The sequence below is a fragment of the Pedobacter sp. MC2016-05 genome (assembly GCF_026239735.1).
In the GTDB taxonomy this organism is placed as follows: domain Bacteria; phylum Bacteroidota; class Bacteroidia; order Sphingobacteriales; family Sphingobacteriaceae; genus Pedobacter.
Genome location: NZ_JAPIVT010000006.1, coordinates 57,672 through 115,342 on the forward strand (window position 1 = coordinate 57,672; position 57,671 = coordinate 115,342).

Below are 57,671 nucleotides of genomic sequence, written 5' to 3' on the forward strand. Positions count from 1 at the left end.
GTCTTTCCCCACCAAAATTTCGAGCTTGTAAATTTTAAATTATCATACTCCATCGGAAGAACAATTTTGCCGGTATTAATGTCAGCTACTCCGTTTAGCCCATTTGTTCTGGGTTCTATCTTCACATACCTACCATCAAAAATCTCCGTATCATCTATTTTATAAGCGACCTTTTCAACCGTTTGTGTTTTATAATTTATCCAGTAAGTGTTGTCAACATCCCCATATTGATCCCAGTAATAATAGCGGTTTAACTTACGGAAATGCTCGTTAAACTGTGGCTGAATTACCCACTTGCCTTCTTTATTTAAAAAACCAGCTTTTTGTTTAGCAAAATCCATTGCGAGAAAATATTCCCCTGGCGCTTCATCATATTTAAAGGTATAGTCAACATCGAAATTTTTCATTTGAGGCACACTATCGCTCACGGAGAAGCCAACGCTACTTACCGGACCTGCAAAGGTGTAGATTGCCGTTTTTCTACTTTCTTTTTCAGCATCTGATAAAGCTGCCGGTGCGTGTGCTTTGAGCCATTTATCGAGATCCTTTTCAGTTTTAATCTCATCGGCTTTAACCCCATCTTTTGCTTTCTCTAGTATCTTAATATAATTTTCGTAAAGCTTTCTTTTTGCCGGCGTAATTTCGGTATTGCTGCTGCTTCCTTTTTCCGCTAAAACCCTTCCATCTTTATAATAGGCTTGTATTTTGATATCCCGATCGTTCTCGACATCAGGTAAACTACAATGTGCCTGATTACCAACAATGGTATCTAACCGGATGATTCCATAAGGCGTTTTCACTTCAGGACTGTTCAGTGAAACTTTGTAGAGTGTTTTGCTGGCCACTGGAAGGCTTATTTTGTATTGAATACTGCGGATTGGCTTTGATGACATCAACGCGATATTTTCGTTGAAGCTACTGGCCTTATAAATGTATTTCTCCAGGGCATTCATTCCTTCTTCATCAATAAACTCATATTCTTCGCCCTTATCTTTCTCTATTTTAGTATGTTTTTTACCGATACTGTCGAGCGTCAAATAACCCTTATTGGTTTCAGTTCCATCCATAAAAACAAACTTTTGAGGGGTAAAAACGGGTTCCATATCTGCATTGTGTAGAAAATAGCTACTCTCCTCACCCATTAAAGTCAGCAAATCATATTCATCTTTATCTAATGAAATCATATTGTAGGGATACTGCAAGCTAGTGCTCACTTCCAAATTTTTAAAAAAACGATAGAGTGCGCTGTCGCTAACGGCTTCTGTCCGTGTTGACTGGAAATTACTGGCTTTCTCTACTGAGAATTTCTCAGTAGTACCAGCGGTAATCATAATCCTGGTATCGCTCAGCTTGATAATGCCTTTCAAATTATTAATATCATCATCTATTTTAGCCAGCAAATCTTTTTTCGATTGCGCCATACAAGAACTAAAGAATACAACACTTAAAACGAGCAGGTATTTGTTGATTTTCATGATACAGGATTAAATATGACGATGCAAGATAGATTTTGGAGCATGCATCTCTACGAATTTATCAATCTTTAGGAAGTGAAAAAAAAGCGATTAGAATTCGTAGGGGTTGGGGTGATATCTGGTGGGTTTTGACTATTATTTGTCTATTGACTAGTAGGTGAACGACATAAATTTACCCGTATATCAGTCTATCAATCCTTTCAAAACAATTCTGCCGATTCTCTGCTTTTATAAATATGAAACATTATGATTTTTCGCTCCACATAGCGGGATAAATAAATCTGATACCGGCTTGTAATAGCAGCGTTTCATTACTCATTAGAAAATTATATAAAGATGAAGATTTTAAAAGCAATTTTGGCTGGTTTCGCTGGCGCAGCCGCCTTAAATATATTACATGAAACGGCTCGCAGGCTTGATGCCGATGCACCAAGAGTAGATTTGGTTGGAGAAGAAGCTTTAACCCGCTCCATGAACAGCCTCAACCTCGAAGCGCCAACAGGCAAAGAACTGTATGCCGCTACTTTAGCCGGCGACATTGTTAGCAATACCATCTATTACAGTGCAATTGGCATGGCTGGAAGTAAAAATGTTTATCTGAAAGGAGCCCTTGCTGGTTTAACTGCTGGCCTAGGTGCCATTAAACTCCCGAAAGAAATGGGTTTAGATGATGAACCTGTAACCAAAACCGATAAAACCAAGTTGCTCACTGTAGCATGGTATTTAATCGGTGGCTTGGTAACCGCAGCGGTATTTGATCAGTTTAAAAAGAAATAACTGAAGAACGGCTACCCTTTGTTCGAGACAACATTACACGTTGTTAACCCTTTGCTAACCCTTTCTATACCTATCGTTAACCCCTTTTTAACCCTTTGCTTACCCAAATAGTTAACTTTGACGCTAGAAATGGTAAACTTTAGGTTTTTATGTGTTAACCTAATCAGCCTCCATCGCTTGCCCATTGCATGCCTATCCCAGTCCTAGGGCATGATGATTGCATTTTTAAGGCATCTATAAATTCCTATTGATGCAGTTTTCGTTCCTTTAGATATTTGATTAAATCTGCAGGGCGATCGCTTTGAATAAACACAGGGTTAAACTCTAGTAACCAACCCCAGCTTTCGGGTTTTTGATTTTGCTCCACTGCCAGATCATCATCATGACCGCCATTGAGTGATGGCCACAAGCTGTTAAGCCAAACGATTTGATTTTTAGCAATCTGCGGAAGTTGTTTGAGATTAGATAAGGTATCTGTATTAAAAATCGGTTGGATAACACTTTTCTTTGAATTTCCATAACCTTCTATAATTTTTAAAGCGTCAGGATTGGTCATATTAACCACCACCATAATGTAAGCTTCAGCAGGGATTTTCTCTGTTGAAATCAATTTTTCATAAGGAATATTGTCGCCAACATTTACAACTGCTTGCTGTAGGGTTCCGGTTTCCTGCAAAACTTTAAATACCTCTGGCAAGTGATCGTTGCCCTTATCCACATTAATCAGAATTTTATCTTTCGCTACCATCATCAACTCTTTAAAGGTAGGAATCGGGTTTGCGGTTACTCTGCCTAATCCATTTCTCAGCTTAAATTTTCTAATTTCTTCTAATGTAAAATCACTCACTTTACCTTTTCCATTGGTGGTACGATCGATTGTATTATCATGCATTACCACCATCTGGCTATCTTTGGTCATTTTTACATCAAGCTCCATCATATCGAAACCTTTATCAATGCTATTTAACAAAGCATGCAACGAGTTTTCAGGCGCATTTCTCCAGTCGCCACGATGTGCTACCACTAGAATTTCTTTATGGGTACGATTAAAAACCTGCTCGAGTTTTTGGGCAGGATTTTGCGCAAGAGCAGAAGTTAGGTTTATCGCACCCGCGAAAAACACAAGAAAATAAAATCTGATTTTCATCATTTAATTTTGATAAAAAGTGCCTGTATCACCATTTTAATCCTTCGAAAAGCTCAGAATGAAAATCTTAAATAATGATACAGGCGCTAATGTTTGCTAATAAAAATAATTAATATCCTGAGTTTTGGTACATTTTTGCAGGATCTAACTTGAACTCATCAAAAGGAATAGGGAAATATCTATCTTTTGTGGTGAAATTACTCAACTTTGCATTGCCAAAGTTAGCTTGAGATTTTGCTCTGAAATAAGTAACCAGTTCAGCAGTGGTAAAGTTACGCAGCAAATCAAACCACCTGTGGTTTTCAAAAGCCAACTCTACCCTACGCTCATGTAAAATTGCCAGTTTTAGTGTTGGATATTTGGAGCTATAAGCCGCGTTGTTACGGGCCACAGCGTATAAAGGCACACCAGCTCTTGCCCTAACCATATCCAAATATTGTATCGCAACCGCGTCATTGCCTTGCAACATATTCACTTCTGCCAACATTAAAATAATATCTGCAAAACGCATTAAAGGGAAATTATTTCCGCCGTAGCCGTTAACCGTTGCCGCTTCACTAGCATCTCGGTATTTTGTAATAAACCAATCCAGCACTCTGGTATCAGCAGCATATTTAATGGAGAAATCTTTACGTGGATCGCCGGTTTCATAATCTAAAACTAAATCTGGCGTTACGTTGCCTCCAACTCCAGTTGGTGCTCTTCTCGAATTAATGGTTTCGCCGAAAGCCTGGTTATTTGCGGCGATGCTCGAAGCGTAAGTGATGTTTCCCTGAAGGTTTACTATTTCGAATATCACCTCTGGATTGTTTGCTTTATTCGTTACATCAAACACATCTGCATAAGGAATAGCTGCAAGTGTGTTGAAAGTCTTCAGGTTGTACGCTGCTAATAAGTATGTATTTGCATTGGTTAAATTCTCTGCTTTGCCATTTTCTAACGTAGTGGCCATCGTTAAATAAACCTGACCTAGCAAACCATTTATAGCAGCTTTAGAAGCTCTGCCTGCCATAGCACCCGTAGCCAAGTTTGGAAGATTACTATTTAATGCATCTTTCAAATCAGTTACAATTTGTGCATAAACCGTTGCTTGTGGTTGCCTGAAAGTATTTTCAACCACTTCATTATTACTCGTTAGTTGTTTGGTTACCAATGGCACATCGCCCCATTTTCTTACCAAATGAAAGTAGATTAATGCCCTAACAAATTTTGTTTCCGCCAGGTATTGGGCTTTCAAATTGGCATCAGTAAATGGCACTTTATCAATATTCGAAGTAATTACGTTACATCTGGTAATGGTGGAATAAAGACTTACCCAATGGTTTTTTAAATAAGTGTTACTGGGTAGAATACTAAAATCTCCAAACTGGAAAGGCTCTCCTGCATTCGATTGATTATCGTTTATACCGGTATTATCTGAACGTTGCTCGGTATACAAGTTGCTGCTTTCTCCAATGTTGTTGCTGCTTCTTAGTGATTGATAAACGCCATTTACGGCAAGCAAAACATCATTTGGCGAAGTGAAGAACTGTTCTACCGTTACCGCATTGGGGTCGGTTTGTTCAAGGAAATCTTTTTTACAGGCTGATAAAGAAATCAAGCCTACAAAAATTAAGAATATACTTTTTTTCATTTTGATCTGTTTTAATGATTTCAGGGCTAGATTAAAAAGTTAATTTAATACCTAGGTTATAGGCTCTGGCCAATGGATAATTACCATAATCTACTCCAGGAGTTAAGTTTGCACCAGCATTATAATCTACTTCAGGATTGTAACCTTTGTAATCGGTAATGGTAAATGCATTATCAACACTTCCAAAAACTCTTATATTTTCTACATGAAGGGTTTTGGCAACCATTTTAGGAAAATTATAACCCAATGTGATGTTTGTACACCTTAAATACGATCCATCCTGTACATAAAATGAGGACAAACGCGTACTGTTACTTTGCGTACCTGCACGGGAAGCACGGTAATTTAAACCGCTCCCGGGATTTGCTGCATTGCGGTAACGATCTGCAACTTCTGCGTATTGGTTGCCTGATCCTTCAAAGTTATACAGGTAATAATCCTGACCATCCAACACATCGTTACCTTGCGACCCATTGAAAGAAGCCCTGATATCAAATGATTTATAATTTGCATTCACTGCGAAACCGTAGGTAAAATCCGGGTAAGGGTTACCAATTACTTTCTTATCAGCATCGTTAACCACGCCGTCGCCATTGGTGTCTTCAAAATACAAATCGCCTACCTTGTAAGGATTAGATTGTGCAGAAGATGGTGCAACTTTACCTAATAATTCTGGTGTTACCCTACCAGCAACCTGGTAACCATAAAACATACCAATTGATTGACCTTCTTGTGTAATATGCGTAATGTACTGTCGCTCTGCACCCACACTAAAAATGGTGCTGTTTCCACCCAAATTAAGCACTTTGTTACTGTTAAAAGAGATATTTCCGCTTAAGCCTAAGTTGAAATTATCGGTGCTGACCACACGGCCGTCCAATTGGAAATCGAAACCTTTATTTCTGACTTTACTATCTCTTAAATTAGTTAAGATGCTTGATGATCCAGAAATTGCAGAAATAGGCTGGTTGAATAATAAATTGTAAGATAAACTGTAATAGTAGTTGGCAATGAATGAAAGGCGACCGTTGAAGAAACTTAAATCCGTACCGAAATTGTATTGTGATGTGGACTCCCAACCCAGGTTCTGATCTTTAATACCGCCAGCCCAAACTGCAGTTGCAATGGCATTTCCAAATACAACACCACCCGGGCTGCTCATGGTTTGCGTATGGTTGTTATCGCCAATATTGTTGTTACCGCTTAAACCCCAACTTGCTCTTAATTTAACGGTAGAACCGTTACCAAGGAAGTCGTTATACCAGCTTTCTTGAGATAGATTCCAGCCTGCCGCTGCTGATGCAAAAGCACCCCACTTATTGTTTGGACCAAACCTTGATGAACCGTCCATACGGAAAGTACCACTCAAATAGTATTTGCTATCGAAATTGTAGCTGGCACGACCAAAATACGACAATAAGGTGGTGACGTATTTATTTGCCGAATTCAGCACAAAATCTGTATTCGCGGCGCCTTTATCAGATATTTCACCTATTTTATCGCTTGTAAAACCCGTTGCGGTTACCCTTACTAAATCACTTGTGGTATGTTGAGCAGAATATCCACCCAAAATATCCAGATTGTGTTTGCCAAAAGTTTTGTTGTAATCCAATGTAAATTCGGCCAGCTTATCTACCTGCGTTAAGTTTTGGGCTACTGCATTTGCAGCCGCAATTGATGATGGAGAACCGGGTGCATTTCCGCCGCCATTACTTAAACTGGTGGGGCGATAATAATCATACTTTTCACTGTAATTGTTCGTACCTAAATTGGCCTTGAAATTTAAACCAGTTAAAATTTCGAAGTTGGCATAAGCATTATAAGTGTTTCTGTTTCCAAGACGATTTACTTTCGTTTCATTAACCGTTGCTACCGGATTTTCTAAACCTTGATAACCAAATTGATTGGCCAAAGCAGACATGCCGTATTTTATCGGGTTACCGTTTGCATCTCTTGCAGGCAGGTATGGCAAGTAAAGCAATGCCGACATCATCGGACTAAAGCGACCTTCTCCAACCTCTTTATTATTGGTTTGCGTAAGCGAGATATTGGCGCCTACTTTTAATTTTTTACTTACCTGCCCTTCAATATTCGAGCGGAAATTTAAAGCCCGCATAGCGGTATTAGTTACAATACCATCTTGATCCTGGTATCCACCACTTACAAAGTATTTAATGTCTTTGTTTCCGCCAGAAAAAGCCAGGTTATGGCGCTGGAAAAACGCGTTTCGATACAATTCATCCTGCCAGTCGGTATTAAATGCAGGTGCCTTTGCCGTTTGACTAGCAAAATCATAAATATCTTCCGGTATACTTACTGATGATCCATTACCGACATTGGAAGTTCTGGCGGTGTTATTGTCAGAAAACATCGAATCATTCCAGGTTTTGCCGGCATTTACTACTAAATCTTTATAAGCGTTGTTTCGGCCATCAATCATCAGTTGAATAAACTGTGATGCATCCAATAGCTTCACCTTTTTGTGCAATTGAGTTACCCCAGCTTGTACATCATATTGGAAACGGCCCTTACCATCCTTACCTCTTTTGGTGGTAATCATCACCACGCCACCAGAAGCCCGCGAACCGTAAATAGCAGCAGAAGCCGCATCTTTTAAAATATCAATGGTTTCAATATCTTCAGGGTTGATGAATACATTATTTCCAGAAGGATAACCGTCTATTACATATAACGGATTTGAACTTGCATTGATTGAACCTACACCCCTAACCCGAATTTTAGTTCCGGCGTATGGTGCACCACTGGTTTGCGATACCTGCACACCAGCAACTTTACCTACTAAAGCCTGACCAACCGTTGGCGCACTTAGATTCATTTCGCTTGCCTTTACACTGCTAATGGCTCCTGTTACATCCGATTTTCTAATCTTTTGATAACCGATTGCCACTACCTCATTTAAAGTATTGTTACTTTCTTTTAGTTTAACATTAATCGTTTTACCTCCTGACACTAAAATTTCCTGCGTTTCGTACCCAATAAATGAGAAAACCAAGGTCGCACCATTGGCAACATCTATCGTAAATCTTCCATCGCCATCGGTTGAGGTTGTTCTTTTGGTTTGTTTGTCATAAATGCTAACGCCTGGAAGTGGCTGGCCTTTTTCGTCTGTAACTGTTCCGCTAATAGCAGCCAGGCGATTGTTTAATTTAACGATTGAAGAATTTTCGCCAGAAATAACGGCAAAGGCTGTGGAATTGCAAAGAGCCAATAAACCAATGGGCACAAGCATTTTCCTACAGGTATGTTTAATACCTGCTGCTGAAAAAAATGATATCATCTTTTTTGTATTAGTTTGTTTTTTAGAATTTAATATTTGTTGATGTTTTGAAGGCTTGTAAGCTTTAATTTACATAGGCTAATTATTTTGGCAAAAGCTATTCGGAGCGCCTTTTACGGATGCAAAACTAGGTGTGTACTTTTAACACTATGTATGGAACATGTTAACTCTACAATAACAACAGCCGGGCATTGTTAAGCCTGTGTTAAATAATTTTCAATCGATAAAATTAAGCTGCTGAACGGGAGTAAGATGATGAAAACTTGTAGTGCGAAATTTTGTTTCCTTAAGTAAATCATCCGGTATGCAGCTACGTTTTATATTTATTTTCTTCGTCTATATCTCGCTCGTCTCTTGTAAATCAGGCACTGTAAATTTATTTAAGGCGGCTAGTCCGCATGAACAATATAAACGCAAATTAGAAACCGCAGGACTGGATAAAACCGCCATGGGATCAGCTTGGATTAATGCCTCATCAGCCAGTATGCAGAAAGCACTGACCATCAAAATTCCTTACAAGGAAACGGGTTATTTTGATGCCGGAAAAATTCCAGCAGCTGCTTATCAGTTTTCAGCCACAAAAGGACAAAAACTCACCATCGGTTTGGAAAAAAAACCTTCAGCATCGGCGCTTTATGTGGATCTGTGGTACCTCGCCGATATCAACAACCCAAAAAGAATCGCTTCGGCTGACACCCTTAACAATCCCATTCAGCATGAAATTGAGGATACCGGAAATTATTTGATCAGATTGCAGCCTGAATTATTACAAAGTGTGGAATACACGATAACCATTACTGCTGGCCCATCGCTGGCTTTTCCGACCATATCAAAAAGCAAAAGTATTGGCAGTTTTTGGGGCGATGGAAGAGATAATAATGCCCGTAAACATGAAGGTGTTGATATTTTCGGGCCGGCGAGAAGTCCGGTTTTAGCGAGCGCTGATGGAACCGTCACCCGGGTAAATGAAAATAATTTAGGTGGAAGAGTGGTATGGTTGCGCCCAAAAGGAAAAGATTACACCCTCTATTATGCGCATTTGGACAAGCAAATTGCAGTGGAAGGTCAGGAAATAGAACTAGGAGATACCTTGGGTTTAATGGGGAATACGGGGAATGCAAAAACTACCGCTCCTCACCTTCATTTTGGCATTTACACCTTCGGTGGTGCAATAAATCCCTTACCGTTTATCGATCCGGTTACTAAAACCCCAGCTAACATTTCTGCCGCCATTTCGAACCTGAACAAAACTTTGAGAACATCATCAAAAAGTACCTTCTATAGCTCCATCCAAAAAAGTGGAACCATCGCAACGCTAAATTCGGGTACAATTATTAACGTCAACTCCGCAACAGAAAATTTGTATAAAGCGGAACTACCTGATGGAACTACTGGTTTTATCGACAGTAAATCGCTTGTTCAAACTACCAAACCATTAAAAAAGATAAGAATAAATATGAACCAGCAAAAAGTGTTCGATCAACCAGACAGCCTTGCAGCAGTGAAGCTGAATTTAAAGACTGGAGCCACGGTAAATGTTTTAGGTAATTTCAACAGCTATCAATTAATCAGCGATGAAAATTCGCAAATTGGCTGGATAGTTAAATAATTTTGAACATGAAAATATTTCAGCAAGCCTTTGCGCTTCGAGAGAGAAGACGTGGTTTCCATATCATTACCGACGAAATAGAGGATGCACTTCCAGAAATTTCAGCTATAAAGGTGGGCATTTGTCAAGTATTTATTCAGCATACTTCAGCTTCGCTAACGATAAATGAAAATGCAGATCCAACGGTTCGTATTGATTTTGAAATGTTTTTTAATAAAACAGTTAAAGAGAACGATACGGATTATGAGCATGATTACGAAGGATCGGACGATATGCCAGCGCATTTAAAATCGGCACTGTTGGGGAGTTCAGTTACTATTCCTATTCGTAACGGAAGATTGGCATTGGGTACCTGGCAAGGTGTTTATCTCTGCGAACACCGCAACAGAGGCGGCCAGAGAAGACTAGTGGTTACGGCCTGGGGCGAATAGAACAGGCTCATCAGTGGGAAGCCAATTTTTTATTGGCTGTGGCGGCAATCGCATATACATCTTAAATCATATTACTCGATCGTGAAATAAGGAATTGATCAAATCTATTTGTCTTTTTCTTTCTTTACCTGTTCTACTATTTCGGGATGATTATCCTGGATCGATTTTCTGGTTGACTCCACCTCCACCTCTTTTGTGGTAACGGCATAGTGTGCCGGGTAAATTTCCGATCCGTAGGCAATGGCATAAGCTTTAGTAAATTCTGCTCCAAAATATAAAATGATAGAGGAATAATAAGTCCATAATAATACAATAATTAATGAGCCTGCTGCACCATATGTACCTCCAACATCGCTTTGACCAATATAAACGGATATGGCAAACTTACCAATCATAAAAAGCACAGCCGTTACAACAGCTCCAGCCAAAACATCTTTCCATTTGATGATGGCATCTGGCAAAACTTTAAAGATAACTGCAAAAATTAAAGTAATTACGCTCAAGGTAACCACCAGATTAATCACATAAAATACGTAAAAAGAAACATCGGCAAAACGAGCTTGAAGCCGGTCGCTAAATGCATCTAAAACTGAAGTTACCGCCAATGAAACCAATAACACGAAGCCTAAACTGATAATAACTGAAAATGATAAAAACCTATTTTGAAGCATTTTCACCCAACCGTGTTTTGGTTTGGGTTTTAAACCCCAAATGGTATTAATTGAATCCTGTATATCGCCGAAAATAGTGGTAGAACCGATAAGCAAGGTCACGATACCAATTATTAAAGCAATAGTACCTTTATCATCCAAATATGCATTTTTGATTAGCTCTTGTAGTGAGGTAGCTGATTCGCGACCGAGAAAACCAACCAATTGTTCGTACACCTTACCTTCTGCAATTTCTCTTCCTAAAAAGATGCCGCATAGCGAAATGATCACAACCAATAGCGGAGCCATAGAGAATACGGTATAATAAGCTAGAGAGCCACTTAGTTTGGTTACTTTATGATCGCCAAAGCCAGTAAATGATGCTTTTAATACGCCCCAAATTCCTTTTAATGTTACCTTTTGCTTTGCCATAAATACGTAGAGTAAGATGAATGATCTAAACTTTAAACCGCATACATTTTGAATTGTTTGTATTTTATCGATTTATCAAAAGAGGAATAAGATATCCGGCCACTTATTTTTCTGCCTTGGAGATGCTCCAACTAATATTCAAAACATTCTTTCGAACCGATTTATAGATGATGATGATTCAAGCGGTCTGAATATACCTTGATATAATTTGTGCTGAAATTCGGGGAATAAAAAAAGCCCTGGTTTTTTGCCAGGGCTCGATAACGAGTGTTTGTATTTATTTTGCCTTTATCCAAACGGCCAGGTCATTTACCAAACCTTCAGATACATTTACCGGTGTTTGATATTGGCCCATACTTCCTTTTTCTGTTTGCGGACTTAACAAGTGATTCAAATCCGGATAATATTTTAGCGTGACATTCTTTTTCTTCGATAATGCCGAATTCCATAAATCGAAATCAGTTTTGCTTACCTGGAAATCATTTCCACCTTGCAATACGTAAATCTTTTTAGTTAAACCTTTAGCGGTATTCACCTGATTGTAAGTATTTAAATCGACCCAATATTTAGCAGGCAAACCCAATATAGATGAATCTGGTTTAATGGTTGTACCCAATTGTGTGATTCTGCTTTTATTGATTTGTACTATGGCATCATCAAGATATTTTTTGTTTTCTGTAGTCGTATCCTTCGACAAATCGAACATGTATTTGTTTTGTTCTGCAATAATATCACTCAGCTTTCTGGCAGGGGCAGCGGCCAATATAATTCCAGCCACATCTGGCGAGGTTGCTGCAAGTTTTGGTGCCAACATGCCACCTAAACTGTGGCCAAAAACATAAATGCTTTTAGGGTTTGCACCCACAACGGCTTTAGCTGCTGCAATTGCTGCTGCTGCATCATCCAAAACCTCTTCTTTTACAGTATAAGGTTTCGAAAATTCATTAGGATATACTAAGGTTCTTTTTACATAACGAACAGAACCAATACCTTTGGAGGCCAAACCGCCTGCCAAATCTTTAAAAGGCTTATTGGCACCTATAGTTTCGTCCATATCGCTGGGGCCCGAACCATGCACAAAAACCACCATCGGAAAGTTTTTTACATTTTTAGGCGTGGTTACTATTGCAGCTAGCTGCTTGCCGCCAACACCTACATACACCTGTTTCTCGCTATATAAGTTGGTATCGGCATAAACTGGCTTAGCATAAGCCACATTACTTTTAGCTGGCGCAAGGAAAATACCAACAATTTTTTGTGCTTTATTAAACCCAAGAATAAAATTTTGTGCTCCGTTTGCGAATTTTCCTTCAACTGTTACTGCAAAAAACTGACCTTGTGCTTTACTTTGAATGGCATCGAAACTTTCTGCCTTACCATATTTGGTACCTATATCAAACCAAAGTTTCTTTAAATTCTCTTCACTGAGTTTTGTTTTTAAGGTATCATCAAAAAATGCATGTGCATCATTAAATTTCTCTTCCTGCAGCACCTTAAAAAAATCGTTTGCGCTGTTAAACAATTGTATCACATTCTGAGAAAATGCTGTAGTGGTAAACAGTAGTGCAATAACAAATAAAATACTTCTCTTCATCATAAATCTTGTGTCGGTTTGGAATTCACAAGTATCAAAGTTAAGAATATTTGCCTTTTAAAAAGGGATTAATGAAGGGAGAATAGGTTTTAACGTTTTTTAACATTTCACCTCTCTACGATAAAGTTAGCGGTCAAATACAATCACAAGACACGCTTTGTTTTTTTCGAAATTTATAGGTTACTCATTGATAAAAAATAGAGTCTGTAGGATTTATGTAACGCCAAATGCACTTCGTTTGAGTATTGCCGTTTAACGCCCCCCACGTTAAAAACCAGTACAATTTTGGCCACTTATCCATGGGCGAAGGGGTACCCTGAAGCAAGGTGGGAACCACCGAAGCGAAGCGTACAAGCGAAGCACAGGAAGAAAGAAAATGGCGAGAACAAGCTTTGCGCTTCACAAAAATGGGAATCAAACGGTTTTAAATATACTTTTTATCGAAATTAATTAACCAGGTATTGCCAAATCGGTCTATCAAATCGCCAAATAATGCGCCCCAAAAGGTTTTCTGTAGTGGATTTACTGGTGTCCCTCCTTTTGAAAGTTTTTCATAACACGCTATTGTTTCCTCTTCCGAATCGCAATTTAGCATTAGTGAAACCGCATTGCCCTTGACCAAACCAGCATCAACCACCAAATCGGTTCCCATAATTACTATCTCGTTGGAGGTAAGCACCGCATGCAAAATTTTATCTGCCATAATTTGAGGCATATTGCCTGCCATTGGCGATTCGCCGATGCTTTGGAGTGTTAATTCGCCACCAAGGCAATCGTGGTAAAAGCGCATGGCCTCTCTACAATTTCCGTTAAAAGATAAATATGAGTTGATGTGAGCCAATTTAATTCCTCCTTTTAATCTCCAACGATCCGGCGCAAATCGCGACTTTGTTGATATTGTTCGATTCCATACTCAACCACCATATTGTTAGCTTGTACAAAAATAGCTGCTTGGTGTAAGATCAGAAGAAGAAGAAACGACAATTATTGGGGTTGTTTACGACAAAGACCGTTGTTATATTTGTTTAGTCGAAACCGATGAAAACCAGGTAGATAACCAAATACAAAAAAATTACATGAAACATGTATCGATTTTAGTTCCGGAAACTGCTGTAATTGAAGCGATCGCGGATCCTAGATATTTATTTACCGCAGTGAATGAATTTTTACAGGCATCTGGAAAACAACCGCTTTTTAAAGTGGAGCTTGTCGCCGCATCAAAAGAAGTAAGATTAAATAATAATCTGTTCTCGGTCCACCCAGATAAGCTTTTAGGAGATGTAGATCAAACTGACTTGATTTTTATACCTGCCATCAGCGGAAACGTGAATAATGCAATTGAATCAAATGAAATCCTTCTTCCATGGATTGTAAAACACCACGCCCGGGGTTCGGAGGTGGCATCGCTTTGCATGGGAGCATTTTTATTGGCATCTACAGGTTTATTAGACGGTAAAAAATGTTCTACTCATTGGTTATTTTCCAGCCAGTTTAGAGCCATGTTTCCGAATGTAGATTTGGTTGATGGAAGTATTATTACCGAATCGCATGGAATCTACTCCAGCGGAGGCGCCAATTCTTATTGGAATTTACTTTTGTACCTTGTAGAGAAATATACAGACAGGGATACCGCGATTTTAGCAGCTAAATATTTTGCGATAGATATTGATCGAGAAAGTCAGTTGGCATTTATGATGTTTCAGGGCCAAAAAGGCCATGAAGATGAAAAGATAAAAAAGGCTCAGGAGTTTATTGATGGTAATTACCAGGAAAAAATTACGGTAGACCAATTGGCCGATCTCCTGGCTTTGGGAAGAAGAAGTTTTGAGCGCCGTTTTAAAAGTGCTACGAAAAATACGGTAATCGAATATATTCAACGGGTTAAAATAGAAGCCGCCAAACGGAGCTTTGAATCGAGCCGAAAAAACATCACCGAGGTGATGTTTGATGTGGGCTATACCGATAATAAATCTTTCAGAGATGTTTTCAAGAAAATTACGGGTTTAACCCCGATTGAGTATAGGAATAAGTATCATAAAGAAGTTCCGGTATTGCAAGCTTAACTTTTTTTAAAAAAAAAGATACCACCATACAATAATTTTAATTCTCAGCGTTTATGTATGTGAGAGCGTTAATTTAGATGACGGGGATACTGCCTTAATGGTGGGATCCCCGTTTCTTTTTGCAGAGGTTTTTTCGAAATTATATGGCATGAAAAAAGGGACAATTTTGTAAAATGTCCCTTTTTGATATATGATGGAGGTACGAATTTTAATTGTTCACATCCGAAAAATCAACTGTTTTCTTTTGAGTATAATCATTAACACTTTTCAATCTTTTTGGTTTTAATATCAAGTATAAACCTACTCCTATAAAGGCTAAAGCCGCTGTAATTCTGGAGATTTCAAAATCGAAAACAACAATATGCTTTAAAGTAAATATTGCGCCGATAACGGTTAATGCCACCCAGCTACTGCCTTGATAATTTTTGCGGTAACCGAGCCATAAACCAGCCCCAAGCATAATGGTATGCCAACTTAAAATCCAATGAGGAATATCTAATCCTGAATTTCTTAATAAGAATACAGATCCGATAGCGACAATTAAAATGCCCAACCCTAATTGTTTATCTGCTTGATTTTTTTTGAAGAAAGTTTCCATAACCGTTTTGTTTTATGATTCAAATGTATCACAGAAACAGGAGTTGGGAAATGGCTTTCCTTTGAATAAGTTTAAAACGTCGGTAAGTGAAATAAAACCGTCGGTTAAAATATTTTTACTTTTTTGGGGGATGTTATTTTCTCGGTAGGATTATTCGAAAATGATGATTTCATCACCTTTACTCATGATCACCGTAGAAGTAAGGTCAATGAACAACCCGTGAGCAAGTAAACCATCAATTTGGTTAAGTTCATGGCTTAGTTGAGCAGGATTGTTGATGAGTCCGAAATCTGCGTCAATAATAAAATTACCATTATCGGTGATGAACGCTTGATCATTTTTTATTCTTTTATTTCCTTTACCGCCGAGTTCTTTTATTTGATTAAAAACATATTGGTAGGCCAGCGGGATCACCTCAATTGGAACGGTAAAAGCGCCTAGTAGAGTAACTTTTTTTGAAGCATCGGTAACAATAATTGATTTCTTGCTTAAGGATGCCATAATTTTTTCGCGGAACAATGCTCCTCCTCCACCTTTAATTAAAGCGAGCGATTCGGTAAATTCATCAGCACCGTCGATACTAATATTGATAGATGATAAATCGCCAAGTGGGAGAATTTCGATACCAAAAGACTTAGCCAATTCTTCGGTATGAACAGAACTTGCAGCAGCTTGAATTTTAAAGCCATTTTGTACCATTTTACCGAGTTCTTTTGTAGCAAATGTTGCCGTAGAGCCCGTACCTAAACCAACTAAATCTCCTTCTTTTACAAATTTTATTGCGGCTTTAGCTGCCGCTAATTTTTCAGCATCTTGTTGAGTGGTTTCCATAGCAGTAAAAATAGAGAATTATGCGTTTTAGTAGCCACAGATTCGCAGATAATTTTGTGCTTACGCTTGTTTCTGATGGAAGCGATTAAATCGCTTTGTTATCGATGCACTAGTTAGAAACGAGCGCAGGTAAAACAAAAAAAATTATTGCCGTTAAGCAATAATTCCTTTTTCTAACGTTTATATAACTGAGAGCGTTAATTTAGATGATGGGGATTCTGCGATAATGTGGAATCCCCATTTCTTTTAGATCTTATTTTTGGGTAAAAAATCGGACTGTAGGTAGCAAGCTTCAGTCCGATTTTTTTTATTTCTCCGTGGACATAGAGTAAGGGAAATCTACTGGTTTTGAACCTCTAACTTTATTTGGCGTTGCTCCCATGCTAAAATTTAATACTGCTCCCTTTTGCAATCCACTGTGGCTGATCCAATTTTTAGAATATGGCTTACCATTCATTTGCAGCGACTGCACATAACGGTTGCTATCGCTATTTGCCGCAGCATTTATAACCACTTGTTTGCCGTTCTCTAATGTTAGCGTTACCTTTTTAAATAATGGCGCACCCAATACATATTGATCAACCGCTGGCGTTACCGGATAAAATCCCATAGCTGAGAAAACATACCAGGCAGATGTTTGTCCATTATCTTCATCTCCGCAATAACCATCTGGCGTAGCTTTGTACATTCTATTCATCGTTTCGCGAACCCAATATTGTGTTTTATAAGGTGCACCACCATAGTTGTACAAATAAATCATGTGTTGAATCGGTTGGTTTCCATGTGCATACTGACCCATGTTTGCAATCTGCATTTCACGAATTTCGTGAATCACACCACCATAAGCACTTTCGTCAAACACTGGAGGCATAGAGAAAACGGAATCCAGTTTGGTTACAAATTTATCGTGACCACCCATCAGCTTCGCTAAGCCATCAACATCCTGGAAAACTGACCAGGTGTAATGCCAGCTGTTGCCTTCTGTAAATGCCCCACCCCATTTAAAAGGGCTGAACGGACTTTGGAAAGTACCATCCTGATTTTTGCCTCTCATCAATCCCGAAGCCGGATCAAAAAGATTTTTGTAGTTCATTGCTCTTTTTTTGTAGATATCAATCTCTGAAGCTGGTTTACCTAAAGCTCTACCCAACTGATAAATTGTAAAATCATCATAAGCATACTCTAAAGTTTTAGCAGCATTTTCGTTTTTCTTTACATCAAATGGCACGTAACCTAATTCGTTGTAGTACTTCACGCCATCACGACCAACAGCCTCCACCGGACCTTCATTATTGGCTCCATGTTTTAATGCATCCCACAAGGTTTGGATATCGTAACCACGTAAGCCTTTAATGTAAGCATCAGAAACTACTGAAGCCGAGTTGTTACCTACCATAATGTTAGCATAACCTGGACTACTCCATTCTGGCAACCAACCACCTTCTTTATAATCGTTGATTAATCCTTCCTGCATCTCTTTGTTAATGGATGGATAAACCAAGTTTAAGAAAGGATATAATGCTCTGAATGTATCCCAGAAGCCAGTTCCTGCGAACATATAACCAGGAAGTGTTTTGCCATTATAAGGGCTCCAGTGTACAACTTTGTTACTTGCATCTACCTCATATAATTTATTAGGGAAAAATAATGTACGGTATAAGCAAGAATAAAAAGTACGCATTTGATCAATTGAACCACCTTCAACCGCAATTTTGTTTAACGTTTTGTTCCAGATTGCTCTTCCTTTTGCTTTTGTAGCATCGAAACCATCGTTCGCCAATTCTCTTTTTAGATTCAAATCAGCTTGCTCAAAACTGATAAATGATGAAGCCACTTTAGCAGTAACCTGCTCGCCCTTTTTAGTACTGAAACCAATAATGGCACCGCTATGGTCGCTTTCCAGTTCCAGCTCATTATCTTTAAGATTCTTGCCGCTCCAGGTTTTAGCCAATTTGAAATCTTTGTTAAAATAAACTACAAAGTAATTTTTAAAGTTTTTTGGTAGCGGACCACGGGCATATTTAGTAGTGTAGCCAATAATCTTGCGTTCAGCAGGAATAATTTTAATGTACGATCCTTTGTTTAAGGCATCTACAACTACATAAGAACTATCCGTTTTAGGAAATGTAAATCTGAATTGAGCAGCTCTTTCCGTAGGAGTAATTTCGGTCGTTACATCTGCATCAGCCAGATAAACACTATAATAATACGGCTTGGAAACTTCTGCTTTATGGCTAAACCAGCTCGCACGGTCATCTTCATTGAACCTTAATTTACCTGTAACAGGCATAATGGTGAAAGCTGCATAGTCGTTCATCCAGGGCGAAGGCTGGTGCGTTTGTTTAAATCCACGGATTTTGTCAGCATCATAAGTATAAGCCCAGCCATCGCCCATCTTGCCGGTTTGTGGCGTCCACATATTCATTCCCCACGGCAAACCGATGGAAGGATAAGTGTTTCCATTTGATAAACTAGGTTTAGATTGTGTTCCCATTAAAGGATTGATCCAATCAACCGGATCGGTAATTTTGCCAACTGTTTGTGCAAAACCAGCAGTAGCTGCAAAGCTTAACAGAGCGATAAATAACTTTTTCATTTATTTAGTGTGTTTGAGATAATATTGAGATTATTGTTAACAGTCGCTAACCGTACATTTGTTGATGCAATAATCATCATTGATTTGTATGTTGATATGAGTTTAAATTTCTGGACTTTTAATGTAATCTGACCAAAGCGTATCTAAATCTTTACCTGTTAATTTGGTCCAAATTTCAGCTTTATAGCTATGATCTCTTAATGATGCATCGACAGCCTTGATGGTTCCTGCCTTTACATTTTTCTCTATCCAAGCAAAAAAACGAGCTGTAATTCTATAGCTGTTTTTATAAGTGTGTTCTGGTTTTAAAGCAGGTAGCGTCCATTTAGCACCAGCATTGTCTACACCAAATTTATATCTGGCATAATCTGCAATGCCTTCGGTTAACCAGCCTGGCCCTACACTTCTACCATAATCCTGAACAATATGCATCACTTCGTGAGTAACTACATCAATATCTTCCGGGTGTTTTACCATCCAAATAGAACTGTAAGTTACCACGCCATTAGCCGTAGCGGCAACCCCTTTGTATGCAGTATCAACGAAGAACTTGACAGTTTTCAACGTTTTAGGATTATATTCCTTTGCTAATTTAGGATAGACCTCAAAAAAAGTTTCTATCATGCGTTTTTTTAGCTGTGGATCGAGTACTGCAAAGTTGCTTTCGAACGTTAAAGTATAGCCTTTACGCTTAATTATTTCCTGTGCTTTTAAATGAAATAATGAGGCGCTTATTATGGTAAATAATAAAACCAGGGCTGATATTCTTTTCATTGGATCTCTAAGTTTTTGTTGTAGTTAGCATTATTATTCTGCAAAATAAAAATAATATGTAAAACGTTTTAGTAAACGGCTATTTATTTTTATAACATTTTTGATTGGAGGGATTTAAAGGCTTAAAAAAAACACAGACGATAAAAGAGCCATCGAATATTTGAATCCGTTGACTCTTTTATATTCATTTCGAGATAAAACTAATCGATGTCTTTATTTGTAAGATATAAGGCCCATAATTCGTCAACATTCTTCCCAGTAATTTGCTTCCACGATTCGGATGTGTAGGTATTATTTTTAAGTTGTGTATTAAGCTGAGCAATGGTATTTGGCTTTTGGTATTTATCCACCCATAGTAAGAATCGGGCAGTTACCCTATAGCCCATTCTGTAATGTTGGCGAGGATCAACTGAAGGTAAACTCCAATCTGCTGCAACATTATTAAGTCCATACTGAAAACGGCCACAATCTGCCAGGCCTTCTAAAAGCCACTCCGGACCCATCGCTTTAAAATCTTGCACAATATGCATCAGCTCATGGGTAACCAGATCGGTATCTTCCTGATGCTGTGATAGCCAGTTGGCACCAATCAATATTTTGCCCTTGCCTGAGATAGCCACTTTTTTATAATTCGTATCAATAGAAAGGATAACCGTTTTGGTGGCATCTGGATTAAAAGCCTTAACCATCTTAGGGTAAACCTCGAAGAACGTATTGGCAAGTTTCTGCGCCAATTCTTCTGTGATAAATGTGGAATTATCTAGAAAGTCAAGGGTATATTCCCCACGTGTGATCCGTTGATCACCTTGTGCAAATGTTTTTGATTTTAGTAAAAAAACAATGAAAGAGAGTATTAAGATAGATTTTTTCATATGATTATTTTGATTTTTTGTCGCTGTATTTTAATTCCACCTGATTCGGATTTTTACTGTATTCTTCCCAAAGTTGATCGATAGTTTTGCCCGTCAAGTTTGTCCAGGATTCTCCTGTATATTGGTGGGCTCTTAACTGCTGATCCAATGCTGCAATTAAACCCGGTTTCACATTTTGCTCCAACCAAGCGAAGAATCTGGCTGTAATCCTGTAGCTATTGGTATAGCTCTGTTTATCATTAAATGCGGGCAAACTCCATTTTGAACCCACATTGTCTACGCCATATTTATAGCGAACATAATCGGCAATTCCTTCTGTTAACCATACCGGACCAGCCGAATAGCCGTAACCCTGAACAATATGCATCGTTTCATGCGTAACCACATCAATATCTGTTGGATGTGCCTTCATATACCCTGCGCTAAACAAAATTCTATTGCCGCTGGCTTCTGCGACGGCTTTATAAGCCGTATCAACCACAAAAAGGACATCTTTAGTCGATTTATTATTGAAAGTTTTAACCAGTGTCGGATAAATTTCAAAATAAGTATCGATTAAATTTTGTCTTACCGTTGGGTCCAGATTTGGATCTTTGCTAATGAACGTAAGCTTATAACCTTTCTTGTTTTTGGTACTGTAAAAAGACCAGTTTCTGGTTAGAGCGACCTGCAACTCCTTATTAATCTTTTTTAATGATTTTCCCTTAACCCAATCGCTGTTTACTTTAATCTCTCCTGCTTTCGCTTTAATCGTCTCAGTTTCGCCATTGGCGATTTCTAGCACTACATCACGTTTCGTTCGGTAGCCATCAGCTGATGCGAAATAAGGATATTGCATATTAAATGCTAATGTTAAATGGCTTTTCGCTTCAGCACTTAATAAATTTGAAGGATCGGTGATCGTAATGCTAAATTCTCGTTGTTTCTGAGCCAATGCGCATAATGAGCAGGAAATCAGAACGAAAAGCAATATTCTTTTTGTCATTATTTTTGTTTTTATTTTAACTACCACCATTCGAGGTATCCTTTATTGATGATCTGCATTTAAAACATCAATAGAATTTAAATCGAATGAAGTTATCAAACTAATATTATCTCAATTATTCTTCATTAATAAAAAACACCGGGCCTAAACCCGGTGTAAATTATTTACCAACCTGTATTTTGAACAATTACAGGAACTTTTTGAATTTCTCCATTTGGTATTGGCCACAGATAGTGTTTCTTTTGAAATACCCTATTTTCAACCACCACCGGAGTAAAAAATCCTGGTGCATTTTGCGAAATGTTTAAGCCTCTAATTTGAGTATCAGTTGTTTCAGCAATCTTCCATTCTCTGGTATAGAAATAACGGTCCCACTCAAAAGCTAACTCCACACGTCTTTCTCGGCGGATAGCTTCTCGCATATTTGCAGGAACTGCAATTGCTCCTACGCCGCTTCCATAAGGCGCTATGCCCGCTCTTGTACGGATTCTGTTTAGGTACACCAGAATATCTGGATCAGATGGATTGGATTCTTGCAATGCTTCGATATAATCCAGATAAATTTCTGCCAATCTGATCACAGTAAAAATCGGTCTACCAGTTGTCCATCCTGCAACAGTAAGGTGCTTTCTTGAAGTGTAGCCCGTTTTTGTATAGTCATTATTCGCAATAGCACCTTTACCAGCATTACCGCTATTGGTAAAATCTGTAATGATGTTCGATTGAGGATTGATCCATTTGCGGCCACTGTAGGTAATGCTCGAGTAGAAACGAGGCTCGCGATTCACGAACATATTGCTGATTGACCTGGTCGTGTTTTGATCATTGGGATCTGGCGCCTGATAATTAGAAAATCCGTTAGCAGTATAGGTTGGATCATTTTCTATTGGTAAGCCATTTGCTGTAAAAAATGCATCAACCAGTTGTTGCGATGGAGATAAAAATGAACCGCCTTTATCACCTCCGGATGCACCGTTATGATTCGGCGCCAATGAATATTGGTAAAGCGTTACATCACCACCTCTACCAAAGATGATTTCTGAATTCCATCCATTTAAAAACACATCTCTTGTAGCGATAAAAGCCCTGTTGAAAGCTGTGTTTGGTAAACCAGATGGTGTTGCCGAAATATTATAGAGTGCATAGCTAGAGTAATTTGGGTTATCTAAAAATGCTTTGGCAGCAGTAGCCAATCTCGTCCATTTCGCTACACTGTATGTTTGATTGATCAATTGTTTTCCATCTTGATTTCTCAAACCAGCGTAATCTGTGTTTCCATTAAATAACGGACGAGCGGCTGTTAGCAGTGTTTTGATTTTATAAGCATCGGCAACTGATGCTGTGATGTGACCAAAATCTTCATTTGCCTGTGGTGTAGCTGGAAGACCTGCCGCTGCAGCTGTTAACTCGTTTACCACATAATCTACACATTCATCCATCGAGTTACGTGGCTTACTAATGGCCTCAAGCGGTGCATCCGATTGAATTGGTTCATTACCCAATAAAACCACCGGGCCGTATTGTCTAATTAAATGGTAGTAATAGATCGCTCTAAGTGCTCTAGCTTCATTTAAATAACGAGTTACCAAATCGATACCGCCAATATTACAATCGGTACATTTGGCAACATTGGCCATAAATGTACTAGCCGCCTGAATACCGCGGTAATAGTTTTGCCAATGATAATTCACTTGTCCGCTGGTTGCATCCCAGGCACCGGTATTAACGTTCTCAGTAAAATTTGGTAAGGTGTAATCTGCTTCATCAGATGCGGCTGTCCAAGGGCCACTATTGCCCAAAGCACTGGCTGAACGATCTTGATTTTGATCAGGTAAAGTTGAATAAACGTTTGCTAAAGCCTGATCTACAGTGCTTTTTCTTTGATACTGTTGTTCGAATGTCAACCGATCATCAGGCACTTGATTCAAAAATTTCTTACAGCTGTAATTACCAATGATCAGTAAAGTTCCAACTGTATATATAAATATCTTTTTCATGCTGTTATTATTAAAAATTAGCGGTTAAACCCAAAGAGTAGTTAGACGTTAGTGGATAACGGGTACCATTATTTGTGTTAAGCTCTGGATCCCAAAGTTTAAATTTACTGATGGTAAACACATTGTATCCCATGCCGTAAATTCTTAGGCGTTTGATACCTAATTTCTTGATGCCTTCTTTTAGGGTGTAACCGAAATCTGCGTTTTTCAATCTAATGAAACTGATATCGCGAAGCCACCAAGTACTCGACTGATAGTTGTTACTATTTGTTCCGCCGTACGATAAACGAGGATAAACAGCATCTTGACGAGGGTTGGTTGGCGTCCAACGATCTGCTGCAACCGCTAACATATTGCCTAAACCACCAGAGTTTGCGAATGAAGGAATATTTAAAAGAATATCGGCATTATCCTGACCTTGGAAGAATAATCCGAAATCGAAGTTTTTGTACGTTAACGAGAAACCAAAACCATAAGTAGTACTTGGAAGATCTCCTCTACCAATAATTGTTCTATCAAATGAATCGATTTTACCATCGCCATTTAAATCCTTATATTTTATATCACCTGGCATCAGTGTACCAAACTGCGTTGGACTTGCATTGATTTCTGCCTGACTATCGAACAATTTTTCGGCGATATAACCTACACGTGTAGCTGCCAACACATTAAATCCACGTTGTTCCATCCATGGGTAAGCTTGTGGCGCCTGATCGTTTTCAATTACTTTATCTTTATTAAAAGTAACGTTAGCTCTTAAATTTAAGCCCCAATCTTGCCCCAACTGTGCATCATATTGAATCGTTCCATCGATACCTTTATTTTCTACCACACCGAGGTTTCCAATTGGCGTGTTCGCCAGGCCAATGTAATTTGGCACTGTTCCTCTGGTAATGAACTGATTTTTTCTCCTCTCCTGAAAGAAATCGACAATTAATGATAGGTTATTGTTAAATGTTTTTAATTCGAATCCTAAATCCTGTTTACGTGTTTCAGCCCAGGTTACATCTACACCATAAGCCGTTACCCCTAAACCACCCGGAGAAATGGCTCCATTTTGACCGAAAGTATAACCGCTTGCACTGCCAACCTTGGTTAAATAATAAAAACGTTGACTTTCATCATTTACGTAGTTTCCGCCACTTCCACCACTACCTACAATACCATCAGAATAGCGGAATTTAACCATTTGGATTGCATCTTTTAATGGCTCAAAGAATTTCTCGTTTGATAATAGCCATCCCAAACCAAATGCAGGGAAAAATCCGTAGCGTTTATCTGGCGCAAAGTTTTCAGAACCATTATAACCCACGTTTGCTTCAAAGAAATACTTATCATCATAAGCATAAGTAGCACGACTGGCAATGCCTTGTAAACGATATGGGAGCGAAAGCGTTAAGTTACCCGCGAACGGCGTAGTGTTATCGTTTTGGTTATACAATAATAAACCCGTTACGGCATGTTTACCAAAAGTACGGTTGTAATTAATAGCAGCCTCCACGTATATTTTCTTATCTCCACCATTGCCAATACCATAATTTAAAAATTCCTGACCTTGAAGGATCAACCCATATTTGTAACCCGAAGCTGGATTTCCAGGTACGATATATGGATCGTTAGGATTAATTCTATACAAACTTTCTCTTCTGGTTCTGTTCACCGAACTATTGGTATTCACATCAAAAGAGAACATGGTTGTAGCTGATAAACCCGGAGTAATTTCTTTTAAATCCTGAGTTAAACGGATGTTCGAATAAAGCTGAGTACTGTATCCTACTCTATATCCATTTCTGGTTACATCACCATAAGGGTTACGTTGATCGGCCTGTGGACTGATTCCTGGCAAACTTCCGTTTGGATATAATATCGGGAATGACGTTGGATTAATTAGAAACGCCTGGTTAAAAATATCTTGTGCCAGCAAGTTACTTGGATAACTGGTTTGCGCCAAAATCCCTTTAATCCCTAGATCCAACTTAGTAGTACCGGTAATATCCCAGTTTAAATTAGCACTTACATTATAGCGTTCAAAATTTTGTTTAGCAGCATCGTTTACGGCCTCATCGGTTTTAAATAAACCATTTTCGCCATAATAACCTAATGAAACATAATATTTTGCATTACTTACACCACCAGATAAGTTGGCGGTAACCGATCTGTTTCTACCAAAATCCCTGTAAATGGCATCAAACCAGTCAACGTTTGGATAGAGAATTGGATCTGCACCCGATTGCGTTTTTTGGATGGCATCAATGGAGTATGCTGGCGTAAAAGCACCTGCAGCACCAGCTCTTAAATAGTCAGAATATTTGGCTTCGTTGGCTAAATTCATATAATCTACCCCATCAATCAAATCTGGTTTTTTAGTGAACCGGCTAATGCCTTCATAATACTCCACATTGATACGAGGGGCGCCAATCTTACCTTGTTTGGTATTGATCAAGATTACCCCATTTGCACCGCGAATACCGTATACGGCAGTTGCAGCAGCATCTTTTAGTACAGTGAAGTTTTCTACATCATACACACTGATATCATTTAGGTTACGGTTTGGAACCCCATCAATAATTACCAGCGGACCTCTATCATTTGCGGTTAAAGAGGATACCCCACGAATAAAAATATCCGATCCGGTAGCACCAGGCTCACCATTTCTGGATACGTTTACCACACCCGGGATACGACCAGCCAACAGCTGACTCATACTGGAAACCGGTTGTCTTAGTTCTGATGCTTTAACTGATGACTGTGCACCAACTAAACTTTCCTTTTTCTGCGTACCGAAACCTACAATTGCAACCTCTTGCAAATCAGCTCCTGTAGTTTCTTTTAAGCGAATATCTAGTACTGTCTGGCTTCCTACTGTAATTTCCTGAGTATCGTAACCCACATAAGTAATAACAAGTACAGTATTTTGATCTGGCACTGTTATAGTAAAAGCACCATTTACATCGGCTGCAGCACTAATAGATGCGCCCTTTACTTTAACTCCTGCGCCTGGTAATGGCAAACCAGCAGCATCTTTAATAATACCGCGGATCACGATATCGGCTTTGGCTTGCGATAGCAAAATCGAACTGTTTATTTTAATAGCAGATGCGTTGGCTGTAGCATATAAACCGCTGCTCAAAGCCAATGCAACTGCAATAGCCTTGGAAGCAAAATTTTTAAACCTGAGCTTACCCTCCGTTAAATTTGTAAGTTTTTTCATCATAATTTTTTGTTAGTATAAATAGTTCAGGTTATTGTTGTTCTTCAGGTACTTCAATTAAACGCCATTCTGATAACTGGAAAAGCGAACCACTCCCAACAGCAGAAATGCTGATGCGATAATGATTATAAAGCACTTTGTTTTTAAAGCTGTAAGTTTTCGTCAGGTTACGACCAGAAAATGTTTCGCCAGTTCTGGTATCTAAATCAACCCAAGTGGTTCCATCTGTAGATCCACTAAACTTCCAATCTTTCGGATCTCTGCCAGGTGCGTCGCCACCAGATGTTAAGGTGTAAGAAGCCACTTGTTGAGGTGATGGAAAAGATAATTGCATGTAGAAATTAGTCTGATAGGGATTGATTAAAAATTTCGAATTGAAATCGTTATCAATCACTTTTGCAGATCCTTCGCCTCCTGAGGATCCGGCGCCATTTTCGATGTTTACCGTTAGTATTGCTTTCGCGGTAACATCTACTTTAGCCTTCCAAGTAAAAAGATCGACGGTAGGATATTCCTCCTTACCACACCCAAGAAGCAGGGTAAATACTGCAATAAGGCAGAAAGCTTTCTTGGCATTTTGAAAAAAAATCATAATTAATAAAATTAAAATTGTTAGTTGGTTGCGTATGAGAATACAGCAGATAAAACCTTTTGCAGAATTTTTAAGAATTTAGCACGCAAACTTCGTCTACATGAATACATTACATGGTTCATTAGCTTTATTGCTATTTCTAATGTAAAAAGTATTCAATCAAAAATTACTTACCCCGATATCAAGTACCTTGATGATGATTTTTCTTGTTAGTCAAATCCATCTGGCTCTACTTGTCAGGCAGTTTATTTTAAGGGTTAAGATATACCATAACATCACTAATCTTTTACTATTAATGAGTGTTGATAATTACTGATTTTCTGTAGTTTGTTTGGTAACGTCTTAAATAAGAATCTGATTTAGGTAATTTTATCGCCATATCATTCGAGATGTTAGTTATGCATCTCTACAATCCTTCTTGCTGGAAAAAGAATTGCGATCGTTCATCCTTATCAGGGAAATGGTGTGAGTTTGGTTTTTTTCATATTGGTTGGCTTAGGTTGTTGGTTAAATTATATTAAGCTTACTATTGGAACAGGGATACATGTTAAAGAATACATACTAAAACATGCTAAAACGTTTTAGTATAAATCTCTAAAAAAAACCCGCACATTAAGGGCGGAGATTTAATAAATCGAATAATGCTAAAACGTTTTATTACCCCAATAATAAGCACTTTAAGAGTTTTTGCAAAGTCAAATATTTGTTACAATGAAGAAATAAAGCTTTAAATGAGATTTTACCTAATAAAACCTCGTTAAGTTGTACTATTTCCTTGTTATTCCAAGATTTATGAGTTTATAGAGTTAAACTTTTCATCGCAACAGCTTGCTGCACCAATTAAAGCTGCATGCTCTTTCAATTCTGAAATTTTGATAGCCGCATGAATGCCATTCCCTTTTAAAGTTGCAATAAGTTCAGGCGAAAATTCATTAAATGCCTGAGCAATGTTTCCTCCAATGATTACCGTATCAATTTTATTTTTATTGATAATTGGAATTAAAAATTGTGCAAGATTATAACCAAACTCCATAAAAACCTGAGTAGCTAGATGATCAGTTTTGACTGCTTCTACCAATTCCTTTACGCCATCTAGATTAATTCCACTTAAATGTTTGTACCTTTTTACAAACCAACGTGTTGCCAGATAATCTTCAGCGATACCATCTAAAAATGATGAGTTCCATAAATCAGCATCGGTTGCTTTCTGGTTGATACAAATGGATGAACCTAAGCCAGTACCTAATGTTAGGCCTAAAACATTCGCATTGCCTTTTGCTGCTCCCGCAAATACCTCTCCCTGCAAAAAGCCTGCAGCATCATTAATAAAATGAATATGATCAGCAGGAATATCAAGACGGCCAGCTAATTCATCTTTCACATTTATTTGATAAAGCGCCTTAAATTTATCTTGATCTTTTATAAGTGAAATGCCATTCTCATAATCAAACGGACCTGGCATAGCAATTCCAACAAACCTTGAATCTTTTGCAACACTATCAAAAGCATCATTAATAATTTCTACCCAAGCCTTTAAAATAACTTCTTTACCCTCTTGTGAGTTGACAGCACTACGTTTAATTGAATTCGTAATTAAGCTTCTCGTTTCTAAATCTATCAGTGCGGCCGTAATATGCGAACCGCCAATATCGACACCTAATGCCACAGGCTTTTCCATTCTTTTCTCTATATTTCTGTAAAAATAATCATTTCTAGCTATTACTAAAACGTTAAACTAATTAGTTAACGAAAATGGCTTATCAGCTTTCAATAAACCTCTATTTAAATCAGGCTTGTTACTCATTTCCAGTTTTATTATACCACCATTAATTAAATCCTGGTGTGTTATAAAATTTCGGGTGTATGTTTTACCATTTAACGTTGCCGATTTGATATACACATTTGTTGCGCTGTTCTCTGGCGCTTCAATAATAAATTGTTTGCCATTCTCTAGGTTAATAGTTGTTCTCTTAAACATCGGACTGCCAAAAACATATTCGCCTGTTCCGGGTGTAACGCTGTAAAAACCCAGTGCACTTAATACATACCAAGATGAGGTCTGTCCCTGATCTTCGTCGCCCGGATAACCATTTTCAGTTGCATTGTAGAGCTTGCTCATCACCTCACGGGCGTGAAACTGTGCTTTCCAAGGTTGGTTGGCATAATTATACAGATATACCATGTGCTGAATGGGCTGGTTTCCATGCGCATATTGACCCATGTTTGCCATCACCATCTCTGTCATTTCGTGAATCATACCGCCGTATGTACCCACTTTTATATCATTAGGCTGCGAAAATACGGAATCTAACTTAGCAACAAAATTTTCATTTCCCCCTATCATGTTGATCAGGCCTTTTGTATCTTGAAAAACCGACCATTGCCAGTGCCAGGCATTACCTTCGGTAAAAGGCCCACCCCACTCAATAGGATCGAAATTCGGTGTCCATTTCCCATTTGAATCTTTGCCTCTCATAAACCGAGTAGCAGGATCGTAAACATTTTTATAATTATACATCTGGCGCTCAAAAATATCCATGTAAAACTTATTTCCCGTCATTTTAGCCAGTTCATATCCACAATAATCATCGTATGCATACTCTAATGTTTTAGCAGTTGCTTCGCGATATTTTGGATAGGGCACATAACCCAATTGATAGTAGTCACGCCAACCGTCACGGCCATTTGCCGGCCCCCAAGGCCCTTTATTGGTCGCTTCGTGAAAGTAGGCTTCCAATGCTTTTTTCGGATCAAAACTGCGTAAACCTTTGGCCCATGCATCCGTAAATAGAGAAATGGCATGGTTCCCGATCATACTTCCAGCCTCACTTGGAAAAGACCAGGATGGCAACCAACCACATTGTTCGTAAGCTTCAATCATGGCCTGCATGTATCGGCCATGCATTTCAGGATGAAGTAAAGTATTTAGCGGGAACTGCGCCCTAAAAGTATCCCAAAAACCCGTGTCGGTGTACATATAACCTGCATGTACCGTTCCATCGTAAGGACTAAAATAATGCGGTTTGCCACTTGCATCTATCTCGTAAAATTTTCGTGAGAAAAGGCTGGCACGGAAAAAACACGAATAAAACGTTTCCATGTGGGCTTGCGTTCCACCTTCTACCACAATTTTATTTAACGATTTATTCCATACGGCAGCACCTTTTGCCTTTGTTTGCTCCAAAGTTTTGTCGGCACCTAATTCGGTTTTTAAGTTTAACTCTGCTTGCGCTAAGCTGATATAAGAGGAAGCCGTTTTAACCTGCACCTTGGCACCTGCTTTAAATTCTATATAGGCGCCTTTCCCCAATCCATTAGCAAACGTCGAATCTGCTTTAACCGTATTCCCTTTATTTTCCCAAGTGCCATACGCCTTTATCGGCTGATCAAATTTTAATACGAAATAACTTTTCCAGCCTTTTTTGAAGCCTTCGCCATTGTTTACATAACCCGTTATTTTGTTTTCCTTCGGATAAATCTGAACGCCGCTTAACCTGGTGTAGCCATCAAGAATTAAAAAGCTTTTTTTGCCTTTGGGATAAGTGAAACGTAAATGTGCCCCACGTTCTGACGGAGAAATTTCGGTTGTAATTTTGTTATCAAACGTAACTTTGTAATAATTTGGCTTTGCGATTTCATCCGCATGAGCAAACTTCTTTTCCCTTTTATTTTCATCAACTACTAACTCATCTATCATCGGCATCAAAGAAAAAACCGCATAATCTCTACTCCATGAACTACATTGGTGTGCTTGCTGAAATCCTCTGATTTTATCTTTAAAATACTGATATTTCCATCCATCGCCATTTCTTCCGGTTTGAGGCGTCCACGTATGCATGCCGAAAGGCAAAGCCGTGGTTGGATAAGTATTGCCTCTTGTCAATTCGTGCTTGGAATTGGTTCCTTGCAGGGTGTTTACATAATTAACCAAATCTTTTTGCTGTGCCAATAACCCTTTGGCTGCAACGCAAATTAAAATGGTAGTTAAAAATTTGAGTTTCATTTGTGTGTGTTTGTTTTTACTAATTATCTCGTACGAAATCAATCTTTAATTATCTATCGTCATTTCGAAAGAAATCAATCCTATACTTTGTCGTCATCTCGAACGAAATCAATTTTTCATTGATTGAGGAGAGATCCCACTTCAAAAATTACCGTTTCAAATGCGATTTCTCCATCGCGAAAAGCTCATTTCGAATTTTATTCTGCTTACCAGCTGATGTTAACCTGTACACCTTCACTGAAATTCGCAAAGCCCAACAGCAGTGTTTTTGATTTTTCATCCCACTCATTTTTGGTAAGAGATAATTCTTTTCCGCTTGAGCTTGCCGTAACTTTTGTTGGTTTACCAGTCAACAGAATTCGCATGATATTGTTGGTTTTCGAAGGGCTTTTTGCTAAAAATTGATAAGATTTTTTTGTCGAAACCTCATCTGTTACCCTTGCCGCCGCAGCCAAAACCTGAGGTTTGCTTTTATTCTCTGCTTTATTTACATCGAATAAATAAGCCTGTGAATTGGGCTTAATGGTTTTTGTATTCAACACAGGAAGTGCAGGATCGAAAAGATCAATAAAAGTTCCCGTTAAAGTTACTGGCGATTTGCTTTGACTTTCATCTAATACCGCGGCAATAACAAATGGTCCACGTTCTAAAACAAAGTTGTTTTTTAAAACCAAATTTCCTGCTTTTGCATCATCTTGATAAGCTCTTTTAACCGTCGACATAAAATCTTCGTCACCATTTTTTAGCATAATCAGCTCTTTTGGATCTTTGCGTACCAGGTAAACTTTGCCTTTACCCACTTCATAAATCCCGCCACTTTCGCTTAAAGGTCCACCCAATAAGCCGAATAAATGCGCTGATGGGGCTTTAAAGGTGTTTCCATTGCTATTCCACCATTCTTTCACATTCTGGAATGGATCGTTATCTCTACCGTAATAAAGCAAAACGCCGCCCGCTTTTACCCATTTGCTTAACTCCTGGTGGAAATCAGCAGAAAGCGGTTTCATATTGGCGTAACTCATGATCAAGACCTTAATATCTTTTAAAGTATTTTTATTGGCGAGGTTTTCAATATGAACAGTTTCCACCGGAATGCCTTGTTTAAGTAATGGAATGGCCATTCCATAAAAGTTAGACAACTGAGGATCATCGTAGCCCTGATGGGTTGGAAAACGTTGAAACATCATCGAGTTGGAAAGTAAAACCCCAATACCATGGCTCCCATTTAATGTGTTTTTTGAAAGTGGCATTTGGTTTAAAGAGTTGACCATAATTTGCATTTGAGTGGCGTAGGCTGGAGAAATTGACTGACGCTCTTTCATTCCTTCCACCGGAAACTTACCTCTATAAATGCGATTTGGCCATGGCATTACTTCGTAATTATCGACCATTGGATATAGTAATTCAGCAGTGAATGTAGCCTCATAATTCACTTTGTAATCATCCCACGATCTTGCTCTATCTTCAATCGGATCTGTCAAAAAATAAATCTTCCTGCCTGTTGGTGCCGTCATCGAAACCATAGAACCATACTCCAAAAATGCATTTTCAAATACCCGCTCTTTCATCAACCCGTCGTAATAAATCGGCTCCCGAGAGGTACCTGTCCACACCTGAGCAATGTAACCGTCCATTCCTTCTAAATTGGCCAAACTCGCCTCCGGACTTACAATTTGCCATGAAGAATAATTAATGAGCGAGTGTGTTGGCACGAAACATTTTACCCTTTTTCCTTTGCTTTCGCTATAGGTTTTCACATAGGTGAACACTTCTTTTAATGCATTGAAATAAAGTTGATATTTAAGTTTGGAAGATAAGTAAGTAGCTTCCGGTGATTCGTGTTGCGCCATCCAGGGGAACCCGTAGTATTTTTGCCATTCATTTTTGAAGGTTTGGCTATAACCAGCCCGGGCCCAAAACTCGGGTTCTTCCAAATAAATTGCAGTTACACCGGCATCAATGGCCCGCTTTACGTGGCTCTTCATATAAGTAAGAAAACTCGCTGTAGGAACGATATAGGGTACATCTTTTCCATGCCAAATGGTTTCGCCATTACGCATCATCTGGCCTTCATCCAAATGGTTTTTTCCATCCCATTCGCCTAAGAAATAATCTTTGTACTGGCCCCAGGCAATACCGGTCATAAATTGTACTTCGTAGCCTTTATCCCGGTAACCTTTAACCCGTTCTTCAAATTTCCCGCCATCATCATTAATGCCGTAAACCATTGCAATATCCGATCGAACATCGTAATCCGGGCTCCATGGTGCGGATATCTGAAAGGAGGTTTTTTGCTTGGATTTGAATTGAGCAGATAGATTACTTTGGGGAAATAAACCAATTGCCAACGCCGAAAGAGACACATAAAATTTAAGGTTCTTCATATCGATTTCTAGTTAGCAGGAGCGAATAATTGCATGAAAGTCACCGCACTACTCGATTCGTAAGATTGAACAATGCCTGTTGGGCAGGGTGCTTTGTAATTGCGGTGCATAATCCCACGACCAAAATCGCGGTTTTCCCAGGCGGTATTGGCGTTAAAAATTGCCCATTTACCATAATCACCTGCCGGATAAACCTTGGCCAACTCGGCTAAGTACTGCGCAAAAATAGCTTTTAGTACCCCTTGCTCATTCCAGTCGCCTTCGGCAGGCAAAATACCACTCGGATCGCTCATGGCATTTTTGGTATAATTGGTGGCGATTTTTGCATCGTCTAAATAACTTTGCGTATTGGTATTTTTATACAATAAAACCGCAGCGCCAATGAGCGTTCCCTGGTTGTAAGTGTAATCTTCGAAGCCAGGGTTGTTATCGCCAACCTTATGATCGGCTACCCTGCCTTTAGCTATATCGAATAAATTTATCCGAGACCATTCGTAAATTTCTTTCGCTTTGGTTAAATAAGCTTCTTCTTTTGTGATATTGTACAAACGCATTGCTGCAATGACTGTTGGAAAATTTATGCAGGCGTTTTTTCCGCTGTGCTTAAAATCCCAAAACATACCACCTTTAACCGGATCATAAGAACCGCTCCACACTTTAGCAAAGCCAGATTTAGCCTTGTCAAGGTAGGCTTGATTTTTGGTGATTTCGTAAGCACGGGTAAGCGACATAATCCACCACATCATGTCATCATAAATAAACCACTCAACAGAGTTATCCCAATTGTAATTATCGTAACGTTTGGCTCCTCCGTCGTACATATCAGTAATCAATTTATAGTAAGCGGGGTCTTTGGTACGCTCATAAATATTCATTACGTTGTCCCAGTAAATGGCTTGGGTCCAGATAGCGGCTAGGCCTTTTTTTTCGGTAGTACTGTAGTAAAGTTTATCTGCAGGGCTATAGTAAATGGTATTGAAAGAATTGAAGGCAATAGTGGCTTCGGCAGCAGTAAAACTTGTTGGGGTGGCTGGTGGTAAGGTTGGTGGTTTTGTTGCAGGCTCTTCAGTGCCTTTTTTGCTACAAGAGCTGATTGAAATTGCGATAGTTAAACTTAAAAACGCAATCAGTATTTTAAGTTTGCGAAAATTTTTAGGTAAAGATCTATTTTCCATAATATGTGGTTCTTATGGCATGAAAAGAATATCAGGGCGGCACTTACAAAGGTAAATCATGTAAGCACCACCTGATTTTAGTTATTTCGATGTTTCATTTCTGAAACTACCAACCTGGATTCTGCACCATTAAATCATCAGAATTAACGTCTTTTGCAGGAATTGGGAATAAGTAATGCCTCTTAGTGAAAGTCCTGGTTTCGAAAGGAATCACCGTTAAAAAGTTTGGTAAATTTTGAGTGATATTTAAGCCATAGATTGGTCCATTATCTGTAGTTTCAGCAATTTTCCATCTTCTGGTATCAAAGTATCTTACGTTTTCGAAAGCCAATTCTGATCTACGTTCATTTCTTATGGCTTGTCTCATCGCCGCCTGATCTGCTGGGGCTGGAATTTGACCAGCGCCACCACCATATTGAGGGATACCAGCTCTTTGTCTGATTTGGTTTAAATAATTCAAAATATCAGGATCACCTGGAGTAGATTCATTTAAAGCTTCAACATAATCCAAATATAAATTACCCACACGATACAGTATACCAGCACGGTTACTCTCATTCCAGTTGCCTAAACCCATTGCTTTTCTAACCGCATAACCAGTAACGGTATAATCGTTACCACCAGTGGATTTACCAGAGTTACCATTGTTATTGAATTGTGTGATCACATTACCAAACCTGTTATTCAACCAAACACTGTTATGGTAGGTAATATTTACATAAAAACGTGGTTCACGGTTAACCCATTGGTTATAAGTTTCTGTTGCGATCGGGCTTCCTGGTGCTTGATAATTGGTAAAACCAGAAGTTACGTAACCTGATAGCGGATCGGTAATGCTACGACCATTTGCAGTAAAAAAAGCGTCTACCTGATTTTGGGTTGCGCCTAAGCCTGCAGATCCCCTTACTTCAGAGTTTGAACCACTGTGGTAAGGTGTCATCTCATATTGTCTGCCACCAATTGAAGCATCCAATCTGGACATAATAATTTCACTATTGAATTTATCTAAAAAGACATCACGGCAAGATAAATAAGCATTTAAGCTTCCATCTGCATTGTTTTTTCTATATAAACTATACGTTCCTGGAATAAATTGAGTGATGTAAGCTTTATAAGCATCAGATGCTCTTTTCCATTTTGTTGCATCGTAGGTTTGACTAATCAGTTGTTTTCCGTCTTTGTTTTTAAGATTTGCTAAATCAGTGTTGCCATTGAAAAGTGGACTTGCTGATAGCAAATAAGCTTGTAAGCGATACGCTAATGCTTGTCCTTTAGTTATTCTTGCATAATCCCTGTCGTTACCTGCTGCAACTGGTAAATTATCTGCAGCACTTTGCAATTCAGAAGTGATATAGTTGATGCATTCATCAAAGCTATTTCTCGGTAAACGGATACTTTCAGTTGGCGCATCAGGTTCGATTACATTTTCGCCTAAAATGATTACCGGACCGTAAATACGAACTAAATAAAAGTAATAAATTGCTCTAAGTGCTCTTGCCTCGTTTTTGTATTGATTGATTAACTGAGGCGTGATATCCTGGCTAACTTTATCAATGTTTGCCATAAAGAAACTCGCAGAACGAATACCTCTGTAAAAATTGTTCCAATACCCATTAACGAAGCCGGAGTTTGCATCCCAACTACCAATATTTACGTTGTTGGCCTGGTTAAAGCCCCAAACAAATTCAGCCTCGTCTGATGCGCCTGTCCAAACACCAGCGCTTCTACCTATATCCGGATTTCTTTGACCAAATTCATCAGGAATTAAACTGTAAACGTTTGCTAAAAATTTTTCTGCCGTAGCACGGTTAGTAAAGGTCTCTTCGAGGGTTAACCTATCATTAGGTACCTGATCTAGAAAACCTTTTTTACAAGATGTAGCTAAAGTTAAGCAAGCTACAAATGCAACAAATATGTATTTTTTCATGATTTCTGATTCTTAAAATTTAACATTAATACCTAAGGACAATGTTTTGGTGATTGGATACTTCGAACCATTTGCTCTTCCGCCAGTATTTAACTCCGGATCCCATAGTTTCCAATCACTGAAGGTTAACAAGTTGTTTCCAATCAAATAAATGGCTGCATTTTTTAGATAAATTTTCTCAGCAAATTTTGTTGGAAGATTGTAGCTCAATTGAGCTGATTTTAAACGCAAGAAGTTAACATCTTTAACCCACCATGAGCTCTCTAAAGTATTGTTGGTGTTGTCAGCTTCACCATAAGCTAAACGTGGATAAAAAGCATCTTGCCTTGGGCTTGATGGTGTCCATCTATCGGTTGCAATTTCATAAGCATTACTTAAACCGCCACCACCATTAAATGGAAATATGCCTGATCCACCTAACATAATGTCAGCACCGTGAGTACCTTGGAAAAACGTGCTTAATGCAAAACCTTTGTATGATGCACTTAAGCCAAAACCATAAACTTTATTTGGAACATCACCTCTACCGATTTGAGTTTTATCATAATCGTTGATTAATCCATCACCATTTAAATCGCTGTATTTGATATCACCAGGACGTAGATTGCTTTTTGATCCTGGCGCTGCACTTGCATCGATCTCGGCTTGTGTATCATATAATTTCTCTGCAACGTAACCAAATCTTGATAATACATTTGTTCCAACACGGTTCATCCATGGATAAGGTTGTATAGGACGATCATCAGCAATAATTTTATCTTTATTATAAGTAAAGGTTCCTCGTACACCAAAATCAACTTGACCCACTTTAAAGTTATACTCCAAAGTCGCATCGATACCACGGTTATCCACTTCACCTAAATTACCATAAGGCTGATTGGTTAACCCAACATAACCTGGGATAGATTGACGCTGAAAGAAAATACCGGTACGTTGCTCTTTAAATAAATCGACAATTAAATAAAGATTGTCTTTCAATGTTCTGATTTCCATACCTAAATCTTGCTTACGCGATTCGGCCCAAACTACATCAACACCATAATCAGTTACGTTAATACCACTTATTCCGTTATCGTAGCCTTTACCGTATTGATATCCGGCAGCACCATCAGATACTAATGTCAAATAAGCAAATCTTCTTCCAACCAAATCAGCATTGGAGATTTTACCAATACCGGTTATACCATCAGAGTACCTAAATTTTAAGAATGAAATGGTGTTTTTCATGCCTTCCCAAAATTTCTCGTTTGATGGAATCCATCCCACTCCGAAAGCTGGGAATGTACCGTATCTGTTATCTGGCGAAAATAATTCTGAGCCGTTGTATCCAAAGTTGGCTTCTACAAAATAGCGGTCATCATAAGAATATGTACCACGAGCGGCAACCCCAATAAATCTTTCCGGAATTGAAGCGGTAAAATCGCCAGCAAATGGATTGGTATAATCCTGTGTATAAGCTAAAATCAAACCTCCAACCCGGTGTTTTCCAAAGGCTCTATCATAGTTTACGGCACCTTCCGTATAAAACTTTCTGTTCCCACCTCTTGATGGCTCGAAACTTAAATAGTTACCCCCACTGGTAAACGATTGAAATAAATCTAAACTCCCATCTGCTTTGTAAGGGTTATTGATATCTCTAATGAAGTAAGTACTCTCTCTTTTTGATCTTCTGATAAAGTTTTCATTATAGTTATCAAAAGCTACCATTGCAGTTGCAGTTAAACCTTCAGTTACCATCTTCAAATCCTGAGTTAACCTCATGTTGGTGTACAATTGATTTCTAAATTCTGTACGATAACCTCTTCTGGTTAAATCAGCATAAGGATTTCTAAAACCTCCGTTAGAAGAACGACCTGGAATTAAACCACCTGGATAAATTTTGGGATATTCTACTGGAGATACATCCAATGCTGATGTAAAGATACTTTCGGTACTTTCTCCAGGATAATTACCCGTTGAAACATAACCTTGGATGCCTAAATCCAATTTGGTGGTATTAGTCAGCTTTAAATTTAAATTACTGGTGAAGTTGTAACGGGTATAATTTAGTGCTGAATTATATTGTGCCAAATCATCCGTTTTTAAGAAACCACCTTCATTGTAATAAGCCAATGAAACATAATACTGTGCATTATCAACCCCACCACTTGCATTTAAATTTGCTCTGCGGGTACTGCTATATTTATCAAACAGCTCATTCATCCAATTTACGTTAGGGTAAACCAGCGGATCTACACCTGAAGCCGTTCTGTTAATATAGTCTTGCGAATATTTTGCTGCCTGACCTCTTCCAGTCAAGGCTTCATTCGCAAGATTCATGTAAGTAACACCATCTAAAGCCTCAGGATGCCTTACAAAAGTGCTTAAGCCTTCGTTATAATCGAAAAAGATGGCAGGTTTACCCACTTTACCAGTTTTAGTTTTAACAATGATTACCCCGTTTGCACCTCTAACTCCGTAAACGGCTGTACCAGATGCATCTTTTAGAACGGTAAACGACTCAATATCTTCTGCATCAATTGCCGAAATCGAACGTTCTACTCCATCTACCAAAACTAAAGGTGCACTAGAACCACTAAAAGTTGCAATACCACGAATCCAGATATCTGCAGTACTTCTTCCTGGCTCACCAGATCTTTGTACTCCAACTACACCCGCAATTCTACCTGCTAATGATTGGGTTACGCTTGCTACGGGTTGCTTTAATTCTTTTGAATTGATGGTAGATTGTGCACCAATCAAGGAAACTTTACGTTGGGTACCGAAACCTACAACTGCGACTTCTTCTAGCGCATTTGAGCTTGGAACAAGTGAAACAGAAATATTTTTCTGATTGCCAACAGTAACGCTTTTTGGTTCATAACCTACATAAGAAATGATCAATACAGAAGATTCTGAAGGCACACTGATGCTAAATGCTCCATTTATATCAGTAGCTGCAACGGCTAAAGATCCTTTGACCTTCACACTGGCACCTGGAATTGGGGTTCCGGTTTCATCTTTAATAATACCTCTGATTACAATATCGGCAAAAGGTGATTTTAGTTCCTTTGTTGCCTTTGGCGATGTATTAATATTTATTGCATTTGCCGATGCATTAAATGTTAATCCGAATGCCAAGGATAGTGCGCCTAACCTGCAGGCGCTCTCCGTCCTCATAAGCGTGAGCTTAATGAGCCTAGTAAATTTTTTGTTCATATTGGTTGGTTTTGTACTTGGTTAGTTATCTTTTCAGATGGATTTGTTAGTTTTTTTTGTTCGTTTATATTATTTAGTAAGTGAATAATTTGTTTATTTATTAGCCCAGCGATCAGCAAGCATTTTGATGAAGTATCCGCCGACCACACTCCTAGCCTGAAAACCGGCTTTTTTTCCGCTGATGGTTTCATGCCAATCGCTTAATGGCACCTTATCCGAAGTTTCACTTGTAAATTTGTGTATGGGTTTGATAAACTTTTGAAATTCCTGCTGATTGTCGCTCAAGGTTGCTGTCCATATAATCCAATCAGATTTTGTATAGGATTTGCGGCTATCAAGCGGTAAACCAAAAGCATTTTGCTTGGTTAAATAGTAGTTGATTTCTTTGCGGTAAACATCATTAGGAAATAAATTCAGTTTTAATAATTTATCCCAAATCAGGTTATATTTTTGGCTCCAGGTGTTTTTATCATTGAAGGTTAATGCGTAATGGTCGCCGGCATCGGCAAGTTTTTGCCAATTTTTGGCCATATCCAATGCAGCATTTCTATACTTCAAGGCTACATCTGTTTTGCCCAACTGCTGCGCAAGCTGGGCATAAACACCCAAGCCGACAATTGCTTTTACCGATAAATTCGCATTTCGAGCCAAATGACCAGCAAAATCATCAGTACATAATTGGTTCGTTGGATCGAAACCTTCTTTAAAAAGATAGTTAGCCCATCTCGACATTTCTTTCCAGTGCTTCTCTGCATAACCGGCATTACCTTCAGCTTTGGCAACAGCACCCACCAAAATGATCATATTTCCCGCTTCTTCCACCGGCATATCTTCGCCATAAATCTGCCCATTGGCTATTGGATATGTTCCTATATCATGCGCAGGATAATCCTTGTTCCATTTTCCGCTTTCCGAATAGTAGAAAATACCATTCAACATTCCTTTTAATAATTCAGGGTTGTAAAGCAAATATTGCGGTGCCGATGGATAAGTAACATCTACCGTATTGATAAAACCGCCACTAAAATTCTCCTTTGACAGAAATAAAATATCGCCATTTGGGGCATAGACAATTTTGTGCGCTGCAATACTTTGGCGATAAGCCAATTTGCACATATCGGCATATTCCTTGCCGCCAGCTTTAGTTGCATCGGCGACTAACTTAGCATCAAAAGCTTTTGTTTTGGCTTTAAGTGTTGAGTAATCGTCGTTAGCTTGTATAAGTTGGCTCTCGAAAGTGCTTGATGGAAAAGTTCTCCAAATTGGCGATAATTGATCTCCGAAATATTCAATTGATTTTAGGTCATCATAACCCAGCATCACATATTTTTCTACCGCCTTTGCGCCAACCGCACCAAAAGGAATGATAGTACTTAAATCTTGTGTTTTAACATTAATAGCGTTTGAAGCTTGCGGGTATTGCCCAGACTTAAAACTATTTAAATTCGAGATTTGAGTACCAATAAATTGCTTTGCTCCAAATTTAGAAGGAACCGCCACATACATATAACCCCAGTCAATTCGTAAATCATCATTTTTCTTTTTTAGAATCGGTTGCTCTACCGTACCTGCTTTTAAAATGGATAAATTATTGTTGGTATTTTTCCAAACGGAAACAGCCTGATTAGGCGTATTAACCGCTAAATTGGATGAAGCACTAAAATAGATATCAACCTTGTGTGCTTTGTCATCAGCAGATTTTACTGCGTAAGTAATATAGCTAATCGGCCTTGCCGTTAATTTGATATCGTTTAATAGCAGTGGCGAAGTGAAGGTCACTTTTAAATTTACACCACCGCATTTAAAATCGTAAATGGTATTGGTAGCTTCAACGGCTACATTGGTTTGTATTGCTTTTAATACTTGAGAACCATTCGGAATTTCTTCTACAATTCCTGCGTCAAGATGCCTTCCCCCTGCTGTATTTTTACAATCAATAGCTAAAAGGTTTTGGCCAGGATTTAAAATGCCCTCTTCAATTGGAATATAAATGTATTCGTGTACCCAACCGTCTTTTTCATAAATCGTTTTACCATTTAGATAAACGATAACATTATCATCATGACTAAGCTTTAAATATTTTTTAGCTGATGAAGACTTACTAACTGAAAACTTTCTGCGATAATAAATTTCATCCGTATTCCATTTTGTCTTGGCCGTATTATCGTCGCCAAAGGGAGCCTCATTCTTTTTCCAATCACTGTCGTCAAAACCTAGGCTGTTCCAATCTGTCGCTGGCTTCTTAAATGTATAGCTAGCCTGGTAACTGGTTTCATCGGCAGCTGGCAAAATTGTTTTATAGTTTTTCGACTCAGCACCTAGAAAACGATAAAACTTGCCATCAACTTTAGCCACACCTAAAAGCGATTGTTCTTTGCCTGTCCAATGTTTGGTTACCGAATTGTTTAATTCATCGCCAAAAGACCAAATGCTTAAATAGGTATCGTGAGCAATTAAAGGATAAGCTGGAGCCTTATCTTGAGCTTGAACATTAAAATGTAAGATGCAGCAAAATGCAAAGAAGTATAGTTTTCTCATAAACAGAATATTTGGTTACGTTAAACGTTTTACTAATCTGACAAATCACTTCTTTTAATTTAAATTAAAAGAAAAAAATTTCAGATATTGATTTGAGATTGACCTAGGCCTTAAAACATAAAACGTTTTACTAATTCAATATTAAAGAATTAAATTCCATATTAAAATAGCTGATTCGCAACATTTTAGTTACAGGAAATAGAAACTATCTTTCAATGAGTTTTGCAGGAATAATCACCTTTTGATTTTCTGCTTTGGCTTTAGAAGAGAGCTGATTTAGAATAAGTTGTATAACAGTTTCGGCAATTTCTTCGAGGGGTTGTTGAACAGCAGAAATGCTAGGCGTATGAAGTTCAAAAACCTCATGATCATCATAGGCAATAACCGAAAAGTCATCTCCTATTTGCTTATTAAGTTGTTTTAGGGCTTTTAAACCACTGATGGCTAAATAATTGGTAGCAAATAGTACCGCATCAATTTCTTTTGAAAGGAACAGGTTTTTCATTTCTTCAATGGATTCGGTTTCATCCTGATTGAAATGAATTTTGAGTACCAGCTCGTCCGAATAGGTAATCTGATGATCGATCAAAGCTTGTTTATAACCATCAAAACGTTCCACGATTTGTTCTACATCGATATCAGTAGTTACAAGTGCAATTTTTCGTTTACCATCTTTGATGAAACTTTCTATAGATTTATAAGAGGCTTTAAAATGATCGGCACCTACATAATGAGTTTCCACATCCGATAAATTTCTATCGAACAAAATCACAGGTTTATTATCCGCCAGTAAAGCATTAATATCTTCTTCGATTCCTTTGGTAGGTGAGATGATATAACCATCAACCTTCCTCGATTTAAACATATTGATTAAGTCTTTCGCCTTTTCAACATCATTTTCTGTACTGGAATAAATGATTTTATAGCCCTTTTTATACGCTTTATCTTCTATTAAGCGAGCAATACGGGAAAAGAATGAGTTGGAAATATCTTCAATAATTAATCCGATGATGTTCGAGTTACCTGTACGTAAACTCCTTGCAATTTGATTGGGTTTATAACCACTTTCTTTAATAATCTCTTCCACTTTCTTAATCACAGCTTCGCTAATCGATTTCTCTTTTGCTTTACCATTAATGATAAATGAAACTGTTGTGATAGATACACCTGCCTTAACGGCGATATCTTTTATGGAAAGGGTTTTCATTCTTTAGCGCTTCAGATGATATATTGTAATAAGTCTCCCGTATTTATATAGGGATTTTTCAATTTTTGCTAATATAAAGCATCTTGATTAATATTTTCTTAATATTAATCGATTTAGGTTCTGCCGTTTTGTAAAATATTCATACCTGATTGTTAACGTTTTGTTAAAACAGAAAAGGCACATTTAAGTGCCTTTTCTGTTGAATTAATAACCTGGATTTTGTTTTAGGTTTGGGTTAAGTGCAATTTGTTGCTGTGGTATTGGATATAATTGTCTGTTTGCATTGGTTGGCTTATGATCCCACCAATCCGTTGTTGCAAATTTTCCAAAACGTATCAAATCGTCGCGACGGAATCCTTCAAAAATGAACTCACGCCCACGCTCTACCAACAATTCATCTAAAGTTAGGGTTGCCGTTGTATATTGATTTGCAGGCCAATCTGCTGCTGCAAAAGCTCTTACTTTGCAATCATTAATTAATTTTACCGCCTCTGCAGTGGCCGTGCCCCCATTTTTACGCATTAAAGCTTCTGCTTTGGCAAAATAAATCCATGTTAAACGATAAATGTTCCAATCCGTATTGTTATAAACATTACTCGGTTGTGTAGTTGCGTTTGCAACTTGGTTACCCAGTTTATATTTATTAAAACGTACACCGCTGTTTTCTTCACCTTCGCTCATGTTAGAAACAGTAGATCCAGTTTTATTTTTCTGTATATTATCCACAAACTCCAACTGCTTACCATCATATTCATTTCCACCAGTTGCAATTAGTGGTTGCCCGTTATCAAAACGTGTCATTTTACCTTCCAGTAACCATGTTCTTTTTCTTAAATCGGCATCAACATATTTGGTAAAATTTCCTGGCACAACTACAATACCATCGTTACCATTTCTACTTCCGCCATAAATAAACTGCTGATTAAAGTGGTAAAAATCGCTTGGGAAACCTGGTTGGAAATTAGCTCTTTGGAATTCGTATGCTACAGAGAAAATAGTTTCTTTACTTAAATCGTTATCAGGTTTAAACTGATCGGTGATATTAGGATCCAAAGCTATGTTGCCGTTCATTCCACCAGCTTGGTTCGAAATTATTTTATCCGCAGCTGCGATGCAATCATCCCAACGGGCAGTGCCTGTCCATGCTTCAGCATTTAAGTAAAGCTCTACCAGCATGGCATAACCTCCAGCCTGGCTCATTCTACCTAACATGGCTTTTGATAGTTTTGGCGCTTTTTCTATATTATCCTTAATTTCTTTTTCAATGAAATTAAACACTTCAGTTCGGCTCATTGTAGATGGCCTAGCTGGCTCTCCAACCACAGTAACTACCGGGATGTTACCAAACAAATCCATCAATTTTAAATAATGATAAGCCCTGAACAACTTAAGTTCAGCTAAAAAAGCATCCTTTTCCTGTTGAGTAATCCCTAACTGCCCAGCATCCCTTTTTTCTAAATTCTCGATTGGCACGTTACATAAACCCACACCCCAATACATAAGCGACCAGGCATTATTTATTCCACCTTCATCAACCGTCCAGGTGTGGTAATGTAGCCTTTTCCATTTACCACCATCCTCACCGTGGCGACCTTTGGTTGGCCAGGCAAGTTGATCGGCAGAAAGCTCGGCTAAACGCCACCAACCATCCTGCCCTGCTGAAGTTCCCCATGCATTTGCATGCGTATATGGCCTCAAAACAGCAGAGATAATTTCATTTTTGTTGGTGTAAAAATTCTCACTACTAATGGTATCATACAAATTCTCATCTAGTTTTGTACAACCGTTTGCCGTAATTAACAGCATTGCTGCTAAACACGATGAATATATTTTATTTAATGTTTTCATGTTATTCAGTTTAAAATCCAAAGCTTACACCTAATAAGAAAGATGAGGTGCTTGGGTAAGGCCCTCTACCATCTACACCTAAAACACCATCGTTTGCTGGTTGGCCTAAGCCTGTATCCTTAACAAAATCCGGGTCGTTACCTGTGTATTTTGTAAAAGTGGCTAAGTTTTGTCCCGTGATATAAGCTCTCAAATTTCGGATGTTTTTCGATTTCAGCTTGAAAGTATATCCGAAGGTTACCTCGTCAATTTTTAAGAAACTACCATCCTCGATATAATAATCGGAGTACATGTAGGTATCATTAATCTGAGCATACTTATCAAATGCAGAACTTAACAAATTGGTACCCGAAACTTTGTTACCGTAAGAAAGTGCAGTAGTATTTAAAATTTGGTAATCAAATTTACCTCTTAAGAAGACACGCAAATCGAACTGTTTATAATTAAAGCTATTGGTTAACGATAAATAATATTTTGGGATAGCATTACCGATCACCGCTAAATCTGTTTGATCTCTATTAAATGAGTTATTGATTTGGTCATTCCTCACCGGCTGACCATTTCTATTAAAGAATAACCATTTTCCATCGGCAGTAAAGCCTGCGAAGCGTTTACCCCAGAAATCGCCAATCTTGCCGCCTTCGTAAATACGGATGGAGTTACCTAAATCTCCAAAACCGCCTATGCCAGATGTAGAAAGATAATCTCTTTTATATTCGCTATTTGAATAAGAATCTAATTTATTGCTTGTGGTACTTGCAGCTAAATCAATGTTGTATTTAAAATCTTTTCCCTTAACGGCTTGATAGCTTAATGCCAGCTCAATACCTTTTGCAGAAATCGATCCTACGTTTGTATAAATCGACGAACGCACAAATGGCGGTTGTGGTGAATCGTAATTATCCAATAAATCTTTGGTTACGCGTTTAAACAAATCTAATGATCCGGAAAGACGGCTTGAAAAAAGCGTAAAATCTAAACCTAAGTTAATCTCTTGTTTCTTTTCCCATCTCAAATTTGGATTTGGGTTGGTGTTCGGACCATAGGTTTCGCGATATTGGCCATCAGGATAAAGATAAACTCCACCTGTACCTAATGTTACCAAAGATGCATAGTTCGAAATACCTGAATTACCAGTTTCGCCGTATCCAACTCTCACTTTCAAATTATTCACCCATTTCACGTTCTCCATAAATTTTTCTTCGGTAACTGTCCAACCGGCAGAAACGGCAGGGAAATTTGCCCATTTATTATTTACACCAAAACGTGATGAGCCTTCTCTACGCAAAATGGCTTGTAAGTAATACCTGTTTTTGAAGGTATAGTTCACTCTTCCGAAAAAAGCAATTAACGTATTGTCATTTTTAAAACTTCCTAGAAATGCTTTACCAGCAGACAATTGATTACCTGCATTTAAATTATTTTCTTGGAACTGATCGTTTAAGAAACCTAAGTTTCCGGCATTAAAACCCTCATTAACTTCATAGCGGTAACTATAGCCACCAATTGCAGTTAAGCTGTGGTCGTCGCCAAATGTAGTTGCATATTGTAAAGTTGGCTCTACGTTAAAATTCTGCTCCAAAACAGTTGATCTGGCGGCATAACCTCCATTTTTATAAATGTCATTCTCTAAGGAATATTCGCCAAATACCGATCGATATGATCCATCAATGTAGCTGTTGCGTTGAACGGCACCAAAAACGGAAGCTTTGAAACCTTTAAAGATCTCGTATTCTGCTTTAGCATCAATAGAGCTGGTTTGTTGTTGTCTTTTATTGGTTTCTTGCTCTAACCTGGCCAATTCGTTGGTCGCATTTGGATCAAAAAACCAGCTCCCGTCAGGGTTGTAATAAGATTGGGTAGGGTTCCGGGTTAACTGATTTTCCCAGCCACCACCGCCAAGCAAATCTCCTTTATTAAAATTGGTCGATAAGTTTACCTGTGTAAATAATTTATCATCAAGACCTTTCGAGTTTAAGTTCAATCTTATCCCATATTCCGTACGACGGTTATTTTTTGCAAAACCCTGTAAATCGCGATAGTTGATACTGGCCCTGTAACTTGTCTTTTCAGAACCGCCAGACATAGAAAGGTTATGGTTCTGACTTAAGTTTTCCTTATTCACTAGATCATTAAATGGATCAAGCGAAGCACCATAATCCTGGCGATCGAACTGTCCACTTCGGATTTTCTCTCTGAATTCATCTACAGTTAAAAAATCTGGTCTTTGATACAAATATTCTTTACGCAAATAGCCTGAATAATCGAAACGAGCTGGCCCTGCTTTACCTTTTTTAGTGGTAACGAGAATTACGCCGGCATTTGCCCTTGTACCGTAAATTGCGGCACCCGAGCCATCTTTAAGCACACTAAATGATGCGATATCATCTTGCTGCAAAAGATCTAAATTTCCTCCCGGAATTCCATCAATAACAATTAGCGGACTTTGGCTACCCGTTACAGATGTTACCCCACGAAGCTGCACACCTACACCTGAATTTGGGTTAGATCCGCCCGTTCGGGTAATTTGTAAACCTGCAACTTTACCTTGTAATAAATCTAGCGGGTTTCGCGACCCACTTTGCCTAAATTGAGAAGTATCTACCGTGGCAATCGCCGATGTTACCTCTTTGGCCTTTAGGGTACCATAACCCACTACTACTACTTCATCCAATTTTTGCGAAGCTGATGGTACAAGATTGACTGTTAAGGGTGCTGTACCATTACCAGCAGGAATAGATTTGGTTTGATAACCAATATAACTGAATACTAAAACATCAGTTGGAGCAGTAACAGCTATAGAAAATCGCCCATTTTCTTGAGTTACAGAACCGCCCGTTTTACCTTGAATTTTGATTCCAACTCCAGGTAAACCGATTTTTTTTTCGTCTAAAACCACTCCGGTAATTGTCTTTTGTCCGGCGGCACCGGCTGGTGCAGTAGCGGGGCCATCTTTTGGCGGTGATGCCTGCACCGGACTTGCACCACCTAATGGATTTACCGGTGCCTTAACAGAATCTGCAGGAACTGGCGTTGGGACCTTTTTAGTAGTGTCTCTTTTTGTGGTGTCTTGCTGAAAATAATAATGATTGAAACTTTTGGTTTCTCCCATCGATTTAGCAAACAACAGGGGGCTCGAAATTAGGAACAGGCATAGGAATCCTGCAATCCTGAGTAGAATGTTTCTCATTGGCACTCATTAGTTTAGTTTATAATTAGTTACGCTATGCGTCTAACTTTCTCTTAATTAACGAGGGCGAGGGATGATTAATTAGGTACGATTAGAATTACGCAAAACGATTTAGTAACGCTTAAAAGAGACATTTGTTTTAAAAAAAATGAAAAAGTTTTTTTTGAGAAACTATTTTATTGACGAATATTGATAAATCAGCTTAGCGGTTTTAGCAGATGCACCCGGTTTTCCCATCAAACGGAGCAACTCCTCGTAGTTGTGAAGCATTCTTTCTCGGCCATCGCCTTCCATAATAAGTTGAAGCTCTTCGCCTACCTTTTTAGTGTTACAATCTTCTTGAATAAGTTCGGTTACAATCTTTTTATTCACGATTAAATTAACCAGGGAAATGAATTTAATTTTCACTAACATCCTGGCGATAGCAATAGAAATTGCACCTCCACGATAAACCACCACCTGCGGAACTTTAAACAAAGCAGTTTCTAAGGTAGCTGTGCCCGAGGCCACAATTGCAGCATGGGCATGATGCAATAAGTTGTAGGTGTTATTAAATAAAAGTTTAACTTTTTTGGAGCCTATAAATTGTTGATAATAATTTTCATCGAAAGTTGGTGCGGCAGCAATGGCGAATTGATAGGCGGGAAATTGATCTGTAATACTAAGCATTACCGGTAATAACCGCTCAATTTCTTGTTTTCTACTACCAGGCAATAATGCAATGATTTTCTGTTCAGCTAAATTGTTTTGGGAGATAAAATCTGGATCAGGAGAAAAGGCAGCTTGCTCATCCAAAAGTGGATTTCCAACATAATCCACTTTCATACCCCATTCTTTATAAAAATCTACCTCGAAAGGTAAGATGCAAAACATATGGTCAACAACCTTTTTGATTTTAAGCACCCGCTTCTGATTCCAGGCCCAAATTTTTGGAGAGATATAATAACAAACCCGGATGTTATTTTCTTTGGCAAATTCAGCTATTTTTAAATTGAAACCTGGGAAATCAATTAGGATCAATACGTCGGGTTGCCAGCTTAAAATATCGGCTTTGCACTTTTTAAGGTTTTTAAAAATCGTCCTTAAATTCAACACTACTTCCGTAAAACCCATAAAGGCCATATCAGCATAGTGCTTTACTAACTCGCCCCCTTCGGCCTGCATTTTATCGCCGCCAAAATAACGGAATACAGCCCTGTCATCTTCGTGCTTTAATGCCTTCATTAAGTTTGCACCATGTAAATCGCCTGATGCTTCGCCGGCTACGAGGTAGTATTTCATTTTGGTATATCACTTATCATCATTGTGAGGCACGAAGCAATCTTAAGGCGGATGTACTTCATGAGATTGCTTCGTGCCTCGCAAGGACGGTTATGTTATTAAAAAACCTTGTAGGCGAAGAAAATAAAAGCACACAAAAATGTTGCAGCTAAAATTCCTCTGCCAATATTAAGCTTATTGTATTTAAAAAAATATTGCATTGCGTAGGCATTAACAGCAATGCCGCCGATGTAAAGCAAATCGGCCTTAGCCAGCGACGACACATGATGAATAACATACCAAGCCAGTCCACATAAAATGGCTGGTATTATTAAACCTATCGCCAAACCAATCCAAACAGAATCAGTGATTTTCCTTAACTTATCGCTCATGTTATCTAAAGATAGAATTAGCCTAAATTGATTCCATCAGGAGCAGAAATAGTGGTTTTCCCTTGATCGGATTTCGAAATATCACCATCAATAAAATTCCATCCATTTAAAGTTTGAATGGCATGATGCGCCGTTAAATCGAACTGTACTGGCACAACTGAAACATAGCCATGTTCCAATGCCCAAACATCTGTATCTTCACCCTTATCAAAATTTTCGAAAACACCTGTTAACCAATAATATGGTCGTTTGTATGGATCAACACGCTCATCAAATTCCTCCATCCACTTAGCATTAGCTTGCCTGCAAACTTTTACACCTTTGAGTTGATCACCCTTTGGGAAATTTACGTTTAACAAAACGCCTTCTGGCAAACCATTTTCAAGCACCTGGAGACAAATATCTTTAATGTATTTTTTGGTATGACTAAAATCTGCATCAGCAGCAAAATCATCCATCGAAAAACCAATAGATGGTATTTTTTCGATGGCACCTTCAACCGCGGCAGACATGGTACCTGAGTATAAAACATTAATGGAGTTATTTAAACCGTGATTAATACCCGAAACACAAAGATCTGGTTTCTTGCCCTTGAAAATTTTATTTACTCCAAGCTTCACACAGTCTACTGGAGTACCACTACATTTGTACATCTCCACACCATCATAAAGATTCACTTTATCAAAACGAATGGGTTTACCGATGGTGATTGCATGCCCCATTCCGCTTTGTGGACTATCGGGCGCAACCACAACCACATGTCCAATTTCCTGCATTACCTCCATCAAATTTTTAATTCCGGTAGCGGTAATACCATCATCATTTACTACTAAAATAGTTGGCTTTGCTTTATGCTTTGTCATGCTGGTAAAAATACAGAATATAAAATCAAGGCACAATAAAGCGCTATTTTATATGCGAAAATCATTTATGATCCATCTAAAAGAATATATTTTTTAAAGCATTTCATTCGATGCCGGAAAGCATATATATTTGATTAAACAACTTATTAATGTGAGGATTGGATTTAAAAATTCAGTACTTCAATCACTATCATAAACCAAACGAATGAAAATCAAACTATTTACATTAGCTTGTTTTCTTGTTGCAAGTTCAGTGGCAAAGGCCCAAACTGCTTATCAATGGAAAACAGGAACCTCTGGCGGTTACAGCTATAAATACGTAACCAACGATCCTACTAAATCTCGCTTCTACACGCTGAAAAACGGCCTTACTGTAATTTTATCGCAGAATAATAAAGAACCCAACATTACCTATAAAATGGCTGTAAGGGCTGGTAGCAATACAGATCCGAGAACAAATACCGGTTTAGCCCACTATCTGGAGCACCTTCTATTTAAAGGGACCGATAAATTTGGAACCCTAAACTATGCGAAAGAAAAACCTCTGCTAGACAAAGTGGAGGCACTTTACGAAACTTATAACAAAACAACTGATCCGGCTAAACGTAAGGAGATTTACAAAGAAATTGATAAGGTTTCTGGCGAAGCCTCTGAATATTCTATTGCAAATGAATATGATAAAATGATGAAAGCCATTGGCAGTAACTCTACGAATGCGCACACCTCAGTCGAGGAAACAGTGTACGAAGAAGATCTTCCATCGAATAATATTGATCGGTTTTTATCTCTTCAGGCAGAGCGTTTCCGTGCCCCAGTTTTCCGTATTTTCCATACTGAATTGGAAGCCGTTTACGAAGAGAAGAACATTGGCATGGACAACGATGGACGTAAAATGTATGAGAAAATGCTTTATACCCTATTTCCAACACATAACTATGGACAACAAACCACAATTGGTACTATTGAGCATTTAAAAAACCCATCGCTGGTAGAAATCAGAAAATATTACAACAAATATTATGTGCCTAATAATATGGCCTTAATCATGTCTGGAGATATTAATTATGATGATTTGATTAAAAAAATTGATAAAAATTTCTCTTATATGGTTTCGAAACCATTAGCACTGTATAATCCTGCACCAGAGAAACCACTTACTCAGATTCAAAAGGTTGATATTTACGGTCCTAGTGCAGAAAACCTTTATATTGCTTACCGGGGTTATGCCCAAAATACCCGTCAAAGTTTGCTATTGGATTTAATCGGTAGCATCCTATCAAACGGAAAAGCTGGTTTAATGGATATCAACATCAATAAACAACAGAAAATGTTGAGGGCGAATGCGGGTTATAATTCAATGAAAGATTATGGCGTTTTCATTTTATCAGGTTCGCCAAAGGCCGGACAGACTTTAGAAGATGCTCAGAAACTTTTATTAGAACAAGTAGATCTACTTAAAAAAGGTGAATTTGATGAAAGCTTAATTAAGGCTACTGTTGCCAACATTAAATTAGCTGAATTGCAAGGTTACGATAACAACGATGTTCGTGCTGATGCCACGATGAATTCATTTATCCAAAATCGCGGTACAGAATGGGACAAAACGCTGGCCTCTACCGATGCAATGGCAAAGGTTACCAAAAAGGAAATTGTTGATTTTGCAAATCAGTTTTTTATCAACAACTATGCTGTTCTTCTCAAACATAAAGGAGAAGACAAAAGCATCATGAAAGTAGAAAAACCGACGATTACTGCCGTAAAAACTAATGCAAACGAGGTTTCTCCTTTCACAAAAACAATTATCAGTTCTCCAATTAAGCCAATTGCACCTAAATTTTTAGATTACAAAAAGGACTTGAATTTTGGTAAAGCTGGCATCGCTGATGTAATCGCTGTTCAGAACACAGAAAACGGTATTTTCCGAATGGGCTATCGTTTTGAAATGGGTTCTTATAATTACAAGTTATTGCCTTACGCGGCTCAATATTTAGCTTTTTTAAGTACCGATAAATATTCGGCAGAAGATATTAGCAAGGCTTTTTATAACTTGGCCTGTAACTATAATATTAACGTAGGTACGGAAGTAACAACTGTTTCTTTAAGCGGTTTGCAAGAAAATTTTGATAAAGCTGTGGCCCTTTTAGAAGATGTTTTAGCGAATTGTAAGCCGAACGAAAAAGCGCTCGAAGATTTAAAAGGCCGTTTATTAAAATCAAGAGAAAACGCTAAGCTGAATAAATCATCAATTTTAGGTGGCTTGATGAGCTACGCACAATATGGTGCGGATAATCCTTTTAACTATGGATTAAGCAATGACGAAATCAAAAACATGAAATCGTCTGATTTGATTTATTTGTTGCACAACCTAACCAACTACAAACACACGATTACTTATTTCGGTCCAAAGGCTTTAGATGCCTTCTCGGCAGACATAGCGAAAGTTCATGCTTTGGGTAAGGATTTTACACCAGCAGCTCCAATGAAAAAGTTTGTTTATACCACGACAGATTCTAACAAAGTCTACTTTGCAGATTACGACATGGTACAGGCAGAAATTCGCTGGGTACGCAATGCTGGTTTATACGACCCAACTAACGCAGCAAAAATTGGCCTGTTTAACAACTATTTTGGTGGTGGCATGGGTTCTATCGTCTTCCAAACCATTCGCGAATCCAAAGCCTTGGCTTATTCTACTTTTGCGGTTTACTCCTCACCAAATAGCAAAGACAAAGAGAATAGCATGGTAGCTTACGTGGGTACGCAAGCAGACAAAATGAATGAGGCCGTAGCCGGAATGAACGAGCTTTTAACGGTATTGCCTGAGTCGGACAAATCTTTCGATCTTTCGAAAAACAACTCTTTAAATGGAATTGAAACTGCTAGAATTACAAAAGATGGCATTATCTATTCTTATTTAGCTGATAAAAAACTAGGTTTCGATCATGATTCTCGCATTGATGAATATGCTGCGTTGAAACCCTTAAGCTTCGCAGATGTAAAATCTTTCCACAATGGAAATATCTCAGGCAAGCCTTACAACTATTGTGTGGTAGCCTCAGAGAAAAAAATTAACATGGCCGATTTAGCCAAATATGGCGCTGTTACTAAATTAAGTTTAGAGCAGATATTTGGATACTAAGAAAGGTTGAGGGTAAAAAGGCGGAGGGTTTAAGGTAAAAACCCAAGGTCCTTAAATAATTGAAAGCGTTCTGGTGTAAAAGCCGGAACGCTTTTTTATTGGCCATTTTTATAAAAAAAAGCGAACAGTCTATCTATCAAGAACCACAATAGATTCAAAGTGATATGCGGCTCAATTTGAAAATGACTGTGCAGTAGACTATGGATAAAGCAGTCCCACTATCCGCTGTAGTCCCGCTTGAAAAAATCGGGAGCTGCCGCTTCTATTGGGTTTAATAACATTGTTTTGTGCAAAAAAAAGCACCACCGAAAGGCAGTGCTTCACCAGGAATGAGCGTTATTGAAAACCTTATTTTTTCATATAATCAATTACGACGCCATTTGCCATCAGCTTTTTGTTCGCACTTGCTAATTTACTCCCTGCAGGTGTTTCTACAATTAAAACGGATTGACTGCCAGCAATAGAAATACTACTCTTGGCGGTTACGTTTTTGGCAATAAATTTTTGCGAAACGGCATCATAAAGGTCTACTTTTTTTGTTCCCTTTACTTTGTAAACAATAGCTTTATGTTGGGTATAAGGATTGTAAATCAAATAGGTTGGGTAAGCTTTGTTTTTATAGAAATCAGTAGCTAGAACATCTAATTTTAAAATGGCTTCTACATTTGTTTTTTCTACGATGGCACCAAATATCCCTACGTGGCCGCTTCCATAAACGCTAAATTGAGAAACATCAGGATTTTTGCCTGGCACCCACTTCGGTCCATCGCCTTGCGCCACCGGACCTTTTTTATCCATATAAAGCGTATCGAAAGTAGAAGTTTTGGCAAAACCCTCATAAGCAATTACACCTTTCGTAACTGCTACTTTCTCAGGAATAGTTTGCCTATCGGCAGGCATATATTGCGGATAAAAAAACCGCGATGCATTTACCGCATTCAACATCCATTTTCCAATGGCGTTGGCGTATGCCGGATCATAGCGAACAGTTGGCACCAATGGCCAGGCGGCATCGAATGTGTTCATTAAAAAGCCATAACCACCATGATCTACCGTACTTCCTACCACACCAGAAATATCATAGCCATTCCATTTACCCGTTAAAACGCCCCAGCCTTCGCGGCAAACCGCCGTTCCATCAAACGTCCAACCTAATAATTTCTGAACATCAAAATTTGTTCCTTGTTCAACGTTCATCCTTGCCGCTAAATAGGCTCCAAATGGCATCAGCAATTCGTAAGTTGGATTAATCTTATTGCTTTCCAGTGCTGTCATCGCACTAATAGCACCTTTCAAGTATCTTTTATCCCCAAACTTTTTATAAGCCGAATACAATACCCAGGCATGGCCTGCAGCGGCATCTTGTTGTGCACAAATCTGGTTTTTCATGGGCTTCATTGCTGCATAATCAAAATACGAGTAGTTGTAATCGCCTTTCAGAATAGAATCTGCCTGATAAAATTTCTCAGCAATACTTTTGGCAATCCAGTCGAAATCTTTTTCATTAGGATATTGCTCGTAAACGGCATAAAACAACACATTCGGGTAAACGTCATACCACCAATCTCTACCATAACCGCCACCTAAAAGTGCTACTTCCGGAGCAGTATTGTTCATCATAATATTCCATTTGGTATCGCGGTTAAAGTAGTTTTTCAGCATGGCGGCGTAGTTTACTCCGTTCTGTTTACTTTTATCAATCCCAATTAAGCTGGCACCCATCACCGCACCCATGTTGGCCAAAGCCTCATGAAACATGCCTTTGTTGTTCTTCCCCTGACGAACGTCACCAACAGCGGTATAAATCCCCATCACTGGCTGATCGAAATTTTTGCGGGTGCTATCCATCCAAATCATTGGCCAATATTCGCCTTTGGCATTGAGATCGTAAACGGTTTTATCGAAGTTTTGGGCCATCAATTTCCAATCAATAATTTTTAATGGCTGAGGCAGATTTGCCATCTCTTCTACCCTACTTAACTTAAGCTGTTTTATTTGTGCTTGCGCTACGCCATAACTCAAGGCAAGCGACAATGCGAAAAGAATTTTGAAATTAAATCTCATATTTTCTGTATTTCGGTCGGTGAAAATACCGACTAAGATTGATCAATTTATTTTATATGGGAGCAACCACACCAGGTTCTTCATTACTTAAAATGGGTGCTTCTTCTATATTTTCTATTTTGCCTTGCTTAATAATTCCTTTTGCTACCCAATAAGAGGCTAACTGTAAAATTGCTACAATAATAATGGCATAACGCAGAGCAATTTCAACAGAAAAACAATAAGCCAAGATCAAAAATGTACCCGCTCCTGTTAATCGGCCAATATAAAGACCTGCTTCGTGATTTAAGATATAAGCAAATTCGCTTCTTTTCTCTTTCTTGGTCAAGATATCGATTACACTAAACTGAATTGGAAAATAAGCTAAATCCAGCAATGGTTTGGCCAGTAACAAGAACAGCATAAAAAGAATTACTCCCAGGCTGCTATACAAAACTCCGTTAATTACCGCAGCGATTGCAAAGAGCACCAAGCCCGTCCCAAATATATAAAGACGGTGTTTAGCCGAAGTGTTTCTACCAATGATGTACATCGCTATCGCAGCAATAATGGCACCGATGGATTGCGCTGTGCCTAATGCACCTTCTTTACCAACTAAAAGCATAATTAACATGGCAGGTGCGGTTACCAAAAAGCCTTGAACCAACCCTTTTAAAGTAGCCAAACGCAGTAATTTATACCAATACGGATCGAATTTAAAATAAACAAATTTCTTTTCTGTAGGATTTTGAAAGTTGCCTCTGAAACACATGATGGAAGCCAGTATCGTAATCACGAAAACCATTCCCGTTACAATTTTGTAAGCCAAATGTGCGCCACCAGTTACAGCATTAAATTCGATAAACCAGCCAATAAGTACGGGAATCACCACCGCGATAATGGTGTAGAAAAAGGTTTCTAAACCATAATAATAGTTTC

General features: G+C 38.5%; 36 protein-coding genes (2 of these 36 cut by a window edge). 5 read left to right on the forward strand and 31 right to left on the reverse strand.

Annotation, left to right across the window (positions count from 1 at the left end; translation table 11 throughout):
• Nucleotides 1-1,475, reverse strand: partial view of a WG repeat-containing protein gene (locus tag OQZ33_RS10110; RefSeq protein ID WP_265798922.1) — the 5' portion only. 628 nt of this gene lie to the left of the window's left edge; the window shows 1,475 of its 2,103 coding nt (coding positions 1-1,475); it begins with the start codon at nt 1,473-1,475; its stop codon lies off the left edge, out of view.
• A gap of 336 nt (nt 1,476-1,811) precedes the next feature.
• Between OQZ33_RS10110 and OQZ33_RS10115 the strand changes: the two genes are divergently transcribed.
• Nucleotides 1,812-2,252 carry a hypothetical protein gene (locus OQZ33_RS10115; protein ID WP_265798923.1) on the forward strand — a complete coding sequence of 147 codons (441 nt, stop codon included), beginning with the start codon at nt 1,812-1,814 and terminating at the stop codon, nt 2,250-2,252.
• 244 nt (nt 2,253-2,496) lie between these two features.
• Here OQZ33_RS10115 and OQZ33_RS10120 read toward each other — a convergent pair whose 3' ends face one another.
• The 3 genes from OQZ33_RS10120 to OQZ33_RS10130 form a co-directional block, all read right to left on the reverse strand.
• Entirely contained in the window at nt 2,497-3,402 is a 906-nt protein-coding gene (locus OQZ33_RS10120) for a glycerophosphodiester phosphodiesterase family protein (protein WP_265798924.1), read from the reverse strand.
• A gap of 106 nt (nt 3,403-3,508) precedes the next feature.
• Nucleotides 3,509-5,032 (reverse strand): RagB/SusD family nutrient uptake outer membrane protein, encoded by a 1,524-nt coding sequence (locus OQZ33_RS10125; protein ID WP_265798925.1) that lies wholly within the window; start codon nt 5,030-5,032, stop codon nt 3,509-3,511.
• A 31-nt stretch (nt 5,033-5,063) separates the two neighbouring features.
• Nucleotides 5,064-8,330 carry a SusC/RagA family TonB-linked outer membrane protein gene (locus OQZ33_RS10130; protein ID WP_265798926.1) on the reverse strand — a complete coding sequence of 1,089 codons (3,267 nt, stop codon included), beginning with the start codon at nt 8,328-8,330 and terminating at the stop codon, nt 5,064-5,066.
• Between the two features lie 304 nt (nt 8,331-8,634).
• On the opposite strand from OQZ33_RS10130, the gene OQZ33_RS10135 reads away from it, so the two are divergent.
• The gene (locus tag OQZ33_RS10135) at nt 8,635-9,939 is read left to right on the forward strand and encodes a M23 family metallopeptidase (RefSeq protein ID WP_265798927.1); all 1,305 of its coding nucleotides are present in this window, start codon (nt 8,635-8,637) and stop codon (nt 9,937-9,939) included.
• Between the two features lie 8 nt (nt 9,940-9,947).
• The gene (locus OQZ33_RS10140) at nt 9,948-10,370 is read left to right on the forward strand and encodes a secondary thiamine-phosphate synthase enzyme YjbQ (protein ID WP_265798928.1); all 423 of its coding nucleotides are present in this window, start codon (nt 9,948-9,950) and stop codon (nt 10,368-10,370) included.
• Nucleotides 10,371-10,474: 104 nt separating this feature from the next.
• Here OQZ33_RS10140 and OQZ33_RS10145 read toward each other — a convergent pair whose 3' ends face one another.
• From OQZ33_RS10145 to OQZ33_RS10155, 3 genes are all read right to left on the reverse strand, one after another.
• Nucleotides 10,475-11,452 (reverse strand): YihY/virulence factor BrkB family protein, encoded by a 978-nt coding sequence (locus tag OQZ33_RS10145; RefSeq protein ID WP_265798929.1) that lies wholly within the window; start codon nt 11,450-11,452, stop codon nt 10,475-10,477.
• Between the two features lie 277 nt (nt 11,453-11,729).
• Nucleotides 11,730-13,049, reverse strand: coding sequence for a DUF3887 domain-containing protein (locus tag OQZ33_RS10150; protein ID WP_265798930.1), 1,320 nt, complete (start codon nt 13,047-13,049; stop codon nt 11,730-11,732).
• A 421-nt stretch (nt 13,050-13,470) separates the two neighbouring features.
• On the reverse strand, nt 13,471-13,887 hold the full coding sequence (locus OQZ33_RS10155; protein WP_265798931.1) for a VOC family protein: 417 nt from the start codon (nt 13,885-13,887) through the stop codon (nt 13,471-13,473).
• Nucleotides 13,888-14,122: 235 nt separating this feature from the next.
• Between OQZ33_RS10155 and OQZ33_RS10160 the strand changes: the two genes are divergently transcribed.
• The gene (locus tag OQZ33_RS10160; protein WP_265798932.1) at nt 14,123-15,109 is read left to right on the forward strand and encodes a GlxA family transcriptional regulator; all 987 of its coding nucleotides are present in this window, start codon (nt 14,123-14,125) and stop codon (nt 15,107-15,109) included.
• 208 nt (nt 15,110-15,317) lie between these two features.
• Here the strand turns inward: OQZ33_RS10160 and OQZ33_RS10165 are convergent, their stop codons facing one another.
• From OQZ33_RS10165 to surE, 22 genes are all read right to left on the reverse strand, one after another.
• Nucleotides 15,318-15,707 carry a LiaF transmembrane domain-containing protein gene (locus tag OQZ33_RS10165; protein ID WP_265798933.1) on the reverse strand — a complete coding sequence of 130 codons (390 nt, stop codon included), beginning with the start codon at nt 15,705-15,707 and terminating at the stop codon, nt 15,318-15,320.
• 150 nt (nt 15,708-15,857) lie between these two features.
• A complete protein-coding gene (gene rpiA / locus OQZ33_RS10170; RefSeq protein ID WP_265798934.1) occupies nt 15,858-16,538 on the reverse strand; it encodes a ribose-5-phosphate isomerase RpiA in 681 nt (226 codons plus the stop codon).
• A gap of 307 nt (nt 16,539-16,845) precedes the next feature.
• Nucleotides 16,846-19,134 (reverse strand): GH92 family glycosyl hydrolase, encoded by a 2,289-nt coding sequence (locus OQZ33_RS10175; protein ID WP_265798935.1) that lies wholly within the window; start codon nt 19,132-19,134, stop codon nt 16,846-16,848.
• 102 nt (nt 19,135-19,236) lie between these two features.
• Nucleotides 19,237-19,908 carry a basic secretory protein-like protein gene (locus OQZ33_RS10180; RefSeq protein WP_265798936.1) on the reverse strand — a complete coding sequence of 224 codons (672 nt, stop codon included), beginning with the start codon at nt 19,906-19,908 and terminating at the stop codon, nt 19,237-19,239.
• Nucleotides 19,909-20,108: 200 nt separating this feature from the next.
• Nucleotides 20,109-20,780: a basic secretory protein-like protein gene (locus OQZ33_RS10185; protein WP_265798937.1), complete on the reverse strand. Its 672-nt coding sequence runs from the start codon at nt 20,778-20,780 to the stop codon at nt 20,109-20,111.
• A gap of 4 nt (nt 20,781-20,784) precedes the next feature.
• A complete protein-coding gene (locus OQZ33_RS10190) occupies nt 20,785-21,765 on the reverse strand; it encodes a basic secretory protein-like protein (RefSeq protein WP_265798938.1) in 981 nt (326 codons plus the stop codon).
• Between the two features lie 164 nt (nt 21,766-21,929).
• Nucleotides 21,930-23,762, reverse strand: a complete 1,833-nt coding sequence (locus OQZ33_RS10195) for a RagB/SusD family nutrient uptake outer membrane protein (RefSeq protein ID WP_265798939.1) — start codon at nt 23,760-23,762, stop codon at nt 21,930-21,932.
• A gap of 10 nt (nt 23,763-23,772) precedes the next feature.
• Nucleotides 23,773-26,976 (reverse strand): SusC/RagA family TonB-linked outer membrane protein, encoded by a 3,204-nt coding sequence (locus OQZ33_RS10200; protein WP_265798940.1) that lies wholly within the window; start codon nt 26,974-26,976, stop codon nt 23,773-23,775.
• 28 nt (nt 26,977-27,004) lie between these two features.
• The gene (locus OQZ33_RS10205) at nt 27,005-27,565 is read right to left on the reverse strand and encodes a discoidin domain-containing protein (protein WP_265798941.1); all 561 of its coding nucleotides are present in this window, start codon (nt 27,563-27,565) and stop codon (nt 27,005-27,007) included.
• Nucleotides 27,566-28,355: 790 nt separating this feature from the next.
• Nucleotides 28,356-29,243 carry an ROK family protein gene (locus OQZ33_RS10210; protein ID WP_265798942.1) on the reverse strand — a complete coding sequence of 296 codons (888 nt, stop codon included), beginning with the start codon at nt 29,241-29,243 and terminating at the stop codon, nt 28,356-28,358.
• A gap of 57 nt (nt 29,244-29,300) precedes the next feature.
• Complete coding sequence (locus tag OQZ33_RS10215) at nt 29,301-31,568, reverse strand: GH92 family glycosyl hydrolase (protein WP_265798943.1); 2,268 nt, start codon at nt 31,566-31,568, stop codon at nt 29,301-29,303.
• Between the two features lie 206 nt (nt 31,569-31,774).
• Nucleotides 31,775-33,952, reverse strand: a complete 2,178-nt coding sequence (locus OQZ33_RS10220) for a hypothetical protein (protein ID WP_265798944.1) — start codon at nt 33,950-33,952, stop codon at nt 31,775-31,777.
• 8 nt (nt 33,953-33,960) lie between these two features.
• Nucleotides 33,961-35,127, reverse strand: a complete 1,167-nt coding sequence (locus tag OQZ33_RS10225) for a glycoside hydrolase family 76 protein (protein ID WP_265798945.1) — start codon at nt 35,125-35,127, stop codon at nt 33,961-33,963.
• A gap of 106 nt (nt 35,128-35,233) precedes the next feature.
• Nucleotides 35,234-37,054 carry a RagB/SusD family nutrient uptake outer membrane protein gene (locus OQZ33_RS10230; protein WP_265798946.1) on the reverse strand — a complete coding sequence of 607 codons (1,821 nt, stop codon included), beginning with the start codon at nt 37,052-37,054 and terminating at the stop codon, nt 35,234-35,236.
• Nucleotides 37,055-37,066: 12 nt separating this feature from the next.
• Complete coding sequence (locus OQZ33_RS10235) at nt 37,067-40,252, reverse strand: SusC/RagA family TonB-linked outer membrane protein (RefSeq protein ID WP_265798947.1); 3,186 nt, start codon at nt 40,250-40,252, stop codon at nt 37,067-37,069.
• 93 nt (nt 40,253-40,345) lie between these two features.
• On the reverse strand, nt 40,346-42,790 hold the full coding sequence (locus OQZ33_RS10240) for a glutaminase family protein (RefSeq protein ID WP_265798949.1): 2,445 nt from the start codon (nt 42,788-42,790) through the stop codon (nt 40,346-40,348).
• Nucleotides 42,791-42,995: 205 nt separating this feature from the next.
• A complete protein-coding gene (locus tag OQZ33_RS10245; RefSeq protein ID WP_265798950.1) occupies nt 42,996-43,997 on the reverse strand; it encodes a LacI family DNA-binding transcriptional regulator in 1,002 nt (333 codons plus the stop codon).
• Between the two features lie 204 nt (nt 43,998-44,201).
• Nucleotides 44,202-45,845: a RagB/SusD family nutrient uptake outer membrane protein gene (locus OQZ33_RS10250; protein ID WP_265798952.1), complete on the reverse strand. Its 1,644-nt coding sequence runs from the start codon at nt 45,843-45,845 to the stop codon at nt 44,202-44,204.
• Nucleotides 45,846-45,855: 10 nt separating this feature from the next.
• Nucleotides 45,856-49,035, reverse strand: a complete 3,180-nt coding sequence (locus tag OQZ33_RS10255) for a SusC/RagA family TonB-linked outer membrane protein (protein ID WP_265798953.1) — start codon at nt 49,033-49,035, stop codon at nt 45,856-45,858.
• 171 nt (nt 49,036-49,206) lie between these two features.
• Nucleotides 49,207-50,316 carry a lipid-A-disaccharide synthase gene (lpxB, locus tag OQZ33_RS10260; RefSeq protein ID WP_265798954.1) on the reverse strand — a complete coding sequence of 370 codons (1,110 nt, stop codon included), beginning with the start codon at nt 50,314-50,316 and terminating at the stop codon, nt 49,207-49,209.
• Nucleotides 50,317-50,414: 98 nt separating this feature from the next.
• The gene (locus OQZ33_RS10265; RefSeq protein ID WP_265798955.1) at nt 50,415-50,687 is read right to left on the reverse strand and encodes a stationary phase survival protein SurE; all 273 of its coding nucleotides are present in this window, start codon (nt 50,685-50,687) and stop codon (nt 50,415-50,417) included.
• 17 nt (nt 50,688-50,704) lie between these two features.
• Nucleotides 50,705-51,550, reverse strand: a complete 846-nt coding sequence (surE, locus tag OQZ33_RS10270) for a 5'/3'-nucleotidase SurE (protein ID WP_265798956.1) — start codon at nt 51,548-51,550, stop codon at nt 50,705-50,707.
• A 205-nt stretch (nt 51,551-51,755) separates the two neighbouring features.
• Between surE and OQZ33_RS10275 the strand changes: the two genes are divergently transcribed.
• On the forward strand, nt 51,756-54,689 hold the full coding sequence (locus OQZ33_RS10275) for a M16 family metallopeptidase (protein WP_265798957.1): 2,934 nt from the start codon (nt 51,756-51,758) through the stop codon (nt 54,687-54,689).
• 348 nt (nt 54,690-55,037) lie between these two features.
• On the opposite strand, the gene OQZ33_RS10280 is transcribed toward OQZ33_RS10275, so the two are convergent.
• Both OQZ33_RS10280 and OQZ33_RS10285 read right to left on the reverse strand, forming a co-directional pair.
• Nucleotides 55,038-56,753 carry a hypothetical protein gene (locus OQZ33_RS10280; RefSeq protein WP_265798958.1) on the reverse strand — a complete coding sequence of 572 codons (1,716 nt, stop codon included), beginning with the start codon at nt 56,751-56,753 and terminating at the stop codon, nt 55,038-55,040.
• 52 nt (nt 56,754-56,805) lie between these two features.
• Nucleotides 56,806-57,671, reverse strand: the 3' portion of a protein-coding gene (locus OQZ33_RS10285; RefSeq protein WP_265798959.1) for an MFS transporter. Its footprint extends 421 nt past the window's final position; the window shows 866 of its 1,287 coding nt (coding positions 422-1,287); its start codon lies beyond the right edge, outside the window — the gene reads right to left on this strand; the stop codon is at nt 56,806-56,808.

Coding starts and splice junctions, on each gene's coding strand:
- OQZ33_RS10115 (WP_265798923.1), top strand. CDS start 1,812: ATGAAGATTTTAAAAGCAATTTTGGCTGGTTTCGCTGGCGCAGCCGCC.
- OQZ33_RS10120 (WP_265798924.1), bottom strand. CDS start 3,402: ATGATGAAAATCAGATTTTATTTTCTTGTGTTTTTCGCGGGTGCGATA.
- OQZ33_RS10125 (WP_265798925.1), bottom strand. CDS start 5,032: ATGAAAAAAAGTATATTCTTAATTTTTGTAGGCTTGATTTCTTTATCA.
- OQZ33_RS10130 (WP_265798926.1), bottom strand. CDS start 8,330: ATGATATCATTTTTTTCAGCAGCAGGTATTAAACATACCTGTAGGAAA.
- OQZ33_RS10135 (WP_265798927.1), top strand. CDS start 8,635: ATGCAGCTACGTTTTATATTTATTTTCTTCGTCTATATCTCGCTCGTC.
- OQZ33_RS10140 (WP_265798928.1), top strand. CDS start 9,948: ATGAAAATATTTCAGCAAGCCTTTGCGCTTCGAGAGAGAAGACGTGGT.
- OQZ33_RS10145 (WP_265798929.1), bottom strand. CDS start 11,452: ATGGCAAAGCAAAAGGTAACATTAAAAGGAATTTGGGGCGTATTAAAA.
- OQZ33_RS10150 (WP_265798930.1), bottom strand. CDS start 13,049: ATGATGAAGAGAAGTATTTTATTTGTTATTGCACTACTGTTTACCACT.
- OQZ33_RS10160 (WP_265798932.1), top strand. CDS start 14,123: ATGAAACATGTATCGATTTTAGTTCCGGAAACTGCTGTAATTGAAGCG.
- OQZ33_RS10165 (WP_265798933.1), bottom strand. CDS start 15,707: ATGGAAACTTTCTTCAAAAAAAATCAAGCAGATAAACAATTAGGGTTG.
- rpiA (WP_265798934.1), bottom strand. CDS start 16,538: ATGGAAACCACTCAACAAGATGCTGAAAAATTAGCGGCAGCTAAAGCC.
- OQZ33_RS10175 (WP_265798935.1), bottom strand. CDS start 19,134: ATGAAAAAGTTATTTATCGCTCTGTTAAGCTTTGCAGCTACTGCTGGT.
- OQZ33_RS10180 (WP_265798936.1), bottom strand. CDS start 19,908: ATGAAAAGAATATCAGCCCTGGTTTTATTATTTACCATAATAAGCGCC.
- OQZ33_RS10185 (WP_265798937.1), bottom strand. CDS start 20,780: ATGAAAAAATCTATCTTAATACTCTCTTTCATTGTTTTTTTACTAAAA.
- OQZ33_RS10190 (WP_265798938.1), bottom strand. CDS start 21,765: ATGACAAAAAGAATATTGCTTTTCGTTCTGATTTCCTGCTCATTATGC.
- OQZ33_RS10195 (WP_265798939.1), bottom strand. CDS start 23,762: ATGAAAAAGATATTTATATATACAGTTGGAACTTTACTGATCATTGGT.
- OQZ33_RS10200 (WP_265798940.1), bottom strand. CDS start 26,976: ATGATGAAAAAACTTACAAATTTAACGGAGGGTAAGCTCAGGTTTAAA.
- OQZ33_RS10205 (WP_265798941.1), bottom strand. CDS start 27,565: ATGATTTTTTTTCAAAATGCCAAGAAAGCTTTCTGCCTTATTGCAGTA.
- OQZ33_RS10210 (WP_265798942.1), bottom strand. CDS start 29,243: ATGGAAAAGCCTGTGGCATTAGGTGTCGATATTGGCGGTTCGCATATT.
- OQZ33_RS10215 (WP_265798943.1), bottom strand. CDS start 31,568: ATGAAACTCAAATTTTTAACTACCATTTTAATTTGCGTTGCAGCCAAA.
- OQZ33_RS10220 (WP_265798944.1), bottom strand. CDS start 33,952: ATGAAGAACCTTAAATTTTATGTGTCTCTTTCGGCGTTGGCAATTGGT.
- OQZ33_RS10225 (WP_265798945.1), bottom strand. CDS start 35,127: ATGGAAAATAGATCTTTACCTAAAAATTTTCGCAAACTTAAAATACTG.
- OQZ33_RS10230 (WP_265798946.1), bottom strand. CDS start 37,054: ATGAAAAAATACATATTTGTTGCATTTGTAGCTTGCTTAACTTTAGCT.
- OQZ33_RS10235 (WP_265798947.1), bottom strand. CDS start 40,252: ATGAACAAAAAATTTACTAGGCTCATTAAGCTCACGCTTATGAGGACG.
- OQZ33_RS10240 (WP_265798949.1), bottom strand. CDS start 42,790: ATGAGAAAACTATACTTCTTTGCATTTTGCTGCATCTTACATTTTAAT.
- OQZ33_RS10245 (WP_265798950.1), bottom strand. CDS start 43,997: ATGAAAACCCTTTCCATAAAAGATATCGCCGTTAAGGCAGGTGTATCT.
- OQZ33_RS10250 (WP_265798952.1), bottom strand. CDS start 45,845: ATGAAAACATTAAATAAAATATATTCATCGTGTTTAGCAGCAATGCTG.
- OQZ33_RS10255 (WP_265798953.1), bottom strand. CDS start 49,035: ATGAGAAACATTCTACTCAGGATTGCAGGATTCCTATGCCTGTTCCTA.
- lpxB (WP_265798954.1), bottom strand. CDS start 50,316: ATGAAATACTACCTCGTAGCCGGCGAAGCATCAGGCGATTTACATGGT.
- OQZ33_RS10265 (WP_265798955.1), bottom strand. CDS start 50,687: ATGAGCGATAAGTTAAGGAAAATCACTGATTCTGTTTGGATTGGTTTG.
- surE (WP_265798956.1), bottom strand. CDS start 51,550: ATGACAAAGCATAAAGCAAAGCCAACTATTTTAGTAGTAAATGATGAT.
- OQZ33_RS10275 (WP_265798957.1), top strand. CDS start 51,756: ATGAAAATCAAACTATTTACATTAGCTTGTTTTCTTGTTGCAAGTTCA.
- OQZ33_RS10280 (WP_265798958.1), bottom strand. CDS start 56,753: ATGAGATTTAATTTCAAAATTCTTTTCGCATTGTCGCTTGCCTTGAGT.